The following is a 57671-nucleotide window of genomic DNA, read 5'->3' as shown; positions in this document are numbered from 1 at the left end:
CGAAGGACTCGTGGACGGTGATCCCCGCCTTCCGCACGGCCTGCTCGGCGATGGCCAAGGTGGGGGCCACGATGTCGCCCCAGGTGCCGTCCTCGCCGACGAGGACGATCCGGGCACCGCGCTCGCCGAGGTACGCGACCTGCCCCTCGGCGCCGCCGTGCGCCGTGGAGAAGGAGCCGATCCGGTGGGCGAGGCGGGCCGCCTTGCGCTCGGCCCTGGGGTCAACCTGCTGCGTGTCTGCCATGGCCAGGATGCTACCGACGGGTAGGCACAACGGCGACGGGCGGGGTGCGTGGCCTTGGCCACGCACCCCGCCCGGACGGCGCAGATGCTGCTGGGTCAGTGCAGGAAGGGGTCCACCGCCACCGCGACGAACAGGATCGACACATAGGTGATCGACCAGTGGAACAGCCGCATCTCCTTGAGCTTCGTGCCGGTCACCTCGGCCTTGGCGCGGTTCTGGAGCCCGTGCGCCTCCCACAGCCAGAAGCCGCCGGACAGCAGGGCGACCACGGTGTAGAACCAGCCGGTGTAGCCCAGCGGGGTCAGCAGCAGCGAGACGACGACCATCACCCAGCTGTAGATCACGATCTGCCGGGCGACCACCTTGTTGGAGGCGACGACCGGGAGCATCGGCACGCCCACGCGCGCGTAGTCCTCCTTGACCTTCATGGACAGCGGCCAGTAGTGCGGCGGCGTCCAGAAGAACATCACGAGGAAGAGGATGACCGGCGCCCACGACATGGAGTTCGTGACGGACGACCAGCCGATGAGCACCGGCAGGCAGCCGGCGATGCCGCCCCACACGATGTTCTGCGACGTACGCCGTTTGAGGATCATCGTGTAGCCGACGACGTAGAAGAGGAGCGCGCCGAGCGACAGCCAGGCCGACAGCCAGTTGACGGTGAATCCGAACAGCAGCGTGGAGACGACCGCCAGGCCGATGCCGAAGGCGAGGCATTCGCGCGGGCTGACCATTCCGGTGACCAGCGGACGCTGCGAGGTGCGGTCCATCAGCGCGTCGATGTCGCGGTCGATGTACATGTTCAGCGCGTTGGCGCCGCCCGCGGACAGATAACCGCCGACGCAGGTGAGCAGCACCAGCCTGAGGCTGGGCACACCCTGCTGTGCCAGGAACATCACCGGCACGGTGGTGATCAGCAGCAGCTCGATGATCCGCGGCTTGGTCAGTGCCACGAACGCCTTGACCCGGGCCCCGAACGGCCGGTGGCTCGGGCTCTGGCCTGCACCGAGTAGTCCCTCCCCCAGGGCCTTAAGGGCCTGGGAGGGACCCCCAGGACGGGATTCGACGGCCGTCACGCACACCCCTGACAGAGACTCCCAGCGAGCCCCGCCCCATGAACGCAGGGTAAAGGCTCGCGCGTACCACGCCACTGTAGACGTTGCCCAGACCCGGACATTCGCGGGGGTGGGGTCGTGTTGGCCGCGCCCGCCCGGCGGCCGTCCGGCCAGGGCCTTCCGGCCCGGCCGGCTCCCCCGCCGGGCACCCCTTCGAACGGGCGCGGCCCGGCTCGATCGAGCGATCGGATGAGCGGTCCCCTATTCAGGTGCCGAATTCACTCCCGGTTGGCCGAGAGGCGGATTTCCCGTAGTCCCGTCAGTCTTGAATGACTCGAAAAAACGCACGTCTTTACGGGGGTAGGCTCAACAACGGCCGGCCGACGCCGAGAACGCCGGCAGCCCGTGCGTGGACACACGCACCGGCATCCGACATGTGGAGAGGAGCCCTGACCCAGGGTGAGCACCAAGCCGACCACCACAGACCTCGAGTGGACCGAGTTGGACCAGCGCGCGGTGGACACCGCGCGCGTCCTGGCCGCCGATGCCGTACAGAAGGTCGGAAACGGCCATCCCGGTACGGCCATGAGTCTGGCTCCCGCCGCGTACACCCTCTTCCAGAAGGTGATGCGGCACGACCCGGCCGATCCGCAGTGGGTGGGGCGCGACCGCTTCGTGCTGTCCGCCGGCCACTCCTCCCTGACGCTCTACACCCAGCTCTACCTGGCCGGCTTCGGCCTGGAGCTGGCGGACCTGGAGTCCTTCCGCACCTGGGGCTCCAAGACCCCGGGCCACCCCGAGTACGGGCACACCGCCGGGGTGGAGACCACCACGGGCCCGCTCGGACAGGGTGTGGCCAACGCGGTGGGCATGGCGATGGCCGCCCGCTACGAGCGCGGCCTCTTCGACCCCGAGGCCCCGCAGGGCGAGTCGCCCTTCGACCACTTCATCTACTGCGTCGCCGGTGACGGCTGCCTCCAGGAGGGCATCTCGGCCGAGGCGTCCTCGATGGCCGGCCACCAGAAGCTCGGCAACCTGATCCTGCTGTGGGACGACAACCACATCTCGATCGAGGGCGACACCGAGACCGCCGTCTCCGAGGACACCGTCAAGCGGTACGAGGCCTACGGCTGGCACGTGCAGCGCGTGGCGGCCAAGGAGGACGGCGACCTGGACCCGCAGGCGATCTACGCCGCGATCCAGGCGGCCAAGGCGGTCACCGACCGGCCGTCGTTCATCGCGATGCGCTCGATCATCGCCTGGCCGGCCCCGCACGCCCAGAACACCGAGGCCGCGCACGGCTCGGCGCTGGGCGAGGACGAGGTCGCGGCCACCAAGCGCGTCCTCGGCTTCGACCCGGACAAGCACTTCGACGTCTCCGACGAGGTCATCGGCCACACCCGGCAGGCGCTGGAGCGCGGCCGGCAGGCGCGCGAGGACTGGGAGAAGTCCTTCCAGGCGTGGCGCGACAGCCACGCGGAGCGGGCCGCCGAGTTCGACCGCATCGCCGCCGCCGAGCTGCCCGCCGGCTGGGCCGAGAAGATCCCGGTCTTCGAGGCGGGCAAGAGCGTGGCGACCCGCGCGGCCTCCGGCAAGGTGCTCCAGGCGCTCGGCGAGGTGCTGCCCGAGCTGTGGGGCGGCTCCGCCGACCTGGCCGGCTCCAACAACACCACCATCGACAAGACGTCCTCCTTCCTCCCTGCGGGCAACCCGCTCCCGGAGGCGGACCCCTACGGCCGCACCATCCACTTCGGCATCCGCGAGCACTCGATGGGCGCCGAGCTGAACGGCATCACGCTGCACGGCAACACGCGCGTGTACGGCGGCACCTTCCTGGTCTTCTCCGACTACATGCGCAACGCCGTGCGCCTGTCCGCCCTGATGCACCTGCCGGTGACGTACGTGTGGACGCACGACTCCATCGGCCTCGGCGAAGACGGCCCGACCCACCAGCCCGTCGAGCACCTCGCCTCGCTGCGTGCCATCCCCGGCCTGAACATCGTCCGTCCGGCCGACGCCAACGAGACGGCCATCGCCTGGGCCGAGATCCAGCGCCGCTGGACCAAGGAGTACGGCAAGGGCGCCCCGCACGGCCTCGCGCTCACCCGCCAGGGCGTGCCGACGTACGAGCCGGACGACGACGCGGCCAAGGGCGGCTATGTGCTGTTCGACGCCGAGGGCGGCGAGCCCGAGGTCATCCTGATCGCCACCGGTTCCGAGGTGCAGCTCGCCGTCGAGGCGCGCGAGCGGCTCCAGGCCGACGGCGTCCCCACGCGCGTGGTGTCCATGCCGTGCGTCGAGTGGTTCGAGGAGCAGGACCAGGGGTACCGGGAGAGCGTGCTGCCCCCGGCCGTGCGGGCGCGCGTCGCGGTCGAGGCCGGTGTCGCGCTGTCCTGGTACAAGTACGTCGGCGACGCCGGACGCATCGTCTCCCTGGAGCACTTCGGTGCCTCCGCCGACGCCAAGGTGCTGTTCCGCGAATTCGGTTTCACCGCCGAGAACGTGGTCGCCAAGGCCCGGGAATCCCTCGCCGCCACCCAGCGCTGACGCTCATATACGACACGTAGGAGATGCAATTTCCATGACAGACGCACTCAAGCGCCTCTCCGATGAAGGCGTCGCGATCTGGCTGGACGACCTGTCGCGCAAGCGGATCACGTCCGGCAACCTCGCCGAGCTGATCGACCAGCAGCACGTCGTGGGCGTCACCACCAACCCGACGATCTTCCAGAAGGCGATCTCGCAGGGCGACGGCTACGACCAGCAGCTCTCCGACCTCGCGGCCCGCCGGGTCACCGTCGAAGAGGCCATCCGCATGATCACCACGGCGGACGTCCGCGACGCCGCCGACATCCTGCGCCCGGTCTTCGACGCCACCGACGGCCAGGACGGCCGGGTCTCCATCGAGGTCGACCCGCGGCTCGCCCACAACACCAGGGCGACGGTCGCCGAGGCCCGCCAGCTGGCCTGGCTGGTGGACCGCCCCAACACCCTCATCAAGATCCCGGCCACCGAGGCGGGTCTGCCGGCGATCGCCGAGACCATCGGCAACGGCATCAGCGTCAACGTCACGCTGATCTTCTCGCTGGAGCGCTACCGCAAGGTCATGGACGCCTTCCTGACCGGCCTGGAGAAGGCCAGGGAGCGCGGCCTGGACCTTTCGAAGATCCACTCGGTGGCGTCCTTCTTCGTCTCCCGCGTCGACACCGAGATCGACCGGCGCATCGACGAACTGGGCACCGACGAGGCCAAGGCGCTGCGCGGCAAGGCCGGTGTGGCCAACGCGCGCCTCGCCTACCAGGCGTACGAGGAGGTGTTCGCCTCTGGCGACAGTTCGACACAGCCCTCCGACCGCTGGAGCGCGCTGGAGAACGCGGGCGCCAACAAGCAGCGCCCGCTGTGGGCCTCCACCGGGGTGAAGGACAAGGCGTACAAGGACACCATGTACGTCGAGGAGCTGGTGGCGCCGAACACGGTGAACACCATGCCCGAGGCCACCCTGGAGTCCACCGAGGACCACGGCGAGATCCGCGGCGACGCGGTCCGCGGCACCTACGCGCAGGCCCGCGCCGACCTGGACGCCCTGGAGAGGATCGGGATCTCCTACGACGACGTCGTCCGGGTCCTGGAGGACGAGGGCGTCGAGAAGTTCGAGTCCTCCTGGAACGACCTGCTGAAGTCGACCGAGGCGGAGCTGGAGCGCCTCGCCCCCGCGGAGGGCTGACGCCTTGTCGTCTCTTTCCGGGCTTTCCGGTCTTTCCGGCAGCGGAGCGAACCCGCTCCGTGACCCCGCCGACCGACGGCTCCCGCGTATCGCGGGGCCGTCGGGCCTGGTCATCTTCGGCGTCACGGGCGACCTGTCCCGCAAGAAGCTGATGCCCGCCGTGTACGACCTCGCCAACCGGGGTCTGCTGCCGCCGGGCTTCTCGCTCGTCGGCTTCGCCCGGCGCGACTGGGAGCACGAGGACTTCGCGCAGGTCGTGCACGACGCCGTCAAGGAACACGCGCGCACGCCCTTCCGCGAGGAGGTCTGGCAGCAGCTCAGCCAGGGCATGCGCTTCGTCCAGGGCACCTTCGACGACGACGAGGCGTTCGAGCGGCTGCGCGCCACGATCGACGAGCTGGACAAGGCGCAGGGCACGGGCGGCAACTTCGCCTTCTACCTGTCCGTCCCGCCGAAGTCCTTCCCGGTCGTCATCCAGCAGCTCAAGAAGCACCAGCTGGCCGACCAGACGGGCGGCTCCTGGCGGCGCGCGGTCATCGAGAAGCCGTTCGGCCACGACCTGGAGTCGGCCGAGGAGCTGAACAAGGTCGTCCACGAGGTCTTCGCCCCGGACCAGGTCTTCCGCATCGACCACTACCTGGGCAAGGAGACCGTCCAGAACATCCTGGCGCTCCGCTTCGCCAACACCATGTTCGAACCGATCTGGAACCGGTCCTTCGTGGACCATGTGCAGATCACCATGGCCGAGGACATCGGCATCGGCGGCCGGGCCGGCTACTACGACGGCATCGGCGCCGCCCGCGACGTCATCCAGAACCACCTGCTCCAGCTGATGGCGCTCACCGCGATGGAGGAGCCGTCCTCCTTCGACGCGGACGCGCTGGCGGCGGAGAAGGAGAAGGTGCTCGGCGCCGTCCGGCTGCCCAGGGACCTCGGCGCCTCCGCCGTGCGCGGCCAGTACGCGGCCGGCTGGCAGGGCGGCGAGAAGGTCATCGGGTACCTCGAAGAGGACGGCATCGACCCGAAGTCCAAGACCGACACCTACGCGGCCGTGAAGCTGGGCATCGACAACCGCCGCTGGGCGGGCGTCCCCTTCTATCTGCGCACCGGCAAGCGGCTGGGCCGCCGGGTCACCGAGATCGCGGTGGTCTTCCAGCGGGCCCCGCACTCCCCCTTCGACACCACGGCGACGGAGGAGCTGGGCCAGAACGCGGTCGTCATCCGGGTACAGCCCGACGAGGGCGTGACCGTGCGGTTCGGCTCCAAGGTGCCGGGCACGTCGATGGAGATCCGGGACGTCTCGATGGACTTCGCCTACGGCGAGTCCTTCACCGAGTCCAGCCCGGAGGCGTACGAGCGGCTGATCCTGGACGTGCTGCTGGGCGACTCCAACCTCTTCCCGCGCACCGAGGAGGTCGAGCTGTCCTGGAAGATCCTCGACCCGATCGAGCGGTACTGGGACAGCCACGGCAGGCCCGCGCAGTACGCGTCCGGGACATGGGGGCCGGCCGAGGCCGACGAGATGCTCGCACGAGACGGACGGAGCTGGCGCAGGCCATGAAGATCGACCTGACCGACACCAACGCCGGGAAGATCAACAAGGCGCTCGTGCAGGGCCGCCGCGCGATCGGCACCCCTGCGGTCGGCATGGTGCTGACCCTCGTCATCGTCACCGACGAGGAGAACGCCTACGACGCGCTCAAGGCCGCCGCTGACGCCTCCCGCGAACACCCCTCGCGGACCCTGGTCGTCATCCGGCGGGTCTCGCGCACCCTGCGCGACCGCACGTCCTCGCGGCTGGACGCCGAGGTGCGCCTCGGCGCGGAGGCGGGTGCGGGCGAAACGGTCGTGCTGCGGCTGTACGGCGAGGTCTGCGACCACGCCCAGTCGGTGGTGCTGCCGCTGCTGCTGCCGGACGCGCCGGTCGTCGTGTGGTGGCCGGTGAACGGCCCGCCGGCCCCGGCCGAGGACCCGCTGGGCGCGCTGGCCCAGCGCCGGGTCACCGACACCTACGCCTGCGAGCGGCCGGTGCGGGAACTGACCGCGCGGGCCGCCGCGTACACCCCGGGCGACACGGATCTCGCGTGGACCCGGATCACGCCCTGGCGTTCCATGCTGGCCGCCGCGCTCGACCAGGTGACCTGCGAGGTCCAGTCGGTCGAGGTGGAGGGCGAGGAGTCCAACCCGAGCTGTGAGCTGCTGGCGATGTGGCTGGCGGACCGGCTGGACGTGCCGGTGAAGCGTTCGCCGTCGGCCGGTCCCGGGCTGACCGGGGTCCGGATGGACACGAGCTGCGGTCCGATCCGGCTGGACCGGGCCGACGGCAGGCTGGCCACGCTGGCCATCCAGGGCCAGCCGGAGCGGGCGGTCGCGCTGAAGCGGCGCGACACGGCCGAGCTGATAGCGGAGGAGCTGCGGCGCCTCGACCCGGACGACACCTACGCCTCGGCGCTGCGTTACGGCGTCGAGCGGCTGAACGGCGGCGACGGAGCGGTCGGCGGGCCGACTGACGCCGAGGGGGCGGACGCCGACGGGGCGGACGCCGAGGGTCCGGTCGCGGTGGCCACCCGCGAGGAGGACACGGCGAAGGCGCCCGCGCGGCGCGGCGCCGCGAAGACCGCGCGCAAGTCCCCGACCCGGAAGGCGGCGGCGAAGTGAGCACTCCGCAGCTGGTCGTCCACCGTGACAAGGAGCTGATGGCGCAGGCCGCCGCGGCCCGGCTGATCACGAAGATCGTGGACGCGCAGGCGTCGATGGGTTCGGCGTCCGTGGTGCTGACCGGCGGGCGCAACGGCAACGGCGTGCTGGCCGCGCTGGCGGCAGCACCCGCCCGGGACGCCGTCGACTGGACGCGCCTGGACCTGTGGTGGGGCGACGAGCGGTTCCTGCCCGAGGGCGACCCCGAGCGCAACATCACCCAGGCCCGGCAGGCGCTGCTGGACTCCGTACCGCTGGACCCGAAGCGCGTGCACATCATGCCCGCGTCGGACGGCCCCTACGGCACGGACGTCGAGGCGGCGGCCGACGCCTACGCCGAGGAGCTGGCACGCGCGGCGGGGCCGGAGAACCACGGCGCGGTGCCGACCTTCGACGTGCTGATGCTGGGCGTCGGCCCGGACACGCATGTGGCGTCCCTGTTCCCCGAGCATCCGGGGGTGCGGGAGACGGAGCGCACGGTCGTCGGGGTGCACGGCTCGCCGAAGCCGCCGCCCACCCGGATCTCGCTGACGCTGCCCGCGATCCGCTCGGCCCGCGAGGTGTGGCTGCTCGCGGCGGGCGAGGACAAGGCGAACGCGGTGGCGATGGCGCTGTCCGGCGCGGGCGAGGTGCAGGCCCCGGCGGCGGGCGCCCACGGCCGGGCCCGCACGCTGTGGCTGCTGGACACGGCGGCCGCTGCGCAGTTGCCCAGGTCGCTGTATCCACCGGCGTCGGCCTGACCGGTCACCGGAGACTCGAACACCCGACGGGGGTGGCGCGGGCGTCGTGCCCGCGCCGCCCCCGTCCGTGCGTCGCGGTCAGCGGCCGTACGGGTTCCGCCGCGCGTACGGGTTCCGCGGTGCGTGCGGGGGCTGGGGTGCGTGCGGGGGCTGGGGCGGGATGTACGGCGGGGGTGCGGCCGGCCTCGGCGGGACCGGGCGGGGACGGACGGCGGGGTGGGTGTCCAGGCGGATGCCGTGGCGGCTGCGCAGGCGGCCCATCTCCAGCAGGGATATGCCGGTCACGGTGACCGGCGCGCCGAGGACGAACAGCACCCCCAGGGTGAGGCTGAGCCCGTGCAGGTCGCCGGTGGCCAGGTCGGGCAGGGCCATCAGCCAGCTCGTCACCGTGGCGAGCAGCGGCGGCAGGCAGCGGTGCACGACCGCGGTGCCGAAGAAGTTCCCCGAGACCAGGTAGGCGCCGTAGCCGACGAAGACGGTGAGCCACAGGGCGGCGAGTCCGAGCAGCAGCACGAGCAGTCCGCTGCCCGCCGCCAGCTTCCACAGCACGACGGTGCCGACGATGGTCCCGACGAAGGCCAGCAGCAACTGCATCGACCGCAGCAGCGGTTGCCTCAGCTCCCGGACCGGGCCGGTGCGGCGCCACCGGTAGAGCATCGCCCCCACGGTGAGCGGGGTGACGAACAGCAGGACGACGGAGGCCGTCAGCATGTTCTCCAGCATCTCGTCGAAGGCGAAGCCGCCCTGCACGACGGTGTAGACACCGACGGCCGCGACCGTCCCGGCGATGATCCGCACGCGCTTGAGCTTCTCCACGTCCGGATCGAGTGCGGGCGGGATCCAGGCCGGGTGGAACACCGCCCGCGCGACCTCCCTGGGCCGCAGCAGCGACCGCGCCGACAGTTCCCCGCTCAGCCAGCCCTGTGGTGCACCAGCCATGTCGAACTCCCCCGAGTGACGGCTCTGATGATCGTCAGGAGTGTACGGCACCCGCGCCGCGCCCCCCTCGGCTCATCCGGTGGACTGATGAGACGTCACTTCCCCTTCCCCGGTTCCGACTTCGGGCTGTGCGCGCACGGGCGTCAGCGCGCAGACGGACAGCACGAAGAACGCGGCCGCGAGCAGCGCCGGGGTGTTCGGGCCCCACGCGGCGGCGACGGCGCCGCCGAGCAGGGCGCCCAGCGGTGCCCCGGCGACCGCGAGGGTCCGGAAGGCGGCGCTGACCCGGCCCAGCAGCCCTTCGGGGCTGCGCTGCTGCATCAGCGTGGTGGTGTTGACGTTCCAGACCATGCCCATGAGGCCGAAGACGGCCATCGCGGCCACCAGGGCGGCCAGGTCGCGCACCGTGCCGATGACGAGGAGCGCGGCGATCTGCGTCAGACCGGCCAGCAGCACGGCCCGGGTCCGGCCGAGCCGGGCCACGAGCGGCCGGTTGACCGCTCCCCCGGCCAGGCTGCCCACGGTGTAGGCGGTGGTCGCCGCCGCGTAGCCGCCGGGCCCGGTGTGCAGCCGGCCGGTCACCAGGACGACCAGGGTGGCGATGAGGGCGCCCATGCCCACATTGCACAGGGCGGTGGCGGTGCACAGGGCACGCAGGGCGCGGTCCCGGCGCAGCACACGCAGTCCCTCGGCGATCTCCCGGCGCAGGGTGCTGCCCGCCGGTCTCGGCGGGCGCGGGGGCGCCGCGGTGCGCAGCGAGGCGACCAGCACGGCGGCCAGCAGGAAGGTGACGGCGTCGGCCGCGAAGGGGACGGCGGCCCCGGCCGCGATCAGTACGGGCACCACCGGAGCGCCCACGAGGCCGCCGGCGACGCGCTGCCCCGTCATCAGCCGGGTGTTGGCGCTGCCGAGCGCCTCGCGGTCCACCAGGGCGGGCAGCAGGGCCGTCGCCGCGTTGTCGAAGAGGGTCTGGAGCGTGGTCAGCGCGAAGGCCAGGGCGATGAGCAGCCCGATCGAGGCGTGCCCGAGGGCGACGGCCACCGCGAAGGCACCGACCAGCAGCGCGCGTACCGCGTCCACCGCTCCCATCGCGCGGCGCTGGTCCACCCGGTCGGCGACGGCTCCGCCGAGCAGTCCGAAGACGATCCAGGGCAGATAGCCGCAGGCGGTGACCGAGGCGATGAGCAGGGGGTCATCGGTCAGCGAGGCGGCGAGCAGCGGCAGCGCGGCCGTGCGCAGCGCGTCACCGAAGCTGGACAGCACGGCCGCGCTCCACAGCCGTCCGAACGCCCCGCGCCACGCGGGCTGTGCCACGGCCTGTGCCGCGTCGACCGTCGTCATCGCCGCCCCCTCACGATTCGCTGATGCACAAACCGTAGAGGGCACCACTGACAATCGGCCGGCGGCGGCCTGCCGCCCGGGTGGGGCCGGTGTCGTCCCGGGCGCCCGAGCGGTACCCGACGGGACGTCAGGTACTAGATCTCGCCCCGGAGTTTGGCGAGCGCCTCGGCGAGGATCGCCTCGCCGTCCGCGTCGCTGCGCCGCTCCCGTACGTACGCCAGGTGCGTCTTGTACGGCTCGGTGCGCGGCGGGTCCGGCGGGTTGTCCCGGTCCTGTCCGGCCGGGAAGCCGCAGCGCGGGCAGTCCCAGGTGTCGGGGACCTGTGCGTCGCTGGCGAAACTGGGCTGTGTCTCGTGTCCGTTGGAGCACCAGAAGGAGATGCGCAGGCGCGGCGCGGACTCGCCGCGCTCGGCCTCGCCCATCGGCCCCGCCCCGACCCGGCTTCCCCGGATCGCGTTGCCACTTGCCACGGTCGTAACTCCCTGCGTGATGGTGCCGCGAAGCGAGTCGGCGTACCGCTTCGCCGCGAGCGCCTCAGTCTACGTAAGGCCCAACGCGCGTCCAGTGTGGGGAGTTACCGTCCCCCGTGCACAGACGCAAGCCCCATGATAGGCCGCGCTACAGGGCGCGTACCGACCATGGGGCTTTACGTGCGGAATGTGCGGTGTCCGCCGGCTCGTCAGCTGTTGGACTTCATCAGCAGGCCGAGGACGATGATGCACGCGAACCAGAGCAGGCCGACCACCACGGTGATGCGGTCCAGGTTGCGCTCGGCGACGGAGGAGCCGCCGACGGACGACTGCATGCCGCCACCGAACATGTCGGAGAGGCCGCCGCCCTTCCCCTTGTGCATCAGCACCAGCAGCATCATCAGCAGGCTGAAGACGATCAGGGTGATCGAGAACCCCAAAACCACGGCTGGACCAACTTCCTCGGATTCGGATGGACGACAGGGGCACAGCACCTCGGCTGTGCCCCCGCAAGAGTACGACGTATCGCCGCTACCGCCTACTCACGTCCGGTTTCACTGCTCGCGGAACCTGATGATCTTGACGAACTCGTCGGCGTCCAGCGAGGCGCCGCCGACCAGGGCGCCGTCGATGTCGGCCTGGCCCATGATCTCGGCGACGTTGCCCGACTTGACCGAGCCGCCGTACTGGATGCGGACCTTGTCGGCCAGGTCCTGGGAGTACAGCTCGGCGACCTTGGCGCGGATCGCGGAGCAGACCTCCTGGGCGTCCCCGGCGCCGCAGACCTTGCCGGTGCCGATGGCCCAGACGGGCTCGTAGGCGATCACGACGGACTCGGCCTGCTCGGCCGGGAGGTCCTTGAGGCCGCCCTCGACCTGGGCGAGGGTGTGGGAGACGTGGTTGCCCGCCTCGCGGACGTCCAGTTCCTCGCCGACGCACAGGATCGGGGTCAGGCCGTGCTTGTAGGCGGCCTTGACCTTGGCGTTGACCAGTTCGTCGGTCTCGTTGTGGTACTGGCGGCGCTCGGAGTGGCCGATCACCACGTAGGTGCACTTGAGCTTGGCCAGCATCGGGCCCGAGATCTCGCCGGTGTAGGCGCCCGAGTCGTGCTGCGAGATGTCCTGGGCGCCGTACTTGATCTTGAGCTTGTCGCCGTCGACCAGGGTCTGCACCGAGCGCAGGTCGGTGAAGGGCGGCAGGACGGCGACCTCCACGGCGTCGTAGTCCTTGTCGGCCAGGGCGAAGGCGAGCTTCTGGACGTGCGCGATGGCCTCGAGGTGGTTGAGGTTCATCTTCCAGTTGCCCGCCATCAGCGGCGTGCGGGTGGTCATTGAGGTCAGTCCTCCAGTGCTGCGAGGCCGGGGAGCGTCTTGCCCTCGAGGTATTCGAGGGAGGCGCCGCCACCGGTCGAGATGTGGCCGAATGCGTTCTCGTCGAAACCGAGCGTACGGACGGCGGCGGCGGAGTCGCCGCCACCGACCACGGTGAAGCCGTCGGAGTCGACGAGGGCCTGGGCGACCGCCTTGGTGCCCTCGGCGAAGTCGGGGTGCTCGAAGACGCCCATCGGGCCGTTCCAGAAGACGGTGGCGGCGTCGGCGAGCTTCGAGGCGTACAGCTCCTGGGTGCGCGGGCCGATGTCCAGGCCCTCCTGGTCGGCCGGGATGGCGTCCACCGCGACGGTGGCGGGGTGGGCCGGGGCCTTGGTCCTCAGGTCCGGGAAGGCGGGCGCGACCAGCGTGTCCACCGGCAGCACCAGCTCGACGCCGGTCTTCTCGGCGCGCTCCAGATACTCCCGGACGGCCGGGATCTGGTCCTCCTGGAGGAGCGACTTGCCGATCTCGTGGCCCTGCGCCTTGAGGAAGGTGTAGGCCATGCCGCCGCCGATGAGCAGCCGGTCGGCCTTGCCGAGGAGCTGGTCGATGACGGCGAGCTTGTCGGAGACCTTGGCACCGCCGAGGGCGACGACGTAGGGCCGCTTGACGTCCTCGGTGAGCTTCTTCAGGACGCCGACCTCGGTGGCGATGAGGTACCCGGCGTAGTGCGGCAGCCGGGCCGGCAGGTCGTAGACGGAGGCGTGCTTGCGGTGCACCGCGCCGAAGCCGTCGCCGACGTAGACGTCGGCGAGGGCGGCGAGGGCGTCGGCGAACTCGCCGCGCTCGGCGTCGTCCTTGGACGTCTCACCCGGGTTGAAGCGCAGGTTCTCGACGACCGCGACCTGGCCGGGCTCAAGGCCGTCGACGGCGGCGTGCGCGGCGGGGCCGACGGTGTCCTGGGCGAAGGCCACGGGGGTGCCGAGGAGTTCACCGAGCCGTTCGGCGGCGGGCAGCAGCGAGAAGGCGGGGTCCGGGGCGCCCTTGGGTCGGCCCAGGTGGGAGGCCACGATCACCTTGGCGCCGGCGTCGGCGAGCGCCTTGACGGTGGGCAGCACGGCGCGGATGCGGCCGTCGTCGGTGATGACACCGTCGGCCAGCGGCACGTTCAGGTCGGCGCGGACGAAGACCCGCTTGCCGTCCACGCCTTCGGTGAGGAGTTCGTCGATCGTCTTCATGGGAATGGGACTCCTGAGGAGGGGCTCTTGATCGTACGAGGACCGGTCGATCCGCACGCGGGCGGGCCGGGCGGCCCGGCTCGCCGTACGTGCGTCAGGGCCCGGACCGCGCCGAGGTGCGCTGCCCGAGCCCTGTTCTCACATCGAGGTGCCTGCTCTGCCGATCAGAGCTGGTCGCCGACGAAGACCGTGAGGTCGACGAGGCGGTTGGAGTAGCCCCACTCGTTGTCGTACCAGCCGAGGATCTTCACCGACTTGTCGTCCTGGACCATGGTCAGGGACGAGTCGAAGGTGCAGGAGGCCGGGTCGCCCACGATGTCCGAGGAGACGATCGGGTCCTCGGTGTAGACGAGGTAGCCCTTGAGCGCGCCGTCCTCGGCGGCCTTCTTGAACGCGGCGTTGACCTCGTCCTTGGTGACGTCGCGCTGGAGGGTGACGACCAGGTCGGTGGCCGAGCCGGTGGGGACCGGGACGCGCATCGCGATGCCGTCCAGCTTGCCCTTGAGCTGCGGCAGGACCAGGGCGGTGGCCTTGGCGGCACCGGTGGTGGTCGGGATGATGTTCTCGGCGGCGGCGCGGGCGCGGCGCAGGTCCTTGTGCGGGAAGTCCAGGATGCGCTGGTCGTTGGTGTACGCGTGCACCGTGGTCATCAGACCCCGGACGATGCCGAAGTTCTCGTCGAGGACCTTCGCCATCGGCGCCACACAGTTGGTGGTGCAGGAGGCGTTCGAGATGATGTTGTGGTTCGCCGGGTCGTACTCGTCCTGGTTGACGCCCATGACGATGGTGATGTCCTCGTCCTTGGCGGGGGCCGAGATGAGGACCTTCTTCGCGCCGCCGGCCAGGTGCTTGGCGGCGTCTTCCTTCTTGGTGAAGATGCCGGTGGACTCGATGACGATGTCCACGCCCAGCTCACCCCAGGGGATGTCGGCCGGGTTGCGCTCGGAGAGGACCTTGATGGTCCTGCCGTCGACGGTGATGCTGTCCTCGGTGTGCGTGACCTCCTGCTTGAGGCGGCCGAGGATGGTGTCGTACTTCAGCAGGTGAGCGGTGGTCGCGGTGTCACCCAGGTCGTTGACAGCCACGATCTCGATGTCCGCACCCTGCTCCAGCAGCGCGCGGAAGTAGTTACGACCGATGCGGCCAAAGCCGTTGATGCCTACGCGGATCGTCACGAACCGATCTCCTCGTTGGTACGCCGGTTTCGACGCCGGCGAGCTGTATTTGGGATGTCCCCGACCACCCCCGACCCTACCTCCCTGAGCCCCCCGGGGTGACATTCGGAGACCCCCTGAACGGCACGGCGGCCCGTACCCGGCAGTAGGGGTACGGGCCGCCGCGGCCCCGCGTCCGGTTCACTCCATTTCGGTACGGAGTGTCAGTGCGCGTTGACCGCATTCATCACTCTTTCGTGCAGGCCCCGGCTCACTTGTCGAGTGCCGCGATCGCCCGCCGCAGGAGGGCGGCGCGACCGGCCTCCGAGGTGAGGTGGTCCAGACCGAATCCGAGCAGCACGGTCCGGCCCGTGGCGACCGCTCCGTACGTCCGGAAGAGGACGCCGGTACGGGCCCAGTCCTTGACGACGGCCGGGCTGCCCGGCGGCGGTCCCGGCACCCGCCAGGGGCCGAGAGACGTCTCGAAGCCCTCGGTGTCCCGCGCGGCGCCGCCGACGACGAGCGAGGCGTCGTCGGCGAGGACGCCGTGACCGCCGGTGCCCGGGTCGGTGACGTAGGCGAGGGAGACCTCGACCGTCCGTCCGGCGTACGCGCTCAGGTCGAAGCTCACCTGCCGCCAGCCGCCGGAGGAGCCGGTGAGGCTGTTCCACGCCCCGCTCGTGCCGTGCGCGGCGCAGCCGCCGGTGTCCGGCGTCAGATAGTGCTTCAGCCAGGGATGGTCCTCGATCAGAAACCCGGCGCCGCACTCGGCGGGCACGGCGGCGCTCGTCGCGCCGCCCGCCTCCGGGAGCGTCGTCCAGTCGTCGGCGCCGGTGTGCGCCTCCAGCAGTACGTGGTCGTAGCCGCGCTCGGTGTCCCACAGCAGACGGGTGCGCAGGGCGGGCCGGTCCGCCGCGGTGACTTTGGTGAGGTCGACGGTGCGGGTGAGGCGCTTGTAGGCGTCGTCGGTGTGCACGGCGGCCGCCATCCCCGCGCCCGCGTAGGGGGCGTACGGGTCGGCCGTCCCGGCGAACCGTCCCGCGCCCGCGCTCGCGAACTGCGGGTACGTGTCCGGCGGCAGTTGCTCGGAGGTCACCTCGTAGGCACCGGCCCGGTCCAGCGGGTGGCCGGGCGCGTCGCCGAGCGTGCCGGAGAAGCCGGCCAGCGGCCCGGAGCCGGTGAAGCCGGTGGCGCCCGGCGTCGGGGTGTGCGAGAAGGCGCCCAGCCAGTACTGGCCGAAGTCGTCCGAGAGGTTCCCGCCGCCCAGATCGACGCTGCCGCCGGCCTGCTCGCCCGCCTCGATCAGCCTGCCGCCCTCGTTGAGGTAGGCGCGCAACCGGAGTTGGGTGGCGTTGCCCGGCCCGGGGGCGCCCGAGTAGTGCACGACCGTGCCGAAGTGCTTCAGTACGCCGAGCGCGTCGGGCGCGCCCTGGGTCGCGACGTCCCAGACGGCCGCCGTGCGCCCGGCGGACCGCAGCGCGTCCACGTACGCGCGCGTCCGTGTGGCGGGCGCGCCCTCCTCGGCGACGACGAGCGTGTCGGCGCGCGGGCGGCGGGCCACGGTGTAGGTGAAGTGCTCGCTCGCCGTTCCCGCTCCGGACGCGGACGCGGACGCAGGGGTGGGGGTGGGGGTGAGGGTGGGGGCCGGTGGGGACGTGGGCATGAGCGTGGGCGCGGTGCCGGTGCCGGTGCGGCCGGTGAACCACACCTCCACCCGGTCCCCCGGTGCCGCGCCGTGGACCCGGGCCCGGTACTCGTCGAAGTAAAGGTGGTCGGCACCGCCGTAGGTCGTGCCGCCCTTCCAGGGACGCAGGGCGCGCACCTGGGTGCGGCCGCCGTTGACGCGGTAGCGCAGTTCCTTGTCCCGCACGGACCTGCGGGCGACGACCGAGACCTCCTGGTCGGCGCCGCGCGCGTACGACGTCCCGAAGGCGGCCGGGGTGAAGTCGGGGGCGTCCAGGCCGACCGGCGAACTCGGCCGGTCGGGGTGGGCGGCGGTCTCGGCGACGGCGAGCGCGAACGGGAGGTTCTTCTCGAACTCCCGCTCGATCAGTTTCTCGTCGTCCGGGAAGTTGAACACCGACCGGCAGTCGGCGGCGTTCCAGGCGTCGTCCGGGTCGGCGTCCGAGGCGGTCTCGCAGGTCGCCATCTCGGGGGTGAACATCGCCGTGCCGTTGACGTTGGCCGCGTGGCCGTCCGCCTCGCCGTTGGTGGTGTACAGCTCCGAGGACAGCTGCGAGCGGTAGCCCGGGATCGCCGGTCTGTCCGGCGTGCCGGCCAGCGCCTTGTAGAGGACGTCGTCCGGGGTCGGCGTGGCGACCTGCCAGCCGACGCCGTAGAGGAGCAGTTCGGCGGCCGAGTGGTAGTTGACGGCGTACCGGAACCCGATGCGCTTCTCGAACCGGTCGAGCGCCCGCGTCTCCGGCTCGGAGGCCGGGGCCGGGCCGCGGTACGTCTCACTGGCCGGTCCCGGCGACGAACCCTCGTCGTCGTAGCCCCACTTGTACGGGAAGTTGCGGTTGAGGTCGACGCCGTCGCCGCTGGAGATGACCCCGTCGCCGTTGTTGTCCCTCAGGTTCTTGCGCCACAGCCGGGTGCTGTCGTCCTGGAAGGTGTAGTCGTAGCCGTCCGGGTTGGCGGAGAGGACGAACCACAGCTCGGTGGTGTCGACGATCTTCCTGATACGCCGGTCGGTGCGGTAGTGGTCCAGGTAGTGGTGCATCAGCCGACGGGTCGTCTCCGGCGTGATCCACTCGCGCGCGTGCTGGTTGGACAGGTAGAGCACGGCGGGCTTGGTGCCGTCCGCCGTCCGCCGCGCGCCGCTGGTGAGCTTCAGCGCGAGGATGTCCTGGCCGCGGACCGTCCTGCCGAGGGAGACGACCTTGGTGAGGTCGGGGTGGTCGCGGGCGGTCGCCTCGATCTCCGCCGCGAGCCCGCTCCTGCCGCTGTAGGGCCGGAAGACGCCCTGCCCGGCGGCGCGCACCCGCCGCTGCGCCGTGGAGGCCAGGTCGTGCTCGGTGAGCCGGACGCCCTGGGCGCGCAGCTTCCCGGCCTGGGCGTCGGTCAGATACAGCTCGACGGGGGTGCGGCCGTTCGCGGCCGGGCGGGACCCGAGTTCATGGGCGTCCTGCCCCGCCTTCAGCAGCAGGGGCATCTGCTGTGCGGTGACCTCGGCGCGGAAGACCTTCACCTCGTCCGGGTGCGGCCCCGGTGCGCTTCCGCTCCGCGCCTGGGCGGCGGGCGTCAGGCCCGCCCCTGCGAGCAGGAGCGCGGCGACGGCAAGGATCGATCTCGCTCGGTGTCTCATGGAACCCCCCGGCGGTGGTCCGCCACCATGGCGCACGCCTGCCAGGTTCATGTCACTGCGGGAACGGGTCAAGGGTGCCTCTTGAGTCAGGGGAACACCGGAACCCGGCCCCCACGCCTGGGCAACGGGTGCGCAGGACGCACAGATGCACAGATGCACAGATGCACAGATGCACAGATGCACAAGGGTGGGGCGGACCGGTGCGACGGCCGACAGGACGGGACGGGTGGAAGGGGCGGGAGGGGCGGCAGCGGGACGGGCGGCCGGTGGCGCCTACCGGCGGTCGCCTCCGCGGCGGCGCGCGGCCCCCGGCATACGGGGGCGGCAGCGGAGCCCGACGGCGACCGGGACCGGCGACCGGCCGTCGGCTATCTGCCACCGGCACGGCCGGACCTGGGGGGACGGGGAGCTCGGCGGGGTCAGGCCCGGGAGGAGGGCCGGTCGCGCCGGGTGCGGGAGAAGAGCCCACCGGACCCGGCGGCCAGGGGGCACCGGCCGGGCCCGGACCGAGAAGAGGGGTGCTGATCGCGCCCGGCGGAAGGGCGGAGCCCGCCAGAACCGGCGGGAAAGGCGCTCCGGCCGGGTCCGGCGCGAGCGGGGAGCCGGTCGCGTCCGGTGGAGGTGGAGCGGGCTCGGCCAGGGGGCGGGGGCCGGGTGGGGGCGCCGGGCGGGCTGTGCCGCGGCACATGGCCCGGTGGCGCCCGTGTCCCGTCCGGGCCGGGCCGGGGCCCGGCCGCTCTCGCGGGCGGGCCCTGCCGCGCGGCGCACCCGCTCAGCCCGCGAGGTTGTCCGCCAGCTCCTCGCTGAGATTGGCCTCCGTGCCCGGGATGCCCAGGTCTCCGGCGCGCTTGTCGGCCATGGCCAGCAGTCTGCGGATGCGCCCGGCCACGGCGTCCTTGGTCAGCGGCGGGTCGGCGAGCGCCCCCAGCTCCTCCAGGGACGCCTGCTTGTGCTCCATGCGCAGCCGCCCCGCCGCCGCCAGGTGCTCGGGCACGTCGTCGGCGAGGATCTCCAGGGCGCGCTGCACCCGGGCACCGGCCGCGACCGCCGCGCGGGCCGAGCGGCGCAGGTTGGCGTCGTCGAAATTGGCCAGCCGGTTCGCCGTGGCGCGGACCTCGCGGCGCATCCGCCGCTCCTCCCAGGCCAGCACGGACTCATGGGCACCCAGACGCGTCAACAGCGCGCCGATCGCATCACCGTCACGGACGACCACCCGGTCCACTCCGCGGACCTCGCGGGCCTTGGCGGCGATGGAGAGCCGACGCGCGGCGCCGACGAGGGCGAGCGCGGCCTCCGGTCCCGGGCAGGTGACCTCCAGGGACGAGGAGCGGCCGGGCTCGGTGAGCGAGCCGTGCGCCAGGAACGCCCCGCGCCAGGCGGCCTCCGCGTCGCAGGTGGCCCCCGAGACCACCTGCGGGGGCAGGCCGCGGATCGGGCGGCCCCGGCCGTCGACCAGGCCGGTCTGCCGGGCCAGCTGGTCGCCGCCCGCGACGACCCGGACCACGTAGCGCGAGCCGCGCCGCAGGCCGCCGGGCGCCATCACGATCAGCTCCGAGCTGTGCCCGAAGATCTCCAGGATGTCCCGCTTCAGACGCCGCGCCGCCATCGCGGTGTCCAGTTCCGCCTCGATCACGATGCGCCCGCTGACCAGGTGGAGGCCGCCGGCGAACCGCAGGATGGCGGAGACCTCCGCCTTCCTGCAGCAGGTCCGGGTGACGGGGAGCCGGGAGATCTCGTCCTTCACCGCTGCCGTCATCGCCATGGGCCGATCCTTCCATGCATCCGAAAAATACGGTCGTACGCGGCGGCCAGCAGCTCCGGGTCGTGCCGCGGAGTTCCGTCCCTCCGGGCGACCGGCGCCAGCTCGACCGCGGCGCCGAACCGCTTGGCGGCCTCGGTGAGGACGTCGCGGTCGGGCACGGCGGCCTCGTCGGCCAGCACCACGTCCAGGGCGAGTTTAGGGGCGTGTCGTCCCAAAACCTCCAAATGACGCTGCGGGGAGAAGCCGGCGGTTTCTCCCGGTTGCGGGGCGAGGTTCAAGGAGAGCACCCGGCGGGCCTTGGTCTCGGTGAGCGCGTCGAGGAGCTGGGGCACCAGCAGATGCGGGATGACCGAGGAGAACCAGGAGCCGGGACCGAGCACCACCCAGTCCGCGTCCAGGACCGCCTCGACGGCCTCGGGGACGGCGGGCGGGTCGTGCGGCACCAGGTGCACGGACTGCACCTCGCCCGGGGTGAGCGCGACGGTCGCCTGCCCGCGGACGGTGTCGACGTCCTCGGGCCGCTCCGGGTCGTGCCCCTTGACCAGGGCCTGCAACTCCAGCGGTACGGCGGACATGGGCAGCACCCGGCCGTGCGCGCCCAGCAGCTTGCCGACCAGGTCGAGAGCCTGCACGTGGTCGCCGAGCTGCTCCCACAGGGCGACGATCAGCACATTGCCGACCGCGTGGTCGTGCAGGTCGCCCTGGGAGGTGAAGCGGTGCTGGATGACACGGGCCCAGGTCTGGCCCCAGTCGTCGTCGCCGCACAGCGCCGCCAGCGCCTTGCGCAGATCGCCGGGCGGCAGCACACCGAGTTCGTCGCGCAGGCGCCCGCTGGAGCCGCCGTCGTCGGCGACGGTGACCACGGCGGTGAGGTCGCCGGTGATCCGGCGCAGCGCGGCGAGCGAGGCGGACAGGCCCATGCCGCCGCCGAGGGCGACCACCTTGGGCTGGGCGCCGCGGCGCCGCGGCCGGGCGCCGCGCGCCTCGGCCGGCCGGCTGGCCGCACCGGCCGCCAGGCGGCCCGCACGGCCCTCGGGGACCACGCGGCGCAGCCTGCTCAGCCGGGGAGTACGTCCGGTCACTCGCGCCCCATGTCCCGGTGGACGACGACCGTCTCCACACCCTCGGCCGCGAGTCGCGCGGCGAGCTTCTCCGACATGGCCACCGAGCGGTGCTTGCCGCCCGTGCAGCCGATGGCGATGGTCACGTACCGCTTGCCCTCCCGGCGGTAGCCGGCCGCGATGAGCCGCAGCAGTTCGGCGTAGCGGTCCAGGAACTCCTTGGCGCCGGGCTGGTTGAAGACGTACCCGGCGACCTCCTCGTTGAGCCCGGTGTAGGGGCGCAGTTCCGGCACCCAGTGCGGGTTGGGCAGGAACCGCATGTCGGCGACCAGGTCGGCGTCGACCGGCAGGCCGTACTTGAAGCCGAACGACATCACGGTGGCCCGCAGCTCGGGCTCCTCCTCGCCGGCGAACTGGGCGTCCATCTTGGCGCGCAGTTCGTGCACGTTGAGGCTGGAGGTGTCGATGACCAGGTCGGCGTCGCCGCGCAGCTCGCGCAGCAGTTCCCGCTCGGCGGCGATGCCGTCGACGATCCGGCCGTCGCCCTGGAGGGGGTGCGGGCGGCGCACCGACTCGAAGCGGCGCACCAGGGCCTCGTCGGAGGACTCCAGGAAGACGATCCGCCGTGTGACGTTGCGGGCCTCCAGGTCCGCGAGGGACTCACGGAGGTTGTCGAAGAAGCGGCGGCCGCGGACGTCGACGACGACGGCGATGCGCGCGACGTTGCCCTGCGAACGGGCGCCCAGCTCCACCATGGTGGGGATCAGCGCGGGCGGCAGGTTGTCCACGACGAACCAGCCGAGGTCCTCCAGGCATTTGGCCGCCGTGGACCGGCCGGCCCCCGACATGCCGGAGATGATCACCAGTTCGGGGATGGCCGCCTCGGGGACGCCCGCCGTGTCGATGCCCGTACTCACCTGTGCTCCGTGGTCCTGGTCCGGCTGCTGCCGGTCCTCCTGCGCCGCGTCGTGCGTGCCGTCCTGCGGTGCGCCGTGCGCGGTGTCCTGTGCGGCGTCGTGCGCCGGTTCCCGTGACGCCCCGGGGGTCTCCCCGGGGGTCCGGCCGGGTTGCTCCGTCCGCGCCTGTTCTCGTGGCGCCGCGGACTGCTTCTCGTGCTCGGTCATGTCTCCTGCCCCCGTCGTTCGGCCGGGCCGCCCATGGGCACCGGCTGCTGTGCGGTGCCCGGCGTCGCCCCGGGCTCCGTCATCTCCGCGTCTTCTGCGGCTTCTACTCCTGCTGCGTCTTCTGGGTCTTCTGCGTCTTCCACGATCTCTCCGGTCGCCGTGTTCACGGCGGGTGCGGCCGGGGCCGCCTGGGCGAGGGCCACGGCGATGGTCTCGGCCGTCTTGCGGCCTATGCCCGGCACCTCGCAGATCTGGTCGATTGTGGCGGACCGCAGCCTCTTCACCGAGCCGAAATGCTTGAGCAGCGCCCGCTTGCGTGTCTCGCCCAGGCCGGGCACCTCGTCCAGCGGGCCGGCCCGGAAGCGCTTGGCGCGCCGGGTGCGCTGGTAGGTGATGGCGAAGCGGTGGGCCTCGTCGCGGACCCGCTGGAGCAGATACAGCCCCTCGCTGGTGCGGGGCAGGACCACCGGGTCGTCCTCACCGGGCAGCCATACCTCCTCCAGACGCTTGGCCAGGCCGCACACGGCGATGTCGTCGATGCCCAGCTCGTCCAGGGCGCGGCGGGCGGCGGCGACCTGCGGCCGGCCGCCGTCGACGACGACGAGCTGCGGCGGGTAGGCGAACCGCTTGGGGCGTCCGTCGTCCTCGGTGAGGGCGCCGGCCGGGGCGTCGGGCGTGTCGCCGGGGCCTTCGCCGGGCGCGAGGGCGGGTGCGGTGGTCTGCTCGCCGTCGGGCGCGCCGTCGCTCTCGCCGTCGGCCCACTCACCGGTCCGCTCCTTCTCAGCCAGGTACCGGCGGAAGCGGCGGGTGATCACCTCGTGCATGGAGCGGACGTCGTCCTGGCCCTCGAAACCCTTGATCTGGAAGCGCCGGTACTCGCCCTTGCGCTGGAGCCCGTCCTCGAAGACGACCATGGAGGCCACCACGTCGTCGCCCTGGAGATGGGAAATGTCGTAGCACTCGATCCGCAGCGGGGCGCTGTCCAGGCCAAGGGCGTCGGCGATCTCCTCCAGGGCCCGCGAGCGGGTGGTCAGGTCGGAGGCGCGCCTGGTCTTGTGCAGGGCGAGCGACTGGAGGGCGTTGCGCTGCACGGTCTCCATGAGGGCCTTCTTGTCGCCGCGCTGCGGGATGCGCAGGGACACGCCCGCGCCGCGGCGGCCGGTGAGCCACTGCTGGACCGGCTCCAGGGGGTCGGGCAGGGCGGGGACGAGGACCTCCTTGGGGACGGCGTCGCCGGTCTCCTCGCCGTACAACTGCTGGAGGGCGTGCTCGACCAGGGCGCCGGTGGTGACGTCCTCCACCTTGTCGGTCACCCAGCCGCGCTGGCCGCGCACCCGGCCGCCGCGCACGTGGAAGATCTGCACGGCGGCCTCCAGCTCGTCCTCGGCGACGGCGACGAGGTCCGCGTCGGTCGCGTCGGCGAGCACGACCGCGCTCTTCTCCATGGCCTTCTTCAGCGCACCGATGTCGTCGCGCAGGCGGGCGGCCCGCTCGTACTCCATCTCCTCGGCCGCCGCTGTCATGCGCTGCTCCAGGCGGCGCAGATAGGTGCCGGTGCGGCCGGCCATGAAGTCGCAGAACTCCTCGGCCAGTTCCCGGTGGTCCTCGGCGGAGATCCGGTCGACGCAGGGCGCCGAGCACTTGCCGATGTAGCCGAGGAGGCAGGGGCGGCCGGTGCGGGCGGCGTTCCTGAAGACGCCGGCCGAGCAGGTGCGCACCGGGAAGACGCGCAGCAGCAGGTCGACGGTGTCGCGGATGGCCCACGCGTGCCCGTACGGACCGAAGTAGCGCACGCCCTTCTTCTTGTGGCCGCGCATGACCTGTACGCGCGGGAACTCCTCGTTCATCGTCACGGCGAGGTAGGGGTAGCTCTTGTCGTCCCGGTACTTGACGTTGAACCGGGGGTCGAACTCCTTGATCCAGGAGTACTCCAGCTGGAGGGCCTCGACCTCGGTGGACACCACGGTCCACTCCACGGACGCGGCGGTGGTCACCATCGTGCGCGTGCGCGGGTGGAGATTCGCCAGGTCCTGGAAGTAGTTCGCCAGGCGCTGGCGCAGGCTCTTCGCCTTTCCGACGTAGATCACCCGGCGGTGCTCGTCGCGGAACTTGTACACCCCGGGGGTGTCCGGGATGTCTCCCGGCCTGGGGCGGTAGCTGGAGGGGTCGGCCATGTCTCACACCCTACTGGCGAGCGGTGACAGGGCGATGAGCCTGTGGACAACCCCGCACAGCCGCCCGGCCACCCCCTGGACAGACGTGCGACTACCCGCTGTGACCAGCCGTCTTCGCACGGTGCCGGGACCGGTCCGTGGACGAGGCCCGGGTCCGGCGGCGGGGTGCGGACTCGGCCAGGAGTGCCTCCGGCCGGGCCGAAGGTGTTGTCGGGACTTGGTCAACACGCTTCAATGCGGGGGAAGTCGGGGCCCGCGGACGACGGTCCACGGACGTGCGCGCACGCCGGCGGCTCCCACGTCCCTGCCCGCGGGGCGGCCCCGGCGATCCGCGCGGACGGTCCGACCAGCCGTCGTCCGTCCTTCACAGAGAGGCCCGTGCATGCTGCCGCACGCCCCCCAGCAGGAGGACGTCGCCACCGCGGAACTGGACACGGCCCTGCGGGGCGGTCCGTTCCATGTGGCGCTGCGCGCCGCGATCGCCGCCCGCGGGCTGCCGCTGCAACGCGTGCAGCACCATCTGTCGCGGTACGGCGTCAAGGTCGGGGTGACCAGTCTGAGCTACTGGCAGCAGGGCGCCAGGCGCCCGCAGCGCCCCGAGTCGCTGCGGGCCGTGCGGGCCCTGGAGGAGATCCTCCAGCTGCCCGACGAGTCACTGATCCGGCTGCTGGCCGAGACCGGGGAGCGCCCGGTCGCCCGGCAGTCCGGCGTCCGCTCCTACCGCTCCCTCGTCGAGGCGTCGGACGTCCTGCGCGACCTCCTGGCCGAGCTCGACGCGCCGGTCGACGGCGGTTTGCAGTGCCTGGGGCACCACGAGCGGGTGGGGCTCGGCGCGCGCCGGGAACTGGCCTGGCGCGAGTCGCAGCACATCGTGCGCGCCCACCGGGACGGCGTGGACCGGTTCCTGGCCGTGCACCAGGGCGACCCGGAGTGCGTGCCGGAGCAGATGCGCGTGCACGCGCAGGAGAACTGCCGCGCCGGGCGGGTGCGCCGGGACCACGGGACGGGGGTGCTGGTGGCCGAGTTCCTCTTCGACACCCGGCTGCGGTCCGGGGACACCTTCCTGTTCCGCTACGCCGTGGAGGACGGCACGGCCGGGGTGTCCGGCGAGTATCTGCGCGCCTTCGACGCGGCGGGCGGGCAGTACGCCCTCCAGGTGCGGTTCGACGCGAGTGCGCTCCCGGTGCGCTGCCACCGGTTCGCCCAGCAGTCGGCGGCGGCGCCGCGCGGGGGCCGCCAGGAACTGGAGGTGAGCGAGCGGCACCGTTCGGTCCACCTGGTCGAGCCGCGGGTGCGGCCGGGGGTGGTGGGGATCGGCTGGGACTGGGAGTGACCGGCCGGACCGCGCGGCGGCCCGGGGATCAGGCGCCGGGCCCCGCGACGATCTTGCCGCCGTCCGCGTGGACCGGGAGCGTGTCCAGCGGCACCGTGGCCGGGGACCGCACCACCCGGCCGGTGACGGCGTCGAACTGACTGCCGTGGCACGGGCAGGTCAGCGTCGTCCCCTCCAGCTCGGTGATCGCGCACCCCCTGTGGGTGCAGATGGTGCTGAACGCCTTCAGCGCGCCGTCCCCGGACCGGCTGACGACCACGTTGTGGTCCGTGAACAGCTTGGCGCCGCCCTTGGGGATCTCGCTCTCGGCGCCGAGGTCGACCGGTGCCGTCGGGGCCGAGGCCGCGCCGCCGCCCTCCGGCCCGCAGGCGGCGAGCCCGAGCCCGGCGACGGGTGTGACGGCCGCCGTGCGCAGGATCGTACGGCGGCTCGCGCGGGGACGGCCTGGCATGGGGACTCCACTGGTCGCTACGGGTCGCTGATTCGGGCACCGCCGACGATACCCACCGGCGAGGCACGGGCGGGGAGCGGGTCCGGGCGGTGGTGGGCCGGGGCCGCCGGGGGCCGCCGGGACGTGCCCGGAGGCCGCTGGAGCGAAGCCCCCCCGGGGGCTGGTGCGGGCCGCGTAAACGCTTGCGCAAGCGTTTACGCGGCTCCCCGGATGCGGTACGGTCCCCGCCACGAGGACACCGGCAGGCCACTCGGGAGGGGGCGCGCGATGCCGACCATGGCCGATGTCGCACGGAACGCGGGAGTCTCCGTGGCGACCGTCTCGCACGTGCTGAACGGCACCCGCCCGGTGCTGCCCCACACCCGCCAGGCGGTGCTCGACGCCGTGGAGCAGCTCGGCTACACGCCCAACGGGCTCGCCCGCTCCCTGGTCACCGCCCGCACCCGGTCCATCGGTCTGGCCGTGTCCGCCATCAGCAACCCGTACTTCACGGAGATCCTCCAGGGGGTCGAGGCGCACGCGCTGGAGCACGGCTACGGCCTGCTCATCGCCGATCCGCACGACGACCCGGCGCACGAGCGCAAGGTGGTCCAGCTCCTGCACGAGCGCCGCGTGGACGGCATGATCGTCGCCCCCTCGGCCCGGCCGGACGCCCTCGTCGCCTACCTCGCGCGGCACGCCGTACCGACCGTGTTCCTCGACCGGCTGATCGACGCGGCGCCGGACACCGGGGCGTCCGGCGCGCCGGGCTTCGACCAGGTCTGCGCCGACAGCGCCGAGCCGACCGCGCTCCTGGTCACCCACCTCGCCGGGCTCGGCCACCGCCGGATCGGCCTCGTCGCGGGGCTGCCCGGACTGAGCACCACCCGGGAGCGGATCACCGGCTACCGGCACGGTCTCGCCGCCGCCGGACTCCCCCACGACGAGCGGCTCGTCGTGCACGGCGACTCGGCGGCGGACGGCGGACACCGGGCCACGGACGCCCTGCTGTCCCTGGCCACACCCCCCACGGCGCTCGTCACGGCCAACAACGCGATGACCATCGGAGCGCTGCGGGCACTGCGCGAGCGGGGCCTGTCCGTCCCGGGCGACCTGGCGCTGTGCTGCTTCGACGACTTCGACTGGGCCGATCTGTTCTCCCCCAATCTGACGGCGATCGCCCAGCCCGGCCGGGAGCTGGGCGCGCGCGCCGTCCAGGTGCTGCTGGACCGCCTGGCCGACCCGGAGGCACCCGCCCGCACGGTGCGGCTGCCCTGCGCCTTCGTCCACCGCACGTCCTGCGGATGCCCCGCACAGCCCGAGGAAGGAACCGACTCGTGATCGTCGTCGCCGGTGAGGCCCTGATCGACCTGGTACCGCAGGGCGCGGGCGCCCTCGCCGACCTCAAGCCGGCGCTCGGCGGCGGCCCCTACAACACGGCGGTCGCCCTCGGCCGTCTCGGCTCCCCCGCCGCCTTCTGCTCCCGCACCTCGCGCGACGCCTTCGGCGAGGCCCTGCTGGACGGGCTGCGGCGGGCCGGGGTCGACGTCAGCGGTGTGCAGCGCGGCGGCGAGCCGACCACCCTGGCGGTCGCGACGGTCGGCGCCGACGGCTCGGCCGCGTACTCCTTCTACGTCGACGGCACCGCGGACCGCCTGTTCAGCGCGCCCGCCGCGCTGCCCGCCGGGACCCGCGCGGTGTCGTTCGGGACCTGCTCACTGGTGCTGGAGCCGGGGGCGAGCGCCTACGAGGAACTGATGCGGACGGCGGCCGGGGCGGGCGTGTTCACGGCGCTGGACCCGAACATCCGCGCCGGGCTGATCCCGGACGCCGACGCCTACCGGGCGCGCTTTCGCGGCTGGCTGCCCTCGGTGACCCTGCTGAAGCTCTCCGAGGAGGACGCGCGGTGGCTGGGCGGCTCCCCGCGCGAGTGGCTGGCCGCCGGGCCGTCGGCCGTGGTGGTCACCCATGGCGGCGACGGGCTCACCGCGCACACGCGGGACGGCGCCGTGCACACGGTGCCCGGCGAGAAGGTGGCGGTCGTCGACACGATCGGCGCGGGCGACACCGTAAACGCCGCGCTGCTGCACGGTCTGGCCGCCCGCGACGCGCTCTCCCCGGAAGGGCTCGCCGGTCTCGGCGCGGCGGGCTGGACGGCACTGCTGCGGTTCGCGGCGCGTGCGGCGGCCGTCACCTGCTCCCGTGCGGGCGCGGAGCCGCCGTACGCCTCGGAACTGGGCGAGGCGTAGCGGAGTAGAGGAGCAGAGGCGTAGCCGACGCGGGCCCTGCCCGCGCGTGCATGCGGGCGCCCCGCGGGAGGAGGTCCCACGGGGCGCCTGCGGTGGCCGTGCGGCGGATCAGCCCTTGCGGGCCCGCGCGGTCTTCTTCGCGGGGGCGGCCTTCTTGCCCGCCGCGGCGGTCTTCGTCCTGGCCGTGGCCGTCTTGCGCGGGGCGGCAGCGGCCGCCACCGCCTTCTTGGCGGCGGACTTGCGCGGTGCCTTGACCGGTTCCGCGTCGCTGACGCGGTCGGCGCCCAGGATCTCCCGCAGGAACTTGCCGGTGTGGCTGGCCGGCACCCCGGCGACCTGCTCGGGCGTGCCCTCGGCCACGACGAGACCGCCGCCCGCGCCACCCTCGGGGCCCATGTCGATGACCCAGTCGGCGGTCTTGATCACATCGAGGTTGTGCTCGATGACGATGACCGAGTTGCCCTTGTCGACCAGGCCGGACAGGACCTTGAGCAGCTTGCTGATGTCCTCGAAGTGCAGACCGGTGGTCGGCTCGTCCAGGACGTACACCGTGCGTCCGGTGGAGCGGCGCTGGAGCTCGCTGGCGAGCTTGACGCGCTGCGCCTCACCGCCGGACAGGGTGGTCGCGGACTGGCCGAGCCGGACGTAGCCGAGGCCGACGTCCTTGAGGGTGTTCAGGTGCCGGGCGATCGCCGGGACCGCCTCGAAGAAGTCGGTGGCCTCCTCGATGGGCATGTTCAGCACGTCGGCGATGGACTTGCCCTTGTAGTGGACCTCCAGGGTCTCCCGGTTGTACCGGGCGCCGTGGCAGACCTCGCACGGGACGTAGACGTCCGGGAGGAAGTTCATCTCGATCTTGATGGTGCCGTCGCCCGCGCAGTTCTCGCAGCGGCCGCCCTTGACGTTGAAGGAGAAGCGGCCGGGCTGGTAGCCGCGGACCTTCGCCTCGGTGGTCTCGGCGAACAGCTTGCGGACGTGGTCGAAGACGCCGGTGTACGTCGCCGGGTTGGAGCGCGGTGTACGGCCGATGGGCGACTGGTCGACGTGCACCACCTTGTCGACGAGGTCGTCGCCGTCCACGCGCGTGTGCCGCCCGGGGACGTTGCGCGCGCCGTTCAGCTCGCGGGCCAGGTGGGTGTAGAGGATGTCGTTGACCAGGGTCGACTTGCCGGAACCGGAGACACCGGTGACGGCCGTGAAGACACCCAGCGGGAAGGACACGTCGATGTCCTGGAGGTTGTTCTCCCGGGCGCCGCGCACCGTGAGCCGCCGGGACGGGTCGAGCGGGCGGCGGATGCCGGGCAGCGGGATCGCCTTGCGGCCCGACAGGTACTGACCGGTCTGCGACTCCTCGTTGGCGAGCAGCTCCTTCAGGGAACCGCTGTGCACGACCTTGCCGCCGTGCTCGCCCGCACCGGGACCGATGTCCACGACCCAGTCGGCGACCTTGATGGTGTCCTCGTCGTGCTCGACGACGATGAGCGTGTTGCCCATGTCGCGCAGCCGGACCAGGGTCTCGATCAGCCGGTGGTTGTCGCGCTGGTGCAGGCCGATGGACGGCTCGTCCAGCACGTAGAGGACGCCGACGAGGCCGGAGCCGATCTGGGTGGCCAGGCGGATGCGCTGGGCCTCGCCGCCGGAGAGGGTGCCCGCGGCGCGGTTCAGCGACAGGTAGTCCAGGCCGACGTCGACCAGGAAGCGCAGCCGCTCGTTGACCTCCTTGAGGACGCGCTCGGCGATCTTCTTGTCGCGGGCGGTCAGCTTCAGCTCGCCCAGGAAGTCCGCGCAGTCGCTGATGGACATCGCGGAGATCTCGGCGATCGAGCGGCCCATGAGCGTGACCGCGAGGACAACCGGCTTGAGCCGGGTGCCCTCGCAGGTGGGGCAGGGCACCTCGCGCATATAGCCCTCGAAGCGCTCGCGGCTGGCGTCGCTCTCGGCCTCGCTGTGCCGGCGCTTGACGAAGGGCACGGCGCCCTCGAAGGGCGTGGTGTAGACACGCTCGCGGCCGTACCGGTTGCGGTAGCGGACCTCGATCTGCGTCTTGTGGCCGTACAGCAGGGCCTTCTTGGCGCGCTGCGGCAGGCCCGCGAAGGGGATGTCGGTGCGGAAGCCGAGGGCGTCGGCGAGGGCGCCGATGAGCCGGCCGAAGTAGTCCTTGGTGTGGCCGTGCGACCAGGGGTGGATGGCGCCCTCGTCGAGGGACTTGTCCTGGTCGGGGACGATCAGCTCCGGGTCGACCTCCATGCGCGTGCCGATGCCGGTGCACTCGGGGCAGGCGCCGAAGGGCGAGTTGAAGGAGAAGGAGCGGGGCTCCAGCTCCTCGAAGGACAGGTCGTCGTGGGCGCAGTACAGGTGCTCCGAGTACATGCGCTCGCGCTCGGGGTCGTCCGCGGGGAGGTCGACGAAGTCGAGCACGACCATGCCGCCGGACAGGCCGAGGGCGGTCTCCACGGAGTCGGTCAGGCGGCGCTTGGCGGAGTCCTTGACGGTGAGGCGGTCGATGACCACCTCGATGGTGTGCTTCTCCTGCTTCTTCAGCGTGGGCGGGCTGGAGAGCTGGATCGTCTCGCCGTCCACGCGCGCGCGGGAGTAGCCCTTGGTCTGGAGGTCGGCGAACAGGTCGACGAACTCGCCCTTGCGCTCGCGCACCAGCGGCGAGAGCACCTGGAAGCGGCTGCCCTCCGGCAGCTCCAGGACCTTGTCGACGATGGCCTGGGGCGACTGCCGGGAGATCGGCCGGCCGCACTCGGGGCAGTGCGGCTTGCCGATGCGGGCGAACAGCAGACGCAGGTAGTCGTAGACCTCGGTGATGGTGCCGACCGTGGAGCGCGGGTTGCGCGAGGTCGACTTCTGGTCGATGGAGACCGCCGGGGAGAGGCCCTCGATGAAGTCGACGTCCGGCTTGTCCATCTGGCCGAGGAACTGGCGGGCGTACGAGGAGAGCGACTCCACGTAGCGCCGCTGGCCCTCGGCGAAGATCGTGTCGAAGGCGAGGGAGGACTTGCCCGAACCGGACAGGCCCGTGAAGACGATGAGCGAGTCCCGAGGCAGGTCGAGCGACACGTTCTTCAGGTTGTGCTCGCGCGCGCCACGGACGATGAGACGGTCGGCCACGCCGGTCCGCACCTTTCTTTGGGAGAAGTGACAGGGGCGGGGCCCCCGTGCTTCTTCAGCCTAGGGGGAGCCACTGACAACGCCGGGTGGGATTCCCGGATCCGCCCGGAGGGTCCAACAATCCCCGGCTCTCCAGCATGCCCGACGCCGCCGCCGACGATATCGCACGCGCTTTCGATTTGCGGCCGTAGTCCGCCTCCTTCACCCGAAGGTGTGACGCCGCTAGGGTCGGGCGCATGATGGATCACGCGCGTGACCTGGCGTCTGTACAGGAAGCCACCGAACGACTGCTCAGCGCGGCCGGTGCACTGGACAACGCGGCTGTGACCGACGAGTCACGGCTGCCCGGCTGGACCCGCGGCCATGTCCTCGCCCACCTGGCCCGCAACGCGGACGCACTCGTCAACGTCCTGGAGGGGCGTCCCATGTACGTCTCCGGCGAGGCGCGCGACGCGGACATCGAGCGCGACGCCCCGCGCCCGCTGGACGAGCAACTCGCCGACGTGCGCGAGAGCGCGGCCCGCTTCGGGCGGGTGGCGGCCGCGCCCGCTGACTGGTCGCGCACGGTGGAGCTGCGCAACGGCGTCACCGACAGCGCCTCCCGGGTGCCTTTCCGGCGCTGGGCGGAGGTCGGGCTGCACCATGTCGACCTCGGCATCGGCTACGAGCTGGAGGACCTGGGGGACGGGTTCACGGAGCGGGAGACCGACTTCCTCGCCCGGCGGTTCACGGGCCGTCCCGACGTGCCGGCGACCCGGCTGACGGACGGCACGCGCGCGTGGAGCACCGGCCGGGAGGCCACCGCGCCGGAGATCACCGTCACGGGCGCCCCGGCCGACCTGCTCGGCTGGCTCGCCGGACGGCGGGACGGCGCCGCGCTCACCGTGACGGGCGGCGCGCTCCCGAAGCTTCCGCCGCTGTGACCGGCGCCCGGGGGTCCGCGGCCTCGGCCCGCACGGCATAGGCTGACGGCCATGACGTACAGCGGAGAGGTGCGGGTCGGCGGCCCGGCGGACGTGCACGAGCTGAAGGACCTGATGATCACCAAGATCGCGGTCGGTCCGATGGACAACAACGCCTATCTGCTGCGCTGCCGGGCCACGGACGAACAACTGCTGATCGACGCGGCGGCCGACGCGCACACGCTGCTCGGCACGATCGGTGACGACGGCATCGCCTCCGTCGTCACCACCCACCGGCACGCGGACCACTGGCAGGCGCTGGCCGAGGTGGTGGCGGCCACACGCGCGCGTACGTACGCGGGCCGGGACGACGTCGAGGGCATTCCCGTGCCGACGGACTTCCCGGTCGGGGACGGGGATGCGATCAGCGTCGGACATGTGCGGCTCACCGCCCGCCATCTGGTCGGACACACCCCGGGCTCCATCGCGCTGGTGTACGACGACCCGCACGGACACCCGCACGTGTTCACCGGCGACTGCCTCTTCCCCGGCGGCGTGGGCAACACGCACCACGACAAGCAGGCGTTCGCGAGCCTGATCCACGACGTCGAGACGAAGATCTTCGAGCCGCTGCCGGACGAGACCTGGGTCTACCCCGGGCACGGCAACGACACCACGCTGGGCGCGGAGCGGCCGCATCTGCCGGAGTGGCACGCGCGCGGGTGGTGACCTCCCACCCGGTGGGGGCCGCACACCCCGTGTGCAGCCCTCACCCGGCGGCCAGGGCCGCGATCCGCTCCACCGCGAAGGCGTACCCCTGCACCCCGCAGCCGGCGATGACTCCGTCGGCGCGCAGCGAGACGTAGGAGTGGTGCCGGAACGCCTCGCGGCGGTGCACGTTGGAGAGGTGGACCTCCACGACCGGCATCCCGTCGCAGGCGTTGAGCGCGTCCAGGATGGCCACGGAGGTGTGGGAGTAGGCGGCGGGGTTGATCGCGATGCCGCAGTGGCCGAGCCGGGCCTCGTGGATCCAGTCGATCAGCTCGCCCTCGTGGTTGGACTGCCGGAAGTCCACCGTGCCGCCGCACGCGGCCGCCGTCCTCTCGCACAGGGCCTGGATGTCGGCGAGGGTGTCGGAGCCGTAGATCTCCGGCTGCCGCTGCCCGAGCAGGTTCAGGTTGGGGCCGTTGAGGATCATGATCGGGGCGTTGGCCAGGGTGCGGGGCACGGTTCCTCCGGGTCCGTCGGGGCACGGCGATCGGCGGCGGTCGGCTGTGACCGCCGCCGGACCCGGTCTATCACGGGGCTCCGGACGCCCCTCCCCGGGCCGCCCCTCTCGCGGCCCTCGCCGTCAGGGGTTGATGGCCAGTTCGAGGTACGCCGCGAAGATCACCAGGTGGACACCGCCCTGGAGCGGGGTGGCCCGGCCCGGCACGACGGTCAGCGAGCTGACCACCACCGTGAGCAGGAGCAGCAGCATATGGGTGGAGCCGAGGCCGAGCACGAGCGGCCCGGAGAGCCATACGGAGGCCAGGGCGACGGCCGGGATGGTCAGGCCGATGCTGGCCATCGCGGAGCCCAGCGCGAGGTTCAGGCTGGTCTGCACGCGGTCGCGGCGGGCGGAGCGGAGGGCGGCGATGGTCTCGGGCAGCAGCACCAGCAGGGCGATGATCACACCGACGACCGCGTGGTGCAGTCCCGCGGACTCCACCGCGGACTCGATGGTCGGCGAGACGCCCTTCGCCAGCCCGACCACGCCGATCAGGGCGAGGGCCAGCAGTCCGACGCTGGTCCAGGCCATACGCGCGGAGGGGCGCTCCGCGTGGTCGTCGGCGGTGATGACGTCGCCCTGCCGGGTGATGGGCAGGAAGTAGTCGCGGTGCCGGACCGTCTGGGTGGCCACGAACAGCCCGTACAGGATCAGTGAGGACACGGCGGCGAAGGTGAGCTGCACACCGGAGAACTCCGGCCCCGGCTTGCTGGTGGTGAACGTGGGCAGCACGAGGCTGAGCGTGGCCAGGGTCGCCACGGTGGCGAGGGCCGCGCCGGTGCCCTCGGCGTTGAAGACGGCCGTGCCGTGCCGCAGCGAGCCGGCGAGCAGACAGAGTCCGACCACGCCGTTGCAGGTGATCATGACGGCGGCGAACACCGTGTCCCTGGCCAGGGTCGCGCTCTTGTCGCCGCCGTCCAGCATCAGGGTCACGATCAGGGCGACCTCGATGACGGTCACGGCGATGGCGAGGACCAGCGACCCGAAGGGTTCGCCGACCCGGTGGGCGACCACCTCGGCGTGGTGGACCGCGGCGAGCACCGCGCCGGCCAGCACCACCGTCACCAGGACGACGATCGCTCCGGGCAGCCCCCGCCCCCAGGTGAGGACCAGCAGGACGACCGCGAGGACCGGCACGACCGTGGTCCATGCCTTGGCTAGCGCCCTGAACCGCGTGATCATGCTGCGATCGTCGCAGAGGCCGGCCGGGTTCGCATTCCGGTGGGCGCCCGGGGCGGCGGCCCCCGCACCCTCGGGGTGCGGGGATCCGGGCCCGGTCGCGGGACGGGAGGACGTCCCCGTACGGCGCTCAGACATCGGCACGGTCCTTGTGCGCGGCGTCGCCCTGTTCTTCTCGCACCTCCTCGGTCGCGGCCTGCTTCCGGGTGGCCAGCAGGCTGGTGACGGTGGTGACGACCAGGACCGCGCAGATCACGCCGAGGGAGACCGGGATGCTGATCTCCGGGACGTGCACGCCGCTCTCGTGCAGGGCGTGGAGCACGAGCTTGACGCCGATGAAGCCGAGGATGACCGACAGGCCGTACGAGAGGTGGACCAGCTTCTTCAGCAGGCCGCCTATCAGGAAGTACAGCTGCCGGAGTCCCATCAGCGCGAAGGCGTTGGCAGTGAAGACGATGTACGGGTCCTGGGTGAGGCCGAAGATCGCGGGGATCGAGTCGAGGGCGAACAGGACGTCGGTGGTGCCGATGGCGAGCATCACGACCAGCATCGGCGTCATGACGCGCTTGCCGTTCTGCTGGATCCAGAGCTTGGTGCCGTGGTAGCGGTCGGCCACTCCGAAGCGGCGCTCGGCGGCCCTGAGCAGCTTGTTCTCCTCGAACTCCTCCTCGTCGCCGCCGGAGCGGGCCTCCTGGATCAGCTTCCAGGCGGTCCAGATGAGGAACGCGCCGAAGAGGAAGAAGACCCACGAGAAGCTGGCGAGGATCGCGGCACCGGCGGCGATGAAGACGGCCCGCAGCACCAGGGCTATCAGCACGCCGACCAGCAGCACCCGCTGCTGGTACTGCGTCGGTACGGCGAACTTCGCCATGATCAGGACGAAGACGAAGAGGTTGTCCACGCTGAGCGACTTCTCGGTGATGAAGCCCGCGAAGAACTCGCCCGCCGGCTGCCCGCCGCCGAAGAGGAACAGACCGAGCCCGAAGAGGCCGGCCAGGGCGATCCAGACGACGGTCCAGATGCCCGCTTCCTTGACGGACACGTCATGGGGCTTGCGGCCGATGAAGAAGTCGACCGCGATCAGCGCGGCCAGACCGACGATGGTCAGGACCCACAGGTTGATGGAAACTTCCACTGCGCCTCCGGCTGTTGCGTCACGGGCAGATGAGTCAGCGTCATCGCTGCCGGAGGTCTCTTCCACCCGGGACGGGCCGGCGCCCCGGGATCTGGTCCGATCCGTATTGACGGGCACGCCGCAGCAGATAGGGAGTACTCCCCTCCGTACGGAAAACAGTACCCGAATCACCAAGGAAAGGTAAAGGGCAAGGCAAAGAAAAGATCAAAAGCCCTGATCAACCTGTCTTTACCTGTGCTTGACGCAGATGGTGCGGCCGGGGCGGCCGCCCGGCGGCCGGCTCACCGGCCCCAGTCGCGGCGCGCCGCGGCGACCTGCGCGAGCACCTGCTCGACCACCCGGCTCCCCGGCGGCACGAGGGGCGGCTCGTACGTCCAGGCGTGCCCGACCCACGGGTCGGCCAGATGGTCGTCGGGCACGGGGGTGAGGCGCATCAGCGAACGCCACAGCGGGTCGAGCAGCGGGCCGTAGGCGGCGGCGTCCTCCCGGTCCGCGACCAGCATCAGATGGACGCCCACGGCCGGGCCCTCGTCCGCCAGATAGCGCAGCTGGGTCACGGCACGGTCGTCGAAGCCGTGCGGGAAGTCGTGGACGATCAGCAGTTGCTCGGCGGTGTCGAGATCCGGCGGCAGCGAGTCGGGCGCACCGGCGCGCACCGCCATCTGCACCAGGTCCACCCGCCGGGTGAGCCGGCCCAGCACGTCCGCGACCCCGGCGGCACCGGCCGCGGGAGGCGTCGCGAGCACGCCCGAGCGCACCAGGGGCGCGAGGGGTCCGGCCGCGGACCCGGCCGCGTCGACGACATGGACGCCGAACTCGCCCGGCGGATACACGGCGAGCAGGCGGGCCGTGAGCGCCACGGCCGTCTCCATCGCCAGCCGCCGCGACTGCTCGCCGTCGGCCGCCGTGTCGCCGGACAGCCCGGAGCGGCCGCTGTCGATCCACAGGCCGCGCTCCAGCGGCAGCCGGACCAGCAGGGGGATGCGCAGGCCGGGTTCCTCCGGCAGATGGAGGTCGCCCAGCCGCACGGCCATCGGGATCTCCATCGGCACGCGGTATCCGTGCCAGACCGGGTTGTCCCAGCCCGCGTAGGCGGGCGGCAGCGCGGGCTCGACCACCTCGGACTCGGCGGTGAGCTGGGCGAGGTCGCGGTCGAGGGCGGCCCTGGCCTGGTCGGCCAGTTCCTCGTGCCGGGCGTGTGCCGCCTGCCGTACGGCGTCGGCCTGGCCGCCGATGCGGCTGCGCGGGTCGGACAGGACCTGGTCCAGCTCCTTGTCCCGGCGCGCGTCGGCGAAGTCGACGGCGCTGCGGTAGGCGGCCGCGGTGCGGGCCAGGTCCTCGAACATGCCCCAGACCTGGTTGTAGAGGCGCTCCTCCATGGACCAGCCGGTCGCGTCGCCGGCCACGGGCCGCGCGGGCTGTCCCGGCTCCGCCGGGGGCGCGGCGGGTGCGGGCGGGGGCGGGGCCGTCGTCTGCCGTCGCGGGTGGCTGTAGTCGATGGGGCCCCCTGTCGTGGAGGCGGTGGGAGCCGTGGGGGCGGTGGGGCCTGTCGGGGCCGTGGGGCCCGCCGGAGGCGTGGGGGCGGACGGGGGCGTGTCGGCCCGGGACGGGGACGGGGACGTCGGTGCCGGGCCGGTACCCGGGCGCGGCGGTTGCGCGGCCGGGGGCGCGGGGGTGCCGGTGGTCCGGCCCGCGTAACCGGGGGCCGGGGCCGCGGGGGCGGTTCCCGTGGCGGTCGGGGCGGCCGTGGGGTCGCCCGGTCCTGTGCCCGGGGCGGACGCGGTGGTCCGCCGGGAGCGCTCGCCGTCCGCCGTGCGCGGCGGCGGGGCGGCCACCGAGCGGGCCAGTCCGCCGGCGACCGCCTCCTCGACGGTGCCCGCCAGCTCGCGGGCCTGGGCGAGCCCCTGGTCGGCCAGCAGCTCGGCGAGACCGTCGGCGTATCCCTGGCCGACGGCGCGTACCTTCCAGGCGCCCTGCCGTCGGTAGAGCTCCAGCGCGATCACGGCCGACTCGGCGTCCAGGCCGGTGAGCGTGTAGCTGGCGAGTTCGCCGCCGTCCAGGCCGGTGACGGCCACGAAGGGGGCGGCGACCGCGCCGAACCGGGCCGGGCCGTGGCCGCCGCCGGGCAGGGCGAGGAGCACGTCCACCCGGTGCACCGTCTCCGGCACCGCGTCCAGGTCGACGGCGAGCCGGTGGTCGGCGGCCGCCTGGCGGGAGACCTCGATGCCGGGCAGCACCGGGGCGCCGGGATGTGCCACCCCGGCGGTGCCCAGGACCGTGCCCTGCTCGTCGCCGGTGGTGGCCAGGGCCACCACCGGTGTCCCGGCGGAGACCCGGATCTCCAGGCGCGTCTCGGAGAGCGGGTGGTTCTGCCCCCGCACCAGCTCGGCCGTCATCGCCTTCTCCCCCTGTGCCGTGCCGCTGCTCGTGTCGTGCCCGCCCGCCGGTGCCGTCCTACAGGTGCGGCAGGATGGCCGGCATCAGGTCCTGGAACGTACGGCCGTTGGCCGCGGTGCCGAGGGCCGTCATCGTCCAGCCGCTGCCCGCGCGGTGCACCTTCGCCATGACCTGCGCGGTGTAGTTGCCGCCGCCGGCGAGGGTGTAGCGGGCCAGCTCCTGGCCGTTGGTCTCGTCCACCAGGCGGCAGAAGGCGTTCTGCACCTCCTGGAAGGTCTGGCCCGTGAAGGAGTTCACGGTGAAGACGATCTGGTCGATGTGGACCGGGACGCGCTGGAGGTCGACGAGGATCGCCTCGTCGTCGCCGCCCTGGCCGACACCGCCGACCAGGTTGTCACCGGTGTGGCGCACGGAGCCGTCGTCGCTCACCAGGTGGCGGAAGAAGACGACGTCGACCGGCTGCTTGTCGGCGAACAGCACGGCGGAGGCGTCGAGATCGATCTCGCGCGTACGCGAACCGAACAGACCGCGCCGGGGGGCTGCCTGCCAGCCGAGACCCATGCGGACCGCGGTCAGGCTGCCGCCGTCGTTCTTCTGCAGGCTGATGGCCTGACCCTTGGTCATGTTGACGGTCACGGCTGATTCCCCTCTCGGACTGCTCCCCTGTTGCCGCGGGTTCGCGCGGTTGATCAGCACCCTACGCAGAGGCACTGACATCGCCGCACTCCGGTCCGCACTTTGTGTCGGTCTTGCAACACTGCGCGAACGCGGGTGCCCGCGGGGCGGCGCTCCCCGGGCACCCGTCTCTCCCGTCAGGCCAGTCCGGCCTCCCGCATCTGGCGCAGTTCCTTCTTCATCTCGGAGACCTCGTCGCGCAGCCGGGCCGCGACCTCGAACTGGAGCTCCGCGGCGGCGGCGCGCATCCGGTCGGTCATCTGCTCGATCTGTTCGGCGAGCTGGGCGGCGGGGCGGTCGGTCGGCACCGTCTCCTTCCCCTTGCCCTTGGCGGCCTTCGGGGACTTGGCGCCCTTGGCCGCCGGGTCGCCGAGCACCGGGACCGGGGTCTTGGCTCCCTTGCCGTCCTTGCCCTGGCGGTAGCCGGTGCCGAGCAGCCGCTCGGTGTCGACCTCCTCGCGGGCGATCTGCGCGACGATGTCGTTGATCTTCTTGCGCAGGGGCTGCGGGTCGATGCCGTTCGCCTTGTTGTAGGCGATCTGCTTCTCCCGGCGGCGGTTGGTCTCGTCGATGGCCTTCTCCATCGCCGGGGTGATCTTGTCGGCGTACATGTGGACCTGGCCGGAGACGTTGCGCGCCGCGCGGCCGATGGTCTGGATGAGCGAGGTGCCCGAGCGGAGGAAACCCTCCTTGTCGGCGTCGAGGATCGCCACCAGGGAGACCTCGGGGAGGTCCAGGCCCTCGCGCAGGAGGTTGATGCCGACCAGGACGTCGTACTCGCCGGAACGCAGCTCGCGCAGCAGCTCGATCCGGCGCAGGGTGTCGACGTCGCTGTGCAGATAGCGCACCTGGATGCCCAGCTCCAGGAAGTAGTCCGTGAGGTCCTCGGCCATCTTCTTGGTGAGGGTGGTGACCAGGACGCGCTCGTCCTTCTCGGTGCGCGCGCGGATCTCGTGCACCAGGTCGTCGATCTGGCCCTCGGTGGGCTTGACCACGACCTCCGGGTCGACGAGTCCGGTGGGGCGGATGATCTGCTCGACCTGGCCGTCGGAGCGGGACATCTCGTACTGGCCGGGGGTCGCCGACAGGTACACCGTCTGGCCGATGCGCTCCTGGAACTCCTCCCACTTCAGCGGGCGGTTGTCCAGGGCGGAGGGCAGCCGGAAGCCGTGCTCGACCAGGGTGCGCTTGCGGGAGGCGTCGCCCTCGTACATAGCGCCGATCTGCGGGACGGTCACATGCGACTCGTCGATGACGAGGAGGAAGTCGTCCGGGAAGTAGTCCAGCAGCGTGTTGGGCGGGGTGCCGGGGCCGCGGTCGTCGAAGTGCATCGAGTAGTTCTCCACGCCCGAGCAGGTGCCGATCTGGCGGAGCATCTCGATGTCGTACGTGGTGCGCATCCGCAGCCGCTGGGCCTCCAGCAGCTTGCCCTGCGTCTCCAGCTCGGCCAGGCGCTCCTTGAGCTCCTCCTCGATGCCCCGGACGGCGCGCTCCATGCGCTCGGGTCCGGCGACGTAGTGGGAGGCCGGGAAGACGTAGAGCTGCTGGTCGTCGCTGATGATCTCGCCGGTGACCGGGTGCAGCGTGGACAGCGCCTCGATCTCGTCGCCGAACATCTCGATGCGGACGGCCAGTTCCTCGTAGACCGGGAAGATCTCGATGGTGTCGCCGCGGACCCGGAAGGTGCCCCGGGTGAAGGCCAGGTCGTTGCGCGTGTACTGGATGTCGACGAAGCGGCGCAGCATCTCGTCGCGGTCCATCTCGTCGCCGACCCGGAGGGGGACCATGCGGTCGACGTACTCCTGCGGGGTGCCGAGGCCGTAGATGCAGGAGACGGAGGCGACCACCACGACGTCGCGGCGGGTGAGCAGCGAGTTGGTCGCGGAGTGCCGCAGCCGCTCCACCTCCTCGTTGATCGAGGAGTCCTTCTCGATGTACGTGTCCGACTGCGGGACGTACGCCTCGGGCTGGTAGTAGTCGTAGTACGAGACGAAGTACTCGACGGCGTTGTCGGGCAGCAGCTCGCGGAACTCGTTGGCCAGCTGGGCGGCCAATGTCTTGTTCGGGGCCATGACGAGCGTGGGGCGCTGGAGCTTCTCGATCATCCAGGCGGCCGTGGCGGACTTGCCGGTGCCGGTCGCGCCGAGCAGGACGACGTCCTTCTCGCCCGCCTCGATGCGCCGGGCGAGCTCGGCGATGGCCTGCGGCTGGTCGCCGCTGGGCTGGTAGGGGCTGACGACCTCGAAGGGCGCCACCGTGCGTTCGATCTGGGAAACGGGCCGCATGCCATCCACCGTACGACCCCCCACTGACAACGGGCCGCGATCAGCGGTTCTGCGGGGTGCGCGGGCTGCGCGAGGCCGGGGACCGGCGGCCGGGGCCGGTCGCGGCATGGCCGGGGCCGGGCGCGGGGCGGCGGGCGGGCCGGGCAGCCGGGGCGCGGGCCGGGACCCCCGGCTCGTGCACCACGGGGACCCAGTCCTTGTGTCCCATGACCATCAGCGGGTCGAGCAGGACGACGACCCCGGCCAGGACCAGGAAGGCGAGCGGGCCGATCAGCATGGGGGCGAGCAGCGCGGCCGGTGACTCGCCGGGGGCGGGGGTGCCGCCCGTGCCGTGCAGGTGCACGCTGAGCGCGGCCATGCCGGTGTAGTGCATGCCGGTGACGGCGAGGCCCATGACGAGGCTCGCGCCGACGCTCCACAGGAACCCCCTGACCTGCCCGGCCGCCCACAGGGCGGCGGTCGCCGCGACGACGGCGATGACGACCGAGGCGGCGACGGTGAGGGTGTTGTACTCGAAGGTGCCGTCGAACTGCATCCCGGCCATGCCCAGGTAGTGCATGGAGGCGACGCCCAGACCGGTGACGGTGCCTCCGGTGAACAGCGCCGAGCCGGTGGCGCCCTTGTAGCCGACGATGAAGACCCCGACGCCCACCATGACGATCGCCACGGCCAGGCTCGCGTACGTCGTCGGCCGGTCGTAGTGGATCGGCGCCCCCCGGACGGTGAATCCCATCATCGCCACGAAGTGCGTGGTCCAGATGCCCGAGCCGATGGCGGCCGAGCCGAGGGCGAGCCAGCCGGGGCGCCAGGAGTGGGCGACGAGCAGGGCGCGGGTGGTGCAGCGCAGGCCGAGCGCCCCGCCCAGGCAGGCCATGAGACAGGCCACCAGCGGAGTGACGAGCCCGTAGCCGAATCCGTCGACCGTGCCGTGCATGCGAGGTTCCCTTCCGCCCTGTCGAGCCCCGGAATGTGAGGGAGTCGCCCCCGCCCCATGACCGCCCCCGCGGCCAGGGTTGACGCAGAGAGTATGGCCCCCGCCGGAACGGTCGAACGACTTTCCGGCAAAGAAGCACGACCCTTCCTCAGATGTGCGGCCCCGGTGACGGGACCGGCACGACTCCCTCGTCCGCGTGTCCGATGCGCCATCATCCCCGATGAATGACTCCTCGCTGTCACTCTTGCACTGTCGGTGATCACACGAAACGAGGAGTCCGCATGCACGCGCGCGCAGTTGCCGCCACGACCACCGCGCTCCTGGGAGCCCTGGTGCTGCCGCCCGCCGCCGAGGTCCGGGCGGCGGGCGTCCAGGAACGGCCCCTGGTCGTCGCCCACCGGGGTGCCGACGCCTACGCCCCGGAGAACACGCTGGCCTCGATCGACAAGGCGGCGGCCCTCGGCTTCCGCTGGGTGGAGAACGACGTCCAGCGCACCAAGGACGGCGAACTCGTCGTCCTGCACGACGACAGTCTGCGCCGCACCACGAACGTCGAGGAGGTCTTCCCGGGCCGGTCACCGTGGCAGGTGAAGGACTTCACCGCCGCCGAGATCGCGCGCCTGGACGCGGGCAGCTGGTTCTCCCCCGCCTACGCGGGCACGCGCGTGCCGACGCTCGCGCAGTACATGCGCCGCGTCGAGCACAACCACGAGAAGCTGCTCCTGGAGGTCAAGAACCCGGAGCTGTACCCCGGCATCGAGCGCCAGACGCTGAAGCTGCTCGGCGACGAGGGCTGGCTCGACCGGCGGCATCTGGCGGACCGGCTGATCGTGCAGAGCTTCAGCGCCGACAGCGTGCGCACCGTGCACGGCCTGGCGCCCGGGGTCACGACCGCCTTCCTCGGCCGGCCGGACCCGGCGGACCTGCCGCGGTACGCGGGCTTCGCCGACCTGGTCAACCCGTCGTACGGGACGCTGTCGGCGGACTACGTCTCCCGTGTCCACGCGGTCGCCGGGCCGCACGGCAGGCCGATGCGGGTGTTCGCCTGGACGGTCGACGACGCGGCCCGTGCCCGGACCGTCGCCGGTTACGGCGTCGACGGCATCATCACCGACAAGCCGGACGTGGTGCGCGAGGCCCTGAACGCTGCCTGACGCTGCCTGACGCGGCCCCGGCCGTGCCGATCCGCCCCCGCGGGCCGGGAAACCGCAGGTCGGCGGGGTTTGTCAGTGGGGGCCCGTACGGTGGTCGGCATGGACAAGCACGAGCAGGACGAGCACAGCGGGCGGCAGGTCGTGTGGGCCGTGGTCGACAGCGGCATCGGCCCCCTGCTGCTGGCGGTGACCGACGAAGGACTGGTCAACGTCGTGTTCCACGCCACCGAGGCGGTGCGCGACCGGGCGCTCGCCCGGCTCGCCGCCCGGCTGGGCGCCACGCCCGTCGAGGCGCCCGGCTCCCCGCTGCTCGCCGAGGCGATACGCCAGCTGGACGCCTACTTCGCGGGCGAGCGGCGGGACTTCGAGCTGCCGCTGGACTGGTCCATGCTCCCGGGCGACTCGGGCTTCAACGGGCAGGTGCTGCGCGCGCTGACGGCGGACGTGCCGTTCGGCTCGGTCGTCGGCTACGGCGATCTGGCCGGACGGGTGGGCCAGCCCGGCGCGGCCCAGGCGGTGGGCGTGGCGATGGGCTCCAATCCGCTGCCGGTCGTGGTGCCCTGCCACCGGGTCGTCGAGCGGGACGGCGGCATAGGCGGCTTCGGCGGCGGTCTGGAGACCAAGCGCGCGCTGCTCGCGCTGGAGGGCGTCCTGCCCGAGCCCCTGTTCTGAGCGCCTGCGCGCGGGTGCGCGGGTCGCGGGTGTTCCGGGTCCACGGCGCGCGGGTCCTCGTCTGCGGGCGGGCTCAGTCGTAGTGCCTGGCCTCGAAGACGTTGCCGTCCGGGTCGCGGAAGTAGAAGCTGCGCCGGGCCGCCCCGCGGGCCCCGTACGAGTCGTGGGCGAGGCGTGACACGGGGACGTCGCCCTGCTCCAGGCGGGCGCGCAGCGCGTCGAAGGCGTCGGCGGGCAGGGACAGGCAGACGTGGTTCACCGGGTGGCCCGCGCTGCCCGCCGCCCCGGGGAGCATGTTCATGCCCTGCACGAGGTCGAGCGGTGCGAGGTCGAGGATCGTCTCCTCATTGACGCGTACGGAGGGGAAGGACGCCTCGCCCGCGGTGAACTCCGCGGTTCTCAGCGGCTCGAAGCCGAGCGTCTTCTCGTAGAAGCCGGCCGCGGCGAGCGGGTCGCGCACCCAGAGGACGACGTGGTCGAGACGTGTCGTGTTGTCCGTCATGGATTCCAGGCTGGTGCCGTGCCGCCTGGGCCGCAAGGGGTTTGACCGGGGCCGGGGCCCGCCAGAGATGAGGGGAGGGAGAGCCGTGGCGGACGGGAGGCAGGCACGTGCTGGTGGTGTCCGAAGAGGTGCGGGAGGCGCTCGCGGAGCGGCGTCCCGTGGTGGCCCTGGAGTCGACGATCATCGCGCACGGGCTGCCGCGCCCGCGCAATCTCCAGGTGGCGCTGGAGCTGGAGGACGCGGTGCGGCAGGAGGGCGCCGTACCGGCGACGATCGCCGTGCTGGACGGGCGGCCGCACATCGGTCTGGACAAGGACCGGCTGGAGCGGGTGGCGAACGAGGAGGGGATCCGCAAGCTGGGCCACCGGGACCTGCCGCTCGCCGTGGCGGCGGGGGCGAGCGGGGCGACCACGGTGTCGGCGACCGCCCTGCTGGCCTCGCTGGCGGGGGTCCGTGTCTTCGCGACCGGCGGGCTCGGCGGGGTGCACCGGCAGTGGACGGTGACCCAGGACGAGTCGGCCGACCTGGGGCTGCTGGCGCGCACCCGGATCACGGTGGTGTGCGCCGGGGTGAAGTCGATCCTGGACGTGCCGGCGACCTTGCAGCGGCTGGAGACGCTGGGCGTGGCGGTGGCGGGCTACGGCACGGACTGCTTCCCCGGCTTCTATCTGTCGGACTCGGGGCATCCGGTGGACTGGACGCTGCGCACGCCCGAGGAGGTGGCCGAGGTCATGCGGGCGCAGAACACGCTGCGGGCGCCCGAGTCCGCGCTGATCGTCGCCAACCCGGTCCCGCCGCAGGAACAGCTCGATCCCGGGCTGCACGCGCGGGTGCTGGCCGACGCGCTGCGCGCGTGCGAGGCGGAGGGGGTCACGGGCCAGGCGGTGACGCCGTTCCTGCTGGACTTCCTCGTCCGGCACACGGACGGCGCCTCGCTCCGGGCGAATCTGGCGGCCGTCCGCGGCAATGTCCGGCTGGCCGGGCGCATCGCCGCCGCCTGGGCCCGGATGTGAGCACCGGGCGGGAGGCGGCAGGGGGTGACGGGGGCACCGGGACCCCGCGCGCCGGGGCGGGCGCGCTGCTGGTGGTCGGGGACGTGGTCACGGATGTCGTGGCCCGGCACCCGGGGCCGCTCGCGCCCGGCACCGACACCGCCGCCGCGATCCGGCTGCTGCCCGGCGGCGCGGGGGCGAACGTGGCCTGCTGGGCCGCGTACCGGGGAGGCCCCGAGGTGCGGCTGCTCGGCCGGGTGGGCGCGGACACGGCGGCCTGGCACGAACGGGAACTGACCGCTTCGGGGGTGCGGGCCCGGCTCGTCGTGGACCCCGAGGCGCCGACCGGCACGGTGGTCTGCCTGGTCGACGGGGCGGCCGCGGCGGAGCGCACGTTCCTCACGGACAGCGGGGCGTCGCTGCGTCTGGAGCCCGCCGACTGGTCCCCGGCGCTGCTCGACGGGGTCACCCGGCTGCATCTGTCGGGTTATCTGCTGTTCTCCGGGACGGGCCGGGCGCTGGTGACGACGGCCGTCGGGTCGGCACGCGCGCGTGGGGTACCGGTGAGCCTGGATCCCGCTTCGGCGGGTTTCCTCGCGACGCTGGGCGTGGAGCGGTTCCTGGCGCTCACCGAAGGCGTGGACGTCCTGCTGCCCAGCCGCGACGAGGCGTGCCTGCTGACCGGGTCGGCCGATCCGGCGGACGCGGCGGCCGCGCTGAGCCGGCGCTTCCCGCTGGTGGTGGCCAAGGGCGGCCGGGACGGTGCGCTGGTGGCCCGCTCGGGCGCCGTGTGCGCCCGCGTGCCCGCCCGGCCGGTGGTACCGCTGGACACCACCGGCGCCGGTGACGCGTTCACGGGTGCGTTCCTCGCCGCGCTCACCGACGGCGCCGGACCCGGGACCGCGGCGGCGGACGGCTGCCGTGCGGGCGCGCTCGCGGTGGCGCGGGTGGGCGCGAGACCGCCTCGGCGGGCACGGGGAGCGGTGCCCTCGTGAGCCCTGGGACACGCCGTGGCTGCTCGGGTGCGGCGCTACTCCTTGTGCCCCCAGGCCGAGAACATCGGGGCGGTGGCGAGGTCCATGGTGCCGGTGGCGACGTTGGCCAGGTGGCGGTCGATCTCCTCGTCGGTGGCCAGGCCCGCGGCGACGAGCCGGCCGCGGATCTGCCGGACGGTGGCCGACTCCAGGGCGGTGCAGGCCGGCGACGCGACCGGGAAGAAGGCATCGGCCTCGACCCGGCGCAGCCCGGCCTCCCGCAGCAGCCGGGGCAGCGTGCGCCCGTACGCCAGGTCGGCCCCGCGGCCGGCGAGCAGTCCGCGGAAGCCGCGCCGCAGCCGGTTGGCCAGTTCCTCGGCGGGGCCGTGCTCGTCCGGGCAGATCAGCGGTTGCAGCGCCGGATCGGCGTCCTCCAGGAGCAGCCGTCCGCCGGGGCGCAGCGCCGCGATCATGGACCGCAGTGCCCGCTCCCGGTCGGGGACGTGGACCAGGACGAGCCGGGCGTGCACCAGGTCGAAGCCCTCCCCCGGCGGCTCCTCGGCGCCCACGTCGTGCGTGCGCACCTCGACCGGCGGGCGGGCGGTGGCGGCGAGCCGGGTGGTGTCGATGTCGGTCGCGACGACCCGCCCGGTGGGGCCGACCCGGTCCGCCAGCCAGGAGACGACGGACGTGCCGCCCGCGCCGACCTCCCAGCACCGCCAGCCGGGGGCCACGCCGAGCGCGTCCAGATGCCGGAAGGTGGTGGGGTCGAAGAGGTGCGCGAAGGCATCGAAACGCTCTCCTGCCTCGTCCTGCCGGTTGTCCAGCAGATATCCGTCGCCGTGCGTCATGCCCCGATCATCTCGCGGGGGGCGCGGAGGAGGCGGCGGAGGGGAGGCCGTCCGGGGCGGGGAAGGACGGCCGGGGCCGGGGTGCGGCGCCGGGAATCGTGGTGCGTGCGGGGTCGGAGGGGTTCGGCCGTCGTCGAGGGGGTCAGCCGTTCCAGGCCGGGTGGCGTGGGTCGTCGGCGCGGATCAGGACGTCCGCCGTGGCGGCCGGGTCGGTCTCGGCCTCGTAGCGTGCGAAGGCGGGCAGCGTCCAGTGGTCGGCCTCGGGGGTGCGGCGGCGCAGGGCGCCCGGCGAGAGGAGGACGTGGACGCTCAGGTCGAAGGGGAACCAGTGCCGCAGCAGGAGGGGGCCGTGGAGCAGCAGCAGTCCGCCGGGCGGCAGCCGGACGTGCGGGCTGCGGGTCGCCCGGTCGGTGGCCGGGTCCCACAGGTCGGGCAGGACCCGGCCGTCCGCGCCCGGTTCGAGCGGCCCGAAGACCTCGCGCCAGAGCGCGCCGGTGTCGTGCCAGCCGTCGTAGTACGTGTCCACGTCCCGGCGGCCGTGTTCGAACCGCAGGGAGGCGGGCCGCAGGAAGCCCTCGGTGCCGACGACCAGGGTCGGCCGACCGCGTACGCGCAGCGCCTCCGAGACGCGCGCGGCCAGGTCGCCGGGGCGGGCGGCGGGGGCGCCGTCGAAGGCGACGCGCGGCCAGGCGCCGCCGTCACCCGGTTCCACGTCGAGCAGCCGTTCGGCCAGGAGGTCGCCGAGCCGTTCCCAGGTGATCGCTTCGAGTCGCACACGGCCATGATGCGGCAGCCGGGGACGCCCGCGGATGGGCCGAGGGCGGTACGGGCATGTACCCCACATGGCCCCGCTCCCCGCACCCCCGCTTCCGCAGGGCCTCGTCGCGATCCAGCCCCTGCGCGGGAAGCACTGCTCGGCGTGCCGCCGCGGGCCGCTGTCCCTGCTCGTCCTCGAAGAGGGGCGGCCCCGCTGCCCGGACTGCGCGGACCTCGCCCACCTGGTGTTCCTGCCGCGCGGCGACACCGCGCTGACCCACAGGTCACGGGAGGAGAGCACGCTGTCGGTCCCGGTGGTGCGGTTCGCCCGGCGCCGCGGCCGCTACGAACGGCAGGGCGTCCTCGTCGAGGAGGCGGCCCTCGCCCGCGCCGAACAGCGGTGTCTGGCCGACGCCGAGGCGCGGCGGCGGCGCCGGGCCCGGGACGCGCGGCGGCGGGCGGCGCGGGACCTGCGGTTCGCGGAGGCGTTCGCGGCGGAGATACGGCGGCTGTTTCCCGGATGCCCGCCCGGACGCGCAGAGGCCGTCGCGGCGCACGCCTCGGAGCGCGGCAGCGGACGGGTGGGGCGCAGCGCGGCGGGCCGGGCCCTGTCCGAGGGCGCGGTCGTGTGCGCGGTGCGGGCGTCCGTACGGCATCTGGACACACCGTACGACCGGCTGCTGATGGACGGAGTGCCGCGGCCCGAGGCGCGGCGGCGCATCGCGGACACCGTGGAGTCGGTACTGCGGACGTGGCGCGCCGCGGAGACGACCGGACCGGAGACGGCCGAAGCGGAGACGACCGCAGCACCGCCCCCCGAAGCGGGGCCGACCGAAGCAGCGGGCACGCACGAGCCACACGGGGCATGCGGGGCACACGAGGCGCAGGAGGCGCACGGGGCGCGAAGCGAACCACTCGGCGGGATCGGTCGCGCGGGCGAGGGGCCCCACCGCTCTGCGCACGCGTCCGGCGCGACGTATCGTGACCAGGAGAGTCGCGCCCGCCCCGTGGCCGGAAGAGTGCCGCCCGAGCACGAGGGAGACGGCCATGGCCGATCCCAAGGGTTTCCTGAACACGCCTCGCCGGGAGTGGCCCCGCAGGCCGGTCCCGGAGCGGGCCGGGGACTGGGACGAGGTGTACGTCCCGGGTGCGCTGCTGCCGATCATCGGTGAGCAGGCCGACCGGTGCATGGACTGCGGGGTCCCGTTCTGCCACGAGGCGTGCCCGCTGGGCAATCTCATCCCCGAGTGGAACGATCTGGTCGCCCGGGACGACTGGCGGGCGGCGAGCGACCGGCTGCACGCCACCAACAACTTCCCCGAGTTCACCGGGCGGTTGTGTCCGGCGCCTTGCGAGGCGGGGTGTGTGCTGGCGATCAACCAGCCGGCGGTCACCATCAAGAACGTCGAGTGCGCCGTGGCCGACCGCGCCTGGGAGGAGGGGTTCACCCCGCCGCGCCCGCCGGAGCGGCTGTCGGGGCGGACGGTGGCGGTGATCGGTTCGGGACCGGCCGGGCTCGCCGCGGCGCAGCAGCTGACCCGCGCGGGACACACGGTCGTCGTGTACGAGCGGGACGACCGGCTCGGCGGTCTCATGCGGTACGGCATCCCGGAGTTCAAGATGGAGAAGCGCCATCTGGAGCGCCGGCTGGAGCAGATGCGCGCCGAGGGGACCCGGTTCCGTACGAACACGGCGGTCGGGCGGGACATCGGCGCGGACCGGCTGCGGGCGCGGCACGACGCGGTGGTGATCGCGACCGGCGCCACGGCCTGGCGCGAACTGGACGTGCCGGGGCGGGAGTTGGCCGGAGTGCGGCAGGCGATGGAGTATCTGCCGCTGGCCAACCGGGTGTGCGAGGGGGACATCGAGGTCTCGCCGATGTCGGCGGCCGGGCACCATGTGGTCATCGTGGGCGGTGGCGACACCGGCGCCGACTGCCTGGGCACGGCGGTGCGGGAGGGCGCCGCGTCCGTGACCCAGCTGGACATCTACGGCCGGCCCGGCGCGGAGCGCGACGAGGACAGCGAGCCGTGGCCGACGTACCCGAAGATCTACCGGATGTCCGCCGCGCACGAGGAGGCCGGGGAACTGCGTACGGCGCCCGCCGCGGACGCCGACGCCCGGCTGTTCGCCGCGTCGACGCTGCGTCTCGTCGGTGACGGGCAGGGGCATGTGCGCGAGCTGCACCTGACCGAGGTGGACGCGCGGCGCCGCCCGCTGCCGGACCGGGAGCGGACGCTGCCGGCCGATCTGGTGCTGCTGGCGCTCGGGTTCTCCGGGCCGGACCGGCGGGACGGACTCGTCGACGGACTCGGGCTCGAACTGGCGCCGCGCGGCACGATCGTGCGCGGCCCGCACTTCGAGACGGGCGTCCCCGGGGTGTTCGCCGCCGGGGACGCCGGTCGCGGGCAGTCGCTGATCGTGTGGGCGATCGCGGAGGGCCGGGCGGTGGCCGCGGCGGTCGACCGCTATCTGACGGGCGGTTCACGGCTGCCCGCCCCGATCGGGCCGTACGACCGCCCGATGGCGGTGTAGGCCCGCCGGGGCGGGAACACGGTCACCCGTAACCGGTGTCCGGCGGTTCTGCGGTCTGCGGTCTGCGGTCTGCGGTCTGCGGTCAGGCGGAATGTAAGCCGGAATGTAAGCGGTCGCGAGAGGGACGGGCGGACGGTAAGCGGTCGATGTCGGTGGGGATCAAGTCAGTGCCAAGAGTTAAGAAGAAACCGTGCAAGAAGGGCCGTGCAAGAAAAACAGCGGAAGCCGGTCAGGAGAGCAGGAAGTCGGCCACCCCCGCCTTGGCGCCCTCGATGAAGGCGGTCATCTCGTCGGTGGTGTAGATGAGGGCAGGACCGTCCGGGTCGGTCGACTGGCGTACGGCGATGCGACCGTCGGCCAGCTTCATCGCCTCCAGGCAGTTGCCCCCGTTGCCGCCGCTCCACGGCTTGTGCCAGCCCTCGCTGCCCAGCTCCCTGGCCGGCATGCCGTTGTAGATCCGCTCGCCGCGGACCCGCCGGCCGCGACGGCTCGGCGAGGGCTGGGACGTGATGTGATCCATTCACAACTCCTTGCGGAGATCCCGGAGGATCTCCTTCGTGCGATGTGCTGTGGCGGCCTGCGCCGCCATGCGGTCCATGACCTCCAGGTGGGTCGCCACCTCGCTGCGCGCGTCCAGGTAGACGGCGCCGGTCAGGTACTCGCTGTAGACCATGTCCGGCAGTTCGGGCATGGCGAATCGGAACAGCACGAAGGGCCCGTACGTACCGGGATGCGGCCCCGAGGAGAACGGGGCGATCTGTAGCGTCACGTTGGGCAGCTTCGTGGCGTCGAGCAGCTTGTCGATCTGGGTGCGCATCACCTCCGGGCCGCCGACCGGGCGGCGCAGCGCGGTCTCGTCCAGGACGACCCAGAAGCGGGGCGCGTCGGAGCGGGTGAGCAGGGCCTGGCGCTGCATACGGAGCGCGACGTGGCGCTCGATGTCCTCCGGGCTGGTCTGGCCTATGGCGCCCGAGGTGAGCACCCCGCGCGCGTAGTCCTCGGTCTGGAGGAGGCCGGGCACGAAGTGCGGCTCGTAGGACCGGATGAGCGCGGCGGCGCCCTCCAGGCTGACGTACATCGAGAACCAGCCCGGCAGGATGTCGTGGAACCGCTGCCACCAGCCGGGCCGGTTGGCCTCCTCGGCCAGTTGTACGAAGGCGTCGGCCTCGTCGTCGGGGATGCCGTAGGCCTTCAGCAGGAGCTGGAGGTACGGGATCTTGAGGGAGACCTCGGCCATCTCCATCCGGCGGACGGTGGCGGGGGCGACGCGGAGGATGCGGGCGGCTTCCTCGCGCTTGAGTCCCGCGCGTTCCCGCAGGTCGAGGAGGCGCCGACCGAGCACGACCTGCCCGACGGTCGGCGCGGACCGCGGTTCGCTCACCCTCCACCTCCAGTTGAAAGTCCTGACAGCCCTGCGGCGCCATTCGAAGATTCATTCGAAGACCCGAGGGATCTCCGGCCGATCTCAACTGGCGCCGCGCGACATGCTGTTGCGTGCAGTGTGCCACGGCCCCTCACCGCGTCATACAGCACTCTGCATTTTTCATAGTGACACTTGCCAAGTGTTCACGGCGGGGAGATAGTGGCAAGCGTGATTCCGTCCCCGCCCTTAGGAACAGACGCCGCCGCGGGTCTTCTCGCCCCCGGCGCCGCCACGGGAGCGGGCCCCACCGGGGCCGTTGCCGAGCGCCGGTTCCGTTTCGAACTGGCCGCGCATCCGGGTTCGCCCGCACAGGCCAGACGACTGACCAGGTCACGGCTCACCGGCTGGTCGGTGTGCGAGGACACCTGTGACACCGCGGCCCTGATCGTCACCGAGCTGGTCACCAACGCCATCGTGCACACGGCGAGCAACCAGGTCGTCTGCGAGCTGCTCGACGGCGACGACCTGGTGCGCATATCCGTGCGCGACGAGGGCTGCGCCCCGGGGGAGCCGCACTCCTCGCCGCAGCGGCCGGAGGAGGAGCACGGCAGAGGACTCCTCCTGGTCGAGGCCCTGTGCCGCGCCTGGGGAGCGCAGGAGCTGGGCCACGGTCTCGTCGTGTGGGCCGACCTGCCCCGCGCGGCCGCCACGGCGGACGGTCCCGCCGCCGACGTGACGGCGTCCACGGACGTACGGCGTCCCGTGGACGCAGCGGCACCCATGGACGCACCGGCACCGGCACCGGCGGACGCGAACCCGCCCGTGGTGACGACGGCCGAGGCGGACGCGGAGCCGCCCGCGGACGCCCAGGCACCGGCGCGCGAACAGGGTTCCCGGGACGACCGCGAGGTGCGCGGCGACCTCGGCTGGGGCGCGCGCCCCAAGCCGGCCCCCGCCCGTCACCCCGGCCACGAGGACGACCCGCGGGCGGCACGGGAGCCACACGGGCACCCGCACGCCCAGCACACCCCGCCACCGCACCACGCGGCGCACACACCACACGCATCACACACACCGCAGGCGGCCCACGGACCGCATGCCGCACCGCACGGGACGCACGCGCCACAGGCGTCCCACCCGCCGCACACCCCGCACACCCCGCAGGGCACGCGACCGCACGAAGCTCAGGGAACGGGGTCTGTATGGCTGTGAGCGGTACTCAGGGTTCCGATCTCGGCTCCGGCCAGGTGTGCAGCCTGGACACCCTCGTACGCCTGGGGCGCGCGCCGCGCACGCCCGGCGCACCGGGCAGCCCGGAACCGTCCGGTCCGCCGCTCCGGCTCACCCTTCCCGAGGGCATGACGGTCCCGCTGGGCTGTGACGCCGTGGCGGTGCCCGCCCGTTTCGGCTCCGAGCTGATGCCCCGGCTGCCGCGCGTGGGCTGCGTCTTCGCCGACGCGACGCACTGGTGGTGGATCGTGCCCTCGGACTCCGACTACGCCCTGCGCTGGCCCGCCCCCTCGTACTACGCGACCGGCGCAGTCCTGCCCGACACGGCGCGCGACCGGCTGCCCACGCTCATCCACCGCCCGGACGGCACGGTCCCCTACACGCCGCCCATCCCCCTGTATCTGGCCCTGTGCCGGGTGACGGGGACGACCCCGGCCTGGTCCCGGTCGGTCAGCGCCTGATCCTCCCCCGTCGGCGTACAACCGGTGGAGCGCTGGGCGTACGCCGGTGTGCCCGGCACTCAGGCGCTCACGTCACCGCCGCCGTCGCCGCCCCGGACGATCACCAGGAAGGTGTCCGTGGCGAGGTCCATGACGACCTCGGCCGGCAGGCCCTCCAGACGCCGCGCGTGCGCGAACTCCTCCGCGGGCCATGACCCGCGCGGACCACCGGCGGGAAAGCGTTCGAGCACTGTTCGCCCGTTCACGCCGCACCTCCCTGTCGAGCTGTACTCCTAGAGTTAAACGCCAAGCATGGGGTGAACGCCTCGCGCGGTGACCGTACTGAGACGCAGTCGACACGAGTTCACCGCCGAAACCGCGTCCGACCTCACACTTCCGGCGCAGCCGGGCACCGTGCGCGGCACCCCGCGCACGGATCGTGCTCACTCGTCCGCGTGATCCGGGAGGGCGGCCATCGCCGTGCCGAGGAGGTGTCCGGCGCGGTCCACGGCCCGTTCCAGCTCCTCGGGGGACGCCGTCAGCCCGCCGAGGACGCCGTCGACGTCCGCCAGCCCCGCGCGCGCCACGAGCCCCTTGTCGTTGGTGGTCCACTCCCCGCGCGCGGCCAGCACCGCGTGCGCCGTCTGCGTCGCGGCCAGGGCCACCGCCCCGGCGACCTGGGTGAGGGCGCCCCTGGGCGCGTGTCCGGCGCGCGCGTAGGCGAGCGTGGCGGTGGCCAGGCCGTACCAGTGGTCGCGCGCGGCCGGGCGCAGCCTGTGCGGATACGCCGTCGGCCGGGGCAGCTCGCCGCGCAGTACCCGGTTCACCGCGAGTTCCGCCACCACCAGGTAGCTCGGGATCCCGGCGAGGTGGAAGAGCAGCGGCTCCACCCGGAACCGGCCCGCCTCGGCCTCGGCCCACTCGTGCTCGACGACGGCGAGGTCCCGGTAGTGGACGTCGACACGGCGGCCGTCCACGGTCAGCCAGGCGCCGCCGTTGAAGACGCCGCCGCCCCACTCGCCGATCCCGGAGACCTCCCCCGGCCAGCCCACGGCGCGCAGCTCGGCGGGGTCGAAGCGGTCGCGGTAGTAGACGGCGAGGTCCCAGTCGCTGTCGGGCCGGTGGGTGCCCTGGGCGCGGGAGCCGCCGAGGGCGACGGCCCGGACACCGGGGAGGGCGGCGAGCCGGTCGGCGACGGAGTCGAGGAAGAGCTGGTCCGGGTCTTCCGCCTGTTCCGGGCGTTCCATGCGGTGGTGCTCCCCTTGTCTCGCGTCTCGCTTTGTCTCGTGTCTTGTTGTCTCGCGCGTTGTCCCGCTCGGCTCTCACGGCGGGAAATTCGGGTGCGCCGGTGTGCGCGCGGCGCGCATCATCGGCGGGTTGTCCACCGTCCCAGGAGTCCTGTTGATACAGCGCGTCACATCCTCCGCCCTCTTCCCGCCGCCGACGTACTCCCACGCCTCCGTCGTCGAGGCGGGCACCAGGCTGGCCTTCCTCGCCGGGGCGGTGCCCCTGGACGCCGAGGGCGGACTCGTCGGGGCGGGCGACCCCGTGCGCCAGGCCGAACAGGTGATCGCCAATCTGTCCCGGCAGCTCCGTGACGTGGGCAGCGACCTGGCCCATGTGCTGGTGACCGACGTGTACGTCGTCAGCGGGGACCCGGCGGTGCTGAGCACCGTATGGGAGGTGGTCGAGGCGTCCGGACTGGCCACGGGTCCGCACTCGTCGACGCTGCTCGGCGTCGCCTGCCTGGGGTATCCGGGCCAGCTGGTGGAGATCACGGCGACGGCCGTCGTACCGGAGGCGCCGGAGGAGGCAGCGGACGAAGCACCGGAGGAGGCAGCGGGCGAGGCGCCGGGTGCGGTGGAGCCCGTGGTGCTGCGCCGGGCCGGTGCACCGGACGCCGCGGCCGTCGCCGACGTCTGGCTGCGGTCCTTCGCCGCCGCGCTGCCCACCGTCGTGCGGCCGCGCACCGACGACGAGGTGCGGGCGTACTTCCGGGACGTGGTGGTGCCCTCGCGGGAGACATGGGTGGCCGACGACACCGGCGGGGACGGCGTCGTCGGTCTGATGGTGCTCGACGACGCCGAGGTGTCCCAGCTCTACCTCGATCCGGCCTGGCGGGGGCGCGGGCTGGGCGACCGCTTCGTCGCCCTCGCCAAGGAGCGCCGCCCGCGCGGGCTGGAGCTGTGGACCTTCCAGGTCAACGCGCCCGCGCACCGCTTCTACGAGCGGCACGGCTTCGTCGCCGCCGAGTACACCGACGGCAGCGGCAACGAGGAGCGCGAGCCGGACGTCCGGTACGTCTGGCGGCCCTGAGGGCGGGCGGCACCGTGTCGGCAGGCGTCCGCGGGCCGCCGCCGCAGGGCCGCCGCGGCGGTCGCGTCAGCCACGGGCGCCGTACCGGTCCGTGGCCGCGACCAGGACGTCCACCACTCCGGGAGCGCCCGCGTGGTGCCCGGCCCGGTCCACGATCACCAGCTCGCTGTCCGGCCAGGCCCGCTCCAGGCGCCAGACGATGCCGAGGAGGTTGCCGAAGTCGAGACCGCCCTGGACGAGGGTGCCGGGGATGCCCGCCAGCAGGGGGGCGTCGCGCAGGACCACGCCCTCGTCGTTGTCCGGGCCGAGGAAGTGGTCGTTGCCGAAGTAGTGCGTGACGGTGCGGGCGAAGGCCATGCGGAACGCCGGATCCTCGTAGCGGGGCACGGAACGCGGCGGGGCGGGGACGATCGCCGTCTCCCAGTCGGTCCAGGCCCGTGCCGCCCGCGCGCGGACCTCCGGGTCGGGCGATTCGAGCAGCCGACTGTAGGCGGCGGCGAGGTTGCCGGTGCGGTCGGCGTCCTCGGGCAGCTCGGCGAGGAAGCGGGCGAAGGCGTCCGGGAAGCACCTGCCCAGTCCGTGGGTCAACAGGGCCACCTCGGCGTTCGAACCGGTGGCGACCCCGGTGAGCACCAGCTCGGAGACCACCCCGGGGTGGGTCTGGGCGTACCGCAGTCCCAGGACCGAGCCCCAGGAGGCGCCCCACACCAGCCACCGCTCGATGCCCAGGTGCCGGCGCAGCAGTTCCAGGTCGGACAGGAGGTGCCGGGTGGTGTTGACGCTCATGTCGGTGCCGGGGGCGCTCGCGTGCGGCACGGAGCGTCCGCAGCCGCGCTGGTCGAGGAGCACGATCCGGTAGACGGCCGGATCGAAGTAGCGCCGGTGGCCCAGGGTGCAGCCGGAGCCGGGGCCGCCGTGCAGCACCAGCGCGGGCTTGCCGTCCGGGTTGCCGCAGGTCTCCCAGTAGACGTGGTTGCCGTCGCCGACGTCGAGCAGGCCATGGCCGTACGGTTCGGTCTCCGGATAGAGGGGCATCGGCGCACCCTAGCCGGGGCGCGGCGGCGCCGTCCCCCGGTTTTCCGCGTGCCCCCGCGCCCGGGGCTCCTGTCCCGGGCGCGCGCCCGCGCGGTCATTCCTCCGGCTTCGTCTCCAGCCCCGCCGCGTCCGCCGCCGTGCGCAGGACGTCGCGGAGCATCGCCGGGGTGAGACGGCCGGTGAAGGTGTTGCGCTGGCTGACGTGGAAGCAGCCGAAGAGGTCGAGGCCGGGGAGCACCACCCGGGTGCCGTGCGCGAAGGCGGGGCGGGGCCGGGGCACCGTCCAGCCCGCCTCGGTGAACGCGGGCAGCGCGGCCTGCCAGCCGAACGCGCCGAGCACCACCACCGCCCGCAGGGTGGGCCGCAGCAGATGCAGTTCCTGGACCAGCCAGGGCCGGCAGGTGTCCCGTTCGCCGGGGGTCGGCTTGTTGGCGGGCGGGGCGCAGTGCACCGGCGAGGTGAGGCGTACGCCGTGCAGTTCCAGGCCGTCGTCGGCGGAGACGGCGGTGGGCCGGGAGGCCAGGCCCACGTCGTACAGCGCCCGGTAGAGGACGTCGCCGGAGCGGTCCCCGGTGAACATGCGGCCGGTGCGGTTGGCGCCGTGC

49 protein-coding genes and 3 pseudogenes (2 of these 52 running past the window's edge) are annotated in these 57671 nt (G+C 72.7%); 20 read left to right on the top strand and 32 right to left on the bottom strand.

Annotation, left to right across the window (positions count from 1 at the left end):
- Both ACWDYF_RS07025 and ACWDYF_RS07020 read right to left on the bottom strand, forming a co-directional pair.
- On the bottom strand, positions 1-244 hold the 5' portion of the coding sequence (locus tag ACWDYF_RS07025) for a hypothetical protein (protein WP_389474453.1). The gene continues 89 nt to the left of window position 1, outside the view; the window shows 244 of its 333 coding nt (coding positions 1-244); its start codon is at positions 242-244; the stop codon falls past the left edge of the window.
- 95 nt (positions 245-339) lie between these two features.
- Positions 340-1326: a heme o synthase gene (locus ACWDYF_RS07020; protein ID WP_389474455.1), complete on the bottom strand. Its 987-nt coding sequence runs from the start codon at positions 1324-1326 to the stop codon at positions 340-342.
- A gap of 432 nt (positions 1327-1758) precedes the next feature.
- Here ACWDYF_RS07020 and tkt point away from each other — a divergent pair, with 432 nt between their 5' ends.
- The 5 genes from tkt to pgl are packed head-to-tail and all read left to right on the top strand — an operon-like array spanning position 1759 to position 8460.
- Positions 1759-3846 (top strand): transketolase, encoded by a 2088-nt coding sequence (gene tkt, locus ACWDYF_RS07015; protein ID WP_381743845.1) that lies wholly within the window; start codon positions 1759-1761, stop codon positions 3844-3846.
- A 34-nt stretch (positions 3847-3880) separates the two neighbouring features.
- Positions 3881-5023: a transaldolase gene (tal, locus tag ACWDYF_RS07010; protein WP_389474458.1), complete on the top strand. Its 1143-nt coding sequence runs from the start codon at positions 3881-3883 to the stop codon at positions 5021-5023.
- Positions 5024-5027: 4 nt separating this feature from the next.
- Complete coding sequence (gene zwf / locus ACWDYF_RS07005) at positions 5028-6584, top strand: glucose-6-phosphate dehydrogenase (RefSeq protein WP_018567618.1); 1557 nt, start codon at positions 5028-5030, stop codon at positions 6582-6584.
- Positions 6581-7681, top strand: coding sequence for a glucose-6-phosphate dehydrogenase assembly protein OpcA (gene opcA, locus ACWDYF_RS07000; protein ID WP_389474461.1), 1101 nt, complete (start codon positions 6581-6583; stop codon positions 7679-7681). The genes zwf and opcA overlap by 4 nt, the downstream gene beginning before the upstream one ends.
- Positions 7678-8460, top strand: coding sequence for a 6-phosphogluconolactonase (gene pgl / locus ACWDYF_RS06995; RefSeq protein WP_389474463.1), 783 nt, complete (start codon positions 7678-7680; stop codon positions 8458-8460). The genes opcA and pgl overlap by 4 nt, the downstream gene beginning before the upstream one ends.
- A 78-nt stretch (positions 8461-8538) precedes the next feature.
- Here the strand turns inward: pgl and ACWDYF_RS06990 are convergent, their stop codons facing one another.
- From ACWDYF_RS06990 to uvrC, 12 genes are all read right to left on the bottom strand, one after another.
- Positions 8539-9399 carry a hypothetical protein gene (locus tag ACWDYF_RS06990; protein ID WP_389474465.1) on the bottom strand — a complete coding sequence of 287 codons (861 nt, stop codon included), beginning with the start codon at positions 9397-9399 and terminating at the stop codon, positions 8539-8541.
- Positions 9400-9471: 72 nt separating this feature from the next.
- The gene (locus tag ACWDYF_RS06985) at positions 9472-10740 is read right to left on the bottom strand and encodes an MFS transporter (RefSeq protein ID WP_389474467.1); all 1269 of its coding nucleotides are present in this window, start codon (positions 10738-10740) and stop codon (positions 9472-9474) included.
- Positions 10741-10874: 134 nt separating this feature from the next.
- Entirely contained in the window at positions 10875-11210 is a 336-nt protein-coding gene (locus tag ACWDYF_RS06980) for an RNA polymerase-binding protein RbpA (RefSeq protein WP_003957010.1), read from the bottom strand.
- 209 nt (positions 11211-11419) lie between these two features.
- Complete coding sequence (gene secG, locus ACWDYF_RS06975) at positions 11420-11656, bottom strand: preprotein translocase subunit SecG (RefSeq protein WP_078509975.1); 237 nt, start codon at positions 11654-11656, stop codon at positions 11420-11422.
- 108 nt (positions 11657-11764) lie between these two features.
- On the bottom strand, positions 11765-12541 hold the full coding sequence (tpiA, locus tag ACWDYF_RS06970) for a triose-phosphate isomerase (RefSeq protein ID WP_018567612.1): 777 nt from the start codon (positions 12539-12541) through the stop codon (positions 11765-11767).
- A gap of 5 nt (positions 12542-12546) precedes the next feature.
- Positions 12547-13758, bottom strand: a complete 1212-nt coding sequence (locus tag ACWDYF_RS06965; protein ID WP_389474470.1) for a phosphoglycerate kinase — start codon at positions 13756-13758, stop codon at positions 12547-12549.
- A 164-nt stretch (positions 13759-13922) separates the two neighbouring features.
- Positions 13923-14933, bottom strand: coding sequence for a type I glyceraldehyde-3-phosphate dehydrogenase (gene gap / locus ACWDYF_RS06960; protein ID WP_018567610.1), 1011 nt, complete (start codon positions 14931-14933; stop codon positions 13923-13925).
- Between the two features lie 250 nt (positions 14934-15183).
- Positions 15184-18219, bottom strand: a complete 3036-nt coding sequence (locus ACWDYF_RS06955) for a M14 family zinc carboxypeptidase (RefSeq protein ID WP_389474472.1) — start codon at positions 18217-18219, stop codon at positions 15184-15186.
- A gap of 772 nt (positions 18220-18991) precedes the next feature.
- Complete coding sequence (whiA, locus tag ACWDYF_RS06950) at positions 18992-19981, bottom strand: DNA-binding protein WhiA (RefSeq protein WP_018567608.1); 990 nt, start codon at positions 19979-19981, stop codon at positions 18992-18994.
- The gene (locus ACWDYF_RS06945; protein ID WP_018567607.1) at positions 19972-21063 is read right to left on the bottom strand and encodes a gluconeogenesis factor YvcK family protein; all 1092 of its coding nucleotides are present in this window, start codon (positions 21061-21063) and stop codon (positions 19972-19974) included. The genes whiA and ACWDYF_RS06945 overlap by 10 nt, the downstream gene beginning before the upstream one ends.
- Positions 21060-22166 (bottom strand): RNase adapter RapZ, encoded by a 1107-nt coding sequence (gene rapZ, locus ACWDYF_RS06940; RefSeq protein WP_381743836.1) that lies wholly within the window; start codon positions 22164-22166, stop codon positions 21060-21062. The genes ACWDYF_RS06945 and rapZ overlap by 4 nt, the downstream gene beginning before the upstream one ends.
- On the bottom strand, positions 22163-24340 hold the full coding sequence (gene uvrC, locus ACWDYF_RS06935; protein WP_389474475.1) for an excinuclease ABC subunit UvrC: 2178 nt from the start codon (positions 24338-24340) through the stop codon (positions 22163-22165). Before uvrC ends, rapZ begins: the two co-directional genes overlap by 4 nt.
- Before the next feature lie 385 nt (positions 24341-24725).
- Here uvrC and ACWDYF_RS06930 point away from each other — a divergent pair, with 385 nt between their 5' ends.
- Positions 24726-25673 carry a hypothetical protein gene (locus tag ACWDYF_RS06930; RefSeq protein WP_389474490.1) on the top strand — a complete coding sequence of 316 codons (948 nt, stop codon included), beginning with the start codon at positions 24726-24728 and terminating at the stop codon, positions 25671-25673.
- Between the two features lie 28 nt (positions 25674-25701).
- Here the strand turns inward: ACWDYF_RS06930 and ACWDYF_RS06925 are convergent, their stop codons facing one another.
- Entirely contained in the window at positions 25702-26124 is a 423-nt protein-coding gene (locus tag ACWDYF_RS06925; RefSeq protein ID WP_389474477.1) for a Rieske (2Fe-2S) protein, read from the bottom strand.
- Between the two features lie 267 nt (positions 26125-26391).
- Here ACWDYF_RS06925 and ACWDYF_RS06920 point away from each other — a divergent pair, with 267 nt between their 5' ends.
- Both ACWDYF_RS06920 and ACWDYF_RS06915 read left to right on the top strand, forming a co-directional pair.
- Complete coding sequence (locus ACWDYF_RS06920; protein ID WP_389474479.1) at positions 26392-27444, top strand: LacI family DNA-binding transcriptional regulator; 1053 nt, start codon at positions 26392-26394, stop codon at positions 27442-27444.
- Positions 27441-28352, top strand: a complete 912-nt coding sequence (locus ACWDYF_RS06915) for a carbohydrate kinase family protein (protein WP_389474481.1) — start codon at positions 27441-27443, stop codon at positions 28350-28352. Before ACWDYF_RS06920 ends, ACWDYF_RS06915 begins: the two co-directional genes overlap by 4 nt.
- Positions 28353-28460: 108 nt before the next feature.
- Here the strand turns inward: ACWDYF_RS06915 and uvrA are convergent, their stop codons facing one another.
- Positions 28461-31469: an excinuclease ABC subunit UvrA gene (gene uvrA, locus ACWDYF_RS06910; protein ID WP_018567600.1), complete on the bottom strand. Its 3009-nt coding sequence runs from the start codon at positions 31467-31469 to the stop codon at positions 28461-28463.
- Positions 31470-31705: 236 nt separating this feature from the next.
- On the opposite strand from uvrA, the gene ACWDYF_RS06905 reads away from it, so the two are divergent.
- On the top strand, positions 31706-32392 hold the full coding sequence (locus ACWDYF_RS06905; protein WP_389474483.1) for a maleylpyruvate isomerase family mycothiol-dependent enzyme: 687 nt from the start codon (positions 31706-31708) through the stop codon (positions 32390-32392).
- Between the two features lie 51 nt (positions 32393-32443).
- A complete protein-coding gene (locus ACWDYF_RS06900; RefSeq protein WP_018567598.1) occupies positions 32444-33100 on the top strand; it encodes an MBL fold metallo-hydrolase in 657 nt (218 codons plus the stop codon).
- A 40-nt stretch (positions 33101-33140) separates the two neighbouring features.
- Here ACWDYF_RS06900 and aroQ read toward each other — a convergent pair whose 3' ends face one another.
- The 7 genes from aroQ to ACWDYF_RS06865 all read right to left on the bottom strand — a co-directional run bounded on the left by aroQ (position 33141) and on the right by ACWDYF_RS06865 (position 42246).
- Positions 33141-33599 (bottom strand): type II 3-dehydroquinate dehydratase, encoded by a 459-nt coding sequence (gene aroQ / locus ACWDYF_RS06895; protein ID WP_018567597.1) that lies wholly within the window; start codon positions 33597-33599, stop codon positions 33141-33143.
- A 123-nt stretch (positions 33600-33722) separates the two neighbouring features.
- Positions 33723-34823 carry a calcium:proton antiporter gene (locus ACWDYF_RS06890; RefSeq protein ID WP_381743830.1) on the bottom strand — a complete coding sequence of 367 codons (1101 nt, stop codon included), beginning with the start codon at positions 34821-34823 and terminating at the stop codon, positions 33723-33725.
- Between the two features lie 127 nt (positions 34824-34950).
- A complete protein-coding gene (locus ACWDYF_RS06885; RefSeq protein WP_018567595.1) occupies positions 34951-35955 on the bottom strand; it encodes a TerC family protein in 1005 nt (334 codons plus the stop codon).
- A 281-nt stretch (positions 35956-36236) separates the two neighbouring features.
- Positions 36237-38351, bottom strand: coding sequence for a TerD family protein (locus ACWDYF_RS06880; RefSeq protein ID WP_389474486.1), 2115 nt, complete (start codon positions 38349-38351; stop codon positions 36237-36239).
- A 58-nt stretch (positions 38352-38409) separates the two neighbouring features.
- Positions 38410-38988: a TerD family protein gene (locus ACWDYF_RS06875; RefSeq protein ID WP_018567593.1), complete on the bottom strand. Its 579-nt coding sequence runs from the start codon at positions 38986-38988 to the stop codon at positions 38410-38412.
- Between the two features lie 176 nt (positions 38989-39164).
- Complete coding sequence (gene uvrB / locus ACWDYF_RS06870; protein WP_451584262.1) at positions 39165-41312, bottom strand: excinuclease ABC subunit UvrB; 2148 nt, start codon at positions 41310-41312, stop codon at positions 39165-39167.
- A gap of 40 nt (positions 41313-41352) precedes the next feature.
- Positions 41353-42246: an MHYT domain-containing protein gene (locus ACWDYF_RS06865; RefSeq protein ID WP_381743827.1), complete on the bottom strand. Its 894-nt coding sequence runs from the start codon at positions 42244-42246 to the stop codon at positions 41353-41355.
- Positions 42247-42527: 281 nt separating this feature from the next.
- Between ACWDYF_RS06865 and ACWDYF_RS06860 the strand changes: the two genes are divergently transcribed.
- Positions 42528-43400, top strand: a complete 873-nt coding sequence (locus tag ACWDYF_RS06860) for a glycerophosphodiester phosphodiesterase (protein ID WP_381743826.1) — start codon at positions 42528-42530, stop codon at positions 43398-43400.
- Between the two features lie 99 nt (positions 43401-43499).
- Positions 43500-44072, top strand: coding sequence for a methylated-DNA--[protein]-cysteine S-methyltransferase (locus tag ACWDYF_RS06855; RefSeq protein WP_389466644.1), 573 nt, complete (start codon positions 43500-43502; stop codon positions 44070-44072).
- Positions 44073-44145: 73 nt separating this feature from the next.
- Here ACWDYF_RS06855 and ACWDYF_RS06850 read toward each other — a convergent pair whose 3' ends face one another.
- Positions 44146-44574, bottom strand: a complete 429-nt coding sequence (locus ACWDYF_RS06850) for a VOC family protein (RefSeq protein ID WP_389466648.1) — start codon at positions 44572-44574, stop codon at positions 44146-44148.
- A gap of 107 nt (positions 44575-44681) precedes the next feature.
- Here ACWDYF_RS06850 and ACWDYF_RS06845 point away from each other — a divergent pair, with 107 nt between their 5' ends.
- Positions 44682-45587, top strand: a complete 906-nt coding sequence (locus tag ACWDYF_RS06845) for a pseudouridine-5'-phosphate glycosidase (protein WP_389466650.1) — start codon at positions 44682-44684, stop codon at positions 45585-45587.
- Positions 45584-46561: a carbohydrate kinase family protein gene (locus ACWDYF_RS06840; protein ID WP_389466654.1), complete on the top strand. Its 978-nt coding sequence runs from the start codon at positions 45584-45586 to the stop codon at positions 46559-46561. The genes ACWDYF_RS06845 and ACWDYF_RS06840 overlap by 4 nt, the downstream gene beginning before the upstream one ends.
- Positions 46562-46596: 35 nt before the next feature.
- Here the strand turns inward: ACWDYF_RS06840 and ACWDYF_RS06835 are convergent, their stop codons facing one another.
- Complete coding sequence (locus tag ACWDYF_RS06835) at positions 46597-47391, bottom strand: methyltransferase domain-containing protein (RefSeq protein WP_037893677.1); 795 nt, start codon at positions 47389-47391, stop codon at positions 46597-46599.
- Positions 47392-47533: 142 nt separating this feature from the next.
- Entirely contained in the window at positions 47534-48166 is a 633-nt protein-coding gene (locus ACWDYF_RS06830; RefSeq protein WP_389466659.1) for a nucleoside/nucleotide kinase family protein, read from the bottom strand.
- Positions 48167-48233: 67 nt separating this feature from the next.
- Here ACWDYF_RS06830 and ACWDYF_RS06825 point away from each other — a divergent pair.
- Together ACWDYF_RS06825 and ACWDYF_RS06820 are read left to right on the top strand one after the other, a co-directional pair.
- A pseudogene (locus tag ACWDYF_RS06825) lies at positions 48234-48911 on the top strand (DUF2293 domain-containing protein); the annotation flags it as partial.
- A gap of 283 nt (positions 48912-49194) precedes the next feature.
- Positions 49195-50682 (top strand): glutamate synthase subunit beta, encoded by a 1488-nt coding sequence (locus ACWDYF_RS06820; protein WP_389466661.1) that lies wholly within the window; start codon positions 49195-49197, stop codon positions 50680-50682.
- A gap of 229 nt (positions 50683-50911) precedes the next feature.
- Here the strand turns inward: ACWDYF_RS06820 and ACWDYF_RS06815 are convergent, their stop codons facing one another.
- The gene (locus ACWDYF_RS06815) at positions 50912-51202 is read right to left on the bottom strand and encodes a DUF397 domain-containing protein (RefSeq protein WP_018567581.1); all 291 of its coding nucleotides are present in this window, start codon (positions 51200-51202) and stop codon (positions 50912-50914) included.
- A complete protein-coding gene (locus tag ACWDYF_RS06810) occupies positions 51203-52063 on the bottom strand; it encodes a helix-turn-helix domain-containing protein (RefSeq protein ID WP_381743818.1) in 861 nt (286 codons plus the stop codon).
- 201 nt (positions 52064-52264) lie between these two features.
- On the opposite strand from ACWDYF_RS06810, the pseudogene ACWDYF_RS06805 reads away from it, so the two are divergent.
- Positions 52265-52751, top strand: a pseudogene (locus ACWDYF_RS06805) (ATP-binding protein); the annotation flags it as partial.
- A 496-nt stretch (positions 52752-53247) separates the two neighbouring features.
- Positions 53248-53736 (top strand): hypothetical protein, encoded by a 489-nt coding sequence (locus ACWDYF_RS06800; RefSeq protein ID WP_381743816.1) that lies wholly within the window; start codon positions 53248-53250, stop codon positions 53734-53736.
- A 59-nt stretch (positions 53737-53795) separates the two neighbouring features.
- Here the strand turns inward: ACWDYF_RS06800 and ACWDYF_RS06795 are convergent, their stop codons facing one another.
- Both ACWDYF_RS06795 and ACWDYF_RS06790 read right to left on the bottom strand, forming a co-directional pair.
- On the bottom strand, positions 53796-53981 hold the full coding sequence (locus ACWDYF_RS06795; protein ID WP_158690395.1) for a hypothetical protein: 186 nt from the start codon (positions 53979-53981) through the stop codon (positions 53796-53798).
- A 177-nt stretch (positions 53982-54158) separates the two neighbouring features.
- Entirely contained in the window at positions 54159-54962 is an 804-nt protein-coding gene (locus ACWDYF_RS06790) for a nucleotidyltransferase domain-containing protein (RefSeq protein ID WP_389466666.1), read from the bottom strand.
- Here ACWDYF_RS06790 and ACWDYF_RS06785 point away from each other — a divergent pair.
- Positions 54961-55449: pseudogene (locus ACWDYF_RS06785) on the top strand (RidA family protein); the annotation flags it as partial. The gene ACWDYF_RS06790 and the pseudogene ACWDYF_RS06785 overlap by 2 nt on opposite strands.
- A gap of 126 nt (positions 55450-55575) precedes the next feature.
- Complete coding sequence (locus ACWDYF_RS06780; protein ID WP_389466985.1) at positions 55576-56031, top strand: GNAT family N-acetyltransferase; 456 nt, start codon at positions 55576-55578, stop codon at positions 56029-56031.
- A 66-nt stretch (positions 56032-56097) separates the two neighbouring features.
- Here the strand turns inward: ACWDYF_RS06780 and pip are convergent, their stop codons facing one another.
- Complete coding sequence (gene pip / locus ACWDYF_RS06775) at positions 56098-57066, bottom strand: prolyl aminopeptidase (protein ID WP_389466669.1); 969 nt, start codon at positions 57064-57066, stop codon at positions 56098-56100.
- Between the two features lie 94 nt (positions 57067-57160).
- Positions 57161-57671: the 3' portion of a uracil-DNA glycosylase gene (locus ACWDYF_RS06770; protein WP_389466672.1), read on the bottom strand. Its footprint extends 197 nt past the window's final position; the window shows 511 of its 708 coding nt (coding positions 198-708); its start codon lies beyond the right edge, outside the window — the gene reads right to left on this strand; the stop codon is at positions 57161-57163.

The organism is Streptomyces sp. NPDC003284 (genome assembly GCF_053589675.1).
The sequence above is the reverse complement of the archived record's forward strand: the minus strand, read 5'-3'. Positions and strand labels throughout refer to the sequence as shown.

Bases quoted from the DNA above. Each gene is read 5' to 3' on its own strand.
- tal (WP_389474458.1), top strand. From the start codon at position 3,881: ATGACAGACGCACTCAAGCGCCTCTCCGATGAAGGCGTCGCGATCTGG.
- opcA (WP_389474461.1), top strand. From the start codon at position 6,581: ATGAAGATCGACCTGACCGACACCAACGCCGGGAAGATCAACAAGGCG.
- ACWDYF_RS06990 (WP_389474465.1), bottom strand. From the start codon at position 9,399: ATGGCTGGTGCACCACAGGGCTGGCTGAGCGGGGAACTGTCGGCGCGG.
- ACWDYF_RS06985 (WP_389474467.1), bottom strand. From the start codon at position 10,740: ATGACGACGGTCGACGCGGCACAGGCCGTGGCACAGCCCGCGTGGCGC.
- tpiA (WP_018567612.1), bottom strand. From the start codon at position 12,541: ATGACCACCCGCACGCCGCTGATGGCGGGCAACTGGAAGATGAACCTC.
- ACWDYF_RS06965 (WP_389474470.1), bottom strand. From the start codon at position 13,758: ATGAAGACGATCGACGAACTCCTCACCGAAGGCGTGGACGGCAAGCGG.
- ACWDYF_RS06955 (WP_389474472.1), bottom strand. From the start codon at position 18,219: ATGAGACACCGAGCGAGATCGATCCTTGCCGTCGCCGCGCTCCTGCTC.
- whiA (WP_018567608.1), bottom strand. From the start codon at position 19,981: ATGGCGATGACGGCAGCGGTGAAGGACGAGATCTCCCGGCTCCCCGTC.
- rapZ (WP_381743836.1), bottom strand. From the start codon at position 22,166: ATGACCGAGCACGAGAAGCAGTCCGCGGCGCCACGAGAACAGGCGCGG.
- uvrC (WP_389474475.1), bottom strand. From the start codon at position 24,340: ATGGCCGACCCCTCCAGCTACCGCCCCAGGCCGGGAGACATCCCGGAC.
- ACWDYF_RS06925 (WP_389474477.1), bottom strand. From the start codon at position 26,124: ATGCCAGGCCGTCCCCGCGCGAGCCGCCGTACGATCCTGCGCACGGCG.
- ACWDYF_RS06920 (WP_389474479.1), top strand. From the start codon at position 26,392: ATGCCGACCATGGCCGATGTCGCACGGAACGCGGGAGTCTCCGTGGCG.
- ACWDYF_RS06905 (WP_389474483.1), top strand. From the start codon at position 31,706: ATGATGGATCACGCGCGTGACCTGGCGTCTGTACAGGAAGCCACCGAA.
- ACWDYF_RS06900 (WP_018567598.1), top strand. From the start codon at position 32,444: ATGACGTACAGCGGAGAGGTGCGGGTCGGCGGCCCGGCGGACGTGCAC.
- ACWDYF_RS06890 (WP_381743830.1), bottom strand. From the start codon at position 34,823: ATGATCACGCGGTTCAGGGCGCTAGCCAAGGCATGGACCACGGTCGTG.
- ACWDYF_RS06880 (WP_389474486.1), bottom strand. From the start codon at position 38,351: ATGACGGCCGAGCTGGTGCGGGGGCAGAACCACCCGCTCTCCGAGACG.
- uvrB (WP_451584262.1), bottom strand. From the start codon at position 41,312: ATGCGGCCCGTTTCCCAGATCGAACGCACGGTGGCGCCCTTCGAGGTC.
- ACWDYF_RS06865 (WP_381743827.1), bottom strand. From the start codon at position 42,246: ATGCACGGCACGGTCGACGGATTCGGCTACGGGCTCGTCACTCCGCTG.
- ACWDYF_RS06860 (WP_381743826.1), top strand. From the start codon at position 42,528: ATGCACGCGCGCGCAGTTGCCGCCACGACCACCGCGCTCCTGGGAGCC.
- ACWDYF_RS06855 (WP_389466644.1), top strand. From the start codon at position 43,500: ATGGACAAGCACGAGCAGGACGAGCACAGCGGGCGGCAGGTCGTGTGG.
- ACWDYF_RS06850 (WP_389466648.1), bottom strand. From the start codon at position 44,574: ATGACGGACAACACGACACGTCTCGACCACGTCGTCCTCTGGGTGCGC.
- ACWDYF_RS06835 (WP_037893677.1), bottom strand. From the start codon at position 47,391: ATGACGCACGGCGACGGATATCTGCTGGACAACCGGCAGGACGAGGCA.
- ACWDYF_RS06820 (WP_389466661.1), top strand. From the start codon at position 49,195: ATGGCCGATCCCAAGGGTTTCCTGAACACGCCTCGCCGGGAGTGGCCC.
- ACWDYF_RS06815 (WP_018567581.1), bottom strand. From the start codon at position 51,202: ATGGATCACATCACGTCCCAGCCCTCGCCGAGCCGTCGCGGCCGGCGG.
- ACWDYF_RS06800 (WP_381743816.1), top strand. From the start codon at position 53,248: ATGGCTGTGAGCGGTACTCAGGGTTCCGATCTCGGCTCCGGCCAGGTG.
- ACWDYF_RS06790 (WP_389466666.1), bottom strand. From the start codon at position 54,962: ATGGAACGCCCGGAACAGGCGGAAGACCCGGACCAGCTCTTCCTCGAC.
- pip (WP_389466669.1), bottom strand. From the start codon at position 57,066: ATGCCCCTCTATCCGGAGACCGAACCGTACGGCCATGGCCTGCTCGAC.